Annotated in this window: 55 protein-coding genes and 5 pseudogenes (2 of these 60 only partly in view); 24 read left to right on the top strand and 36 right to left on the bottom strand. The window is 30.6% G+C overall.

Annotation, left to right across the window (positions count from 1 at the left end):
- Together RRF68_RS12755 and RRF68_RS12750 are read left to right on the top strand one after the other, a co-directional pair.
- Positions 1-158 carry the final stretch of an ABC transporter ATP-binding protein gene (locus RRF68_RS12755; protein WP_315944564.1) on the top strand. 505 nt of this gene lie to the left of the window's left edge, so only the last 158 of its 663 coding nucleotides appear in the window; the start codon falls outside the window, past its left edge; its stop codon occupies positions 156-158.
- A 48-nt stretch (positions 159-206) separates the two neighbouring features.
- Entirely contained in the window at positions 207-758 is a 552-nt protein-coding gene (locus RRF68_RS12750; RefSeq protein WP_218773059.1) for a CPBP family intramembrane glutamic endopeptidase, read from the top strand.
- A gap of 176 nt (positions 759-934) precedes the next feature.
- Here the strand turns inward: RRF68_RS12750 and RRF68_RS12745 are convergent, their stop codons facing one another.
- From RRF68_RS12745 to RRF68_RS12725, 5 genes are all read right to left on the bottom strand, one after another.
- On the bottom strand, positions 935-1,411 hold the full coding sequence (locus RRF68_RS12745) for a lipoprotein (protein WP_218773060.1): 477 nt from the start codon (positions 1,409-1,411) through the stop codon (positions 935-937).
- Positions 1,412-1,564: 153 nt separating this feature from the next.
- Entirely contained in the window at positions 1,565-1,735 is a 171-nt protein-coding gene (locus RRF68_RS12740; protein WP_275314816.1) for a hypothetical protein, read from the bottom strand.
- Positions 1,736-1,904: 169 nt separating this feature from the next.
- A complete protein-coding gene (locus tag RRF68_RS12735) occupies positions 1,905-4,919 on the bottom strand; it encodes a histidine kinase (protein ID WP_315944563.1) in 3,015 nt (1,004 codons plus the stop codon).
- Entirely contained in the window at positions 4,897-5,652 is a 756-nt protein-coding gene (locus RRF68_RS12730) for a LytTR family DNA-binding domain-containing protein (protein WP_315944562.1), read from the bottom strand. Before RRF68_RS12730 ends, RRF68_RS12735 begins: the two co-directional genes overlap by 23 nt.
- Positions 5,653-5,739: 87 nt before the next feature.
- Positions 5,740-6,510: a TIGR02757 family protein gene (locus RRF68_RS12725; protein ID WP_315944561.1), complete on the bottom strand. Its 771-nt coding sequence runs from the start codon at positions 6,508-6,510 to the stop codon at positions 5,740-5,742.
- 136 nt (positions 6,511-6,646) lie between these two features.
- Between RRF68_RS12725 and RRF68_RS12720 the strand changes: the two genes are divergently transcribed.
- Positions 6,647-7,201 carry a PAS domain-containing protein gene (locus tag RRF68_RS12720; RefSeq protein ID WP_275314821.1) on the top strand — a complete coding sequence of 185 codons (555 nt, stop codon included), beginning with the start codon at positions 6,647-6,649 and terminating at the stop codon, positions 7,199-7,201.
- A 10-nt stretch (positions 7,202-7,211) separates the two neighbouring features.
- Positions 7,212-7,592 carry a DUF6122 family protein gene (locus RRF68_RS12715; RefSeq protein ID WP_218773065.1) on the top strand — a complete coding sequence of 127 codons (381 nt, stop codon included), beginning with the start codon at positions 7,212-7,214 and terminating at the stop codon, positions 7,590-7,592.
- Positions 7,593-7,903: 311 nt separating this feature from the next.
- Here RRF68_RS12715 and RRF68_RS12710 read toward each other — a convergent pair whose 3' ends face one another.
- Both RRF68_RS12710 and rimO read right to left on the bottom strand, forming a co-directional pair.
- On the bottom strand, positions 7,904-8,641 hold the full coding sequence (locus tag RRF68_RS12710; RefSeq protein WP_218773066.1) for a diphthine--ammonia ligase: 738 nt from the start codon (positions 8,639-8,641) through the stop codon (positions 7,904-7,906).
- A gap of 64 nt (positions 8,642-8,705) precedes the next feature.
- Positions 8,706-10,058: a 30S ribosomal protein S12 methylthiotransferase RimO gene (gene rimO, locus RRF68_RS12705; RefSeq protein WP_315944560.1), complete on the bottom strand. Its 1,353-nt coding sequence runs from the start codon at positions 10,056-10,058 to the stop codon at positions 8,706-8,708.
- A gap of 206 nt (positions 10,059-10,264) precedes the next feature.
- Here rimO and RRF68_RS12700 point away from each other — a divergent pair, with 206 nt between their 5' ends.
- Positions 10,265-11,125 carry a YihY/virulence factor BrkB family protein gene (locus tag RRF68_RS12700; RefSeq protein WP_315944559.1) on the top strand — a complete coding sequence of 287 codons (861 nt, stop codon included), beginning with the start codon at positions 10,265-10,267 and terminating at the stop codon, positions 11,123-11,125.
- 134 nt (positions 11,126-11,259) lie between these two features.
- On the opposite strand, the pseudogene RRF68_RS12695 reads toward RRF68_RS12700, so the two are convergent.
- Positions 11,260-11,417: pseudogene (locus RRF68_RS12695) on the bottom strand (signal recognition particle-docking protein FtsY); the annotation flags it as partial.
- A 63-nt stretch (positions 11,418-11,480) separates the two neighbouring features.
- On the opposite strand from RRF68_RS12695, the gene RRF68_RS12690 reads away from it, so the two are divergent.
- Both RRF68_RS12690 and RRF68_RS12685 read left to right on the top strand, forming a co-directional pair.
- Positions 11,481-12,299 carry a hypothetical protein gene (locus RRF68_RS12690; RefSeq protein WP_315944558.1) on the top strand — a complete coding sequence of 273 codons (819 nt, stop codon included), beginning with the start codon at positions 11,481-11,483 and terminating at the stop codon, positions 12,297-12,299.
- 179 nt (positions 12,300-12,478) lie between these two features.
- Positions 12,479-13,768, top strand: a pseudogene (locus RRF68_RS12685) (AAA family ATPase); the annotation flags it as partial.
- 300 nt (positions 13,769-14,068) lie between these two features.
- On the opposite strand, the gene ftsY reads toward RRF68_RS12685, so the two are convergent.
- From ftsY to RRF68_RS12650, 7 genes are all read right to left on the bottom strand, one after another.
- On the bottom strand, positions 14,069-15,022 hold the full coding sequence (gene ftsY, locus RRF68_RS12680) for a signal recognition particle-docking protein FtsY (RefSeq protein WP_315944557.1): 954 nt from the start codon (positions 15,020-15,022) through the stop codon (positions 14,069-14,071).
- 237 nt (positions 15,023-15,259) lie between these two features.
- Positions 15,260-15,412: a DUF4295 domain-containing protein gene (locus RRF68_RS12675; protein ID WP_218773070.1), complete on the bottom strand. Its 153-nt coding sequence runs from the start codon at positions 15,410-15,412 to the stop codon at positions 15,260-15,262.
- A gap of 37 nt (positions 15,413-15,449) precedes the next feature.
- A complete protein-coding gene (gene rpmG / locus RRF68_RS12670; RefSeq protein ID WP_028887391.1) occupies positions 15,450-15,632 on the bottom strand; it encodes a 50S ribosomal protein L33 in 183 nt (60 codons plus the stop codon).
- Between the two features lie 27 nt (positions 15,633-15,659).
- Entirely contained in the window at positions 15,660-15,899 is a 240-nt protein-coding gene (gene rpmB / locus RRF68_RS12665; RefSeq protein WP_218773071.1) for a 50S ribosomal protein L28, read from the bottom strand.
- Positions 15,900-16,155: 256 nt separating this feature from the next.
- A complete protein-coding gene (locus RRF68_RS12660; protein ID WP_315944556.1) occupies positions 16,156-17,406 on the bottom strand; it encodes a competence/damage-inducible protein A in 1,251 nt (416 codons plus the stop codon).
- 39 nt (positions 17,407-17,445) lie between these two features.
- Positions 17,446-18,054 carry a fumarylacetoacetate hydrolase family protein gene (locus RRF68_RS12655; protein WP_315944555.1) on the bottom strand — a complete coding sequence of 203 codons (609 nt, stop codon included), beginning with the start codon at positions 18,052-18,054 and terminating at the stop codon, positions 17,446-17,448.
- Positions 18,055-18,239: 185 nt separating this feature from the next.
- Positions 18,240-19,079, bottom strand: coding sequence for a 1,4-dihydroxy-2-naphthoyl-CoA synthase (locus tag RRF68_RS12650; protein ID WP_028887396.1), 840 nt, complete (start codon positions 19,077-19,079; stop codon positions 18,240-18,242).
- Positions 19,080-19,171: 92 nt separating this feature from the next.
- Between RRF68_RS12650 and RRF68_RS12645 the strand changes: the two genes are divergently transcribed.
- On the top strand, positions 19,172-20,413 hold the full coding sequence (locus RRF68_RS12645) for an alpha/beta hydrolase-fold protein (protein ID WP_315944554.1): 1,242 nt from the start codon (positions 19,172-19,174) through the stop codon (positions 20,411-20,413).
- Positions 20,414-20,482: 69 nt separating this feature from the next.
- Here RRF68_RS12645 and RRF68_RS12640 read toward each other — a convergent pair whose 3' ends face one another.
- The 4 genes and pseudogenes from RRF68_RS12640 to RRF68_RS12620 all read right to left on the bottom strand — a co-directional run bounded on the left by RRF68_RS12640 (position 20,483) and on the right by RRF68_RS12620 (position 24,380).
- Positions 20,483-20,932 (bottom strand): DNA-binding protein, encoded by a 450-nt coding sequence (locus RRF68_RS12640; protein WP_218773076.1) that lies wholly within the window; start codon positions 20,930-20,932, stop codon positions 20,483-20,485.
- A gap of 1 nt (position 20,933) precedes the next feature.
- Positions 20,934-22,585 (bottom strand): annotated as a pseudogene (gene menD, locus RRF68_RS12635) (2-succinyl-5-enolpyruvyl-6-hydroxy-3-cyclohexene-1-carboxylic-acid synthase).
- 276 nt (positions 22,586-22,861) lie between these two features.
- Positions 22,862-23,515, bottom strand: coding sequence for a fructose-6-phosphate aldolase (gene fsa, locus RRF68_RS12625; protein ID WP_218773078.1), 654 nt, complete (start codon positions 23,513-23,515; stop codon positions 22,862-22,864).
- Between the two features lie 65 nt (positions 23,516-23,580).
- Positions 23,581-24,380: pseudogene (locus RRF68_RS12620) on the bottom strand (SDR family oxidoreductase).
- Between the two features lie 96 nt (positions 24,381-24,476).
- Between RRF68_RS12620 and RRF68_RS12615 the strand changes: the two are divergent.
- The 7 genes and pseudogenes from RRF68_RS12615 to RRF68_RS12585 all read left to right on the top strand — a co-directional run bounded on the left by RRF68_RS12615 (position 24,477) and on the right by RRF68_RS12585 (position 32,788).
- The gene (locus RRF68_RS12615; RefSeq protein WP_315944551.1) at positions 24,477-26,123 is read left to right on the top strand and encodes a M1 family metallopeptidase; all 1,647 of its coding nucleotides are present in this window, start codon (positions 24,477-24,479) and stop codon (positions 26,121-26,123) included.
- A gap of 621 nt (positions 26,124-26,744) precedes the next feature.
- Positions 26,745-28,172: a VOC family protein gene (locus RRF68_RS12610; RefSeq protein WP_315944550.1), complete on the top strand. Its 1,428-nt coding sequence runs from the start codon at positions 26,745-26,747 to the stop codon at positions 28,170-28,172.
- Between the two features lie 66 nt (positions 28,173-28,238).
- Positions 28,239-28,565, top strand: a complete 327-nt coding sequence (locus tag RRF68_RS12605) for a winged helix-turn-helix transcriptional regulator (protein ID WP_315944549.1) — start codon at positions 28,239-28,241, stop codon at positions 28,563-28,565.
- Complete coding sequence (locus tag RRF68_RS12600) at positions 28,499-28,696, top strand: Lrp/AsnC ligand binding domain-containing protein (protein ID WP_315945380.1); 198 nt, start codon at positions 28,499-28,501, stop codon at positions 28,694-28,696. Before RRF68_RS12605 ends, RRF68_RS12600 begins: the two co-directional genes overlap by 67 nt.
- Positions 28,696-29,346 (top strand): diphthine--ammonia ligase, encoded by a 651-nt coding sequence (locus RRF68_RS12595; protein WP_315944548.1) that lies wholly within the window; start codon positions 28,696-28,698, stop codon positions 29,344-29,346. Before RRF68_RS12600 ends, RRF68_RS12595 begins: the two co-directional genes overlap by 1 nt.
- Before the next feature lie 20 nt (positions 29,347-29,366).
- Positions 29,367-32,281 (top strand): annotated as a pseudogene (locus RRF68_RS12590) (FAD-binding and (Fe-S)-binding domain-containing protein).
- A 63-nt stretch (positions 32,282-32,344) separates the two neighbouring features.
- Positions 32,345-32,788 (top strand): hypothetical protein, encoded by a 444-nt coding sequence (locus RRF68_RS12585; RefSeq protein ID WP_275314848.1) that lies wholly within the window; start codon positions 32,345-32,347, stop codon positions 32,786-32,788.
- A 63-nt stretch (positions 32,789-32,851) separates the two neighbouring features.
- Here the strand turns inward: RRF68_RS12585 and RRF68_RS12580 are convergent, their stop codons facing one another.
- The 7 genes from RRF68_RS12580 to RRF68_RS12550 form a co-directional block, all read right to left on the bottom strand.
- Positions 32,852-33,463, bottom strand: a complete 612-nt coding sequence (locus RRF68_RS12580; RefSeq protein WP_315944547.1) for a flagellar motor protein MotB — start codon at positions 33,461-33,463, stop codon at positions 32,852-32,854.
- 321 nt (positions 33,464-33,784) lie between these two features.
- Entirely contained in the window at positions 33,785-34,714 is a 930-nt protein-coding gene (gene ctlX / locus RRF68_RS12575; RefSeq protein WP_315944546.1) for a citrulline utilization hydrolase CtlX, read from the bottom strand.
- 12 nt (positions 34,715-34,726) lie between these two features.
- The gene (locus tag RRF68_RS12570) at positions 34,727-35,776 is read right to left on the bottom strand and encodes an NAD(P)/FAD-dependent oxidoreductase (RefSeq protein ID WP_315944545.1); all 1,050 of its coding nucleotides are present in this window, start codon (positions 35,774-35,776) and stop codon (positions 34,727-34,729) included.
- A 122-nt stretch (positions 35,777-35,898) separates the two neighbouring features.
- Positions 35,899-36,330 carry a redoxin domain-containing protein gene (locus tag RRF68_RS12565; protein WP_315944544.1) on the bottom strand — a complete coding sequence of 144 codons (432 nt, stop codon included), beginning with the start codon at positions 36,328-36,330 and terminating at the stop codon, positions 35,899-35,901.
- Positions 36,312-36,509 carry a hypothetical protein gene (locus RRF68_RS12560; RefSeq protein ID WP_315944543.1) on the bottom strand — a complete coding sequence of 66 codons (198 nt, stop codon included), beginning with the start codon at positions 36,507-36,509 and terminating at the stop codon, positions 36,312-36,314. The genes RRF68_RS12565 and RRF68_RS12560 overlap by 19 nt, the downstream gene beginning before the upstream one ends.
- A 2-nt stretch (positions 36,510-36,511) precedes the next feature.
- A complete protein-coding gene (locus RRF68_RS12555) occupies positions 36,512-37,024 on the bottom strand; it encodes a TlpA disulfide reductase family protein (protein WP_315944542.1) in 513 nt (170 codons plus the stop codon).
- Between the two features lie 128 nt (positions 37,025-37,152).
- Positions 37,153-37,941: a S1/P1 nuclease gene (locus RRF68_RS12550; protein ID WP_275314856.1), complete on the bottom strand. Its 789-nt coding sequence runs from the start codon at positions 37,939-37,941 to the stop codon at positions 37,153-37,155.
- 122 nt (positions 37,942-38,063) lie between these two features.
- On the opposite strand from RRF68_RS12550, the gene RRF68_RS12545 reads away from it, so the two are divergent.
- The 9 genes from RRF68_RS12545 (at position 38,064) to RRF68_RS12505 (ending at position 46,861) form a co-directional block, all read left to right on the top strand.
- A complete protein-coding gene (locus tag RRF68_RS12545) occupies positions 38,064-38,924 on the top strand; it encodes an SPFH domain-containing protein (RefSeq protein ID WP_218773091.1) in 861 nt (286 codons plus the stop codon).
- Positions 38,925-38,955: 31 nt separating this feature from the next.
- Entirely contained in the window at positions 38,956-39,114 is a 159-nt protein-coding gene (locus RRF68_RS12540; RefSeq protein WP_218773092.1) for a DUF4177 domain-containing protein, read from the top strand.
- A 52-nt stretch (positions 39,115-39,166) separates the two neighbouring features.
- Positions 39,167-39,601, top strand: a complete 435-nt coding sequence (locus RRF68_RS12535) for a DUF6141 family protein (RefSeq protein WP_315944541.1) — start codon at positions 39,167-39,169, stop codon at positions 39,599-39,601.
- Complete coding sequence (locus RRF68_RS12530) at positions 39,598-40,521, top strand: alpha/beta hydrolase (RefSeq protein ID WP_315944540.1); 924 nt, start codon at positions 39,598-39,600, stop codon at positions 40,519-40,521. Before RRF68_RS12535 ends, RRF68_RS12530 begins: the two co-directional genes overlap by 4 nt.
- A gap of 2 nt (positions 40,522-40,523) precedes the next feature.
- On the top strand, positions 40,524-40,688 hold the full coding sequence (locus RRF68_RS12525) for an Arc family DNA binding domain-containing protein (RefSeq protein ID WP_218773095.1): 165 nt from the start codon (positions 40,524-40,526) through the stop codon (positions 40,686-40,688).
- Between the two features lie 120 nt (positions 40,689-40,808).
- Entirely contained in the window at positions 40,809-44,042 is a 3,234-nt protein-coding gene (locus tag RRF68_RS12520; RefSeq protein WP_315944539.1) for a VPS10 domain-containing protein, read from the top strand.
- Between the two features lie 73 nt (positions 44,043-44,115).
- A complete protein-coding gene (locus RRF68_RS12515; RefSeq protein WP_218773097.1) occupies positions 44,116-44,775 on the top strand; it encodes a DUF2490 domain-containing protein in 660 nt (219 codons plus the stop codon).
- Between the two features lie 31 nt (positions 44,776-44,806).
- Positions 44,807-46,114: a DUF819 domain-containing protein gene (locus RRF68_RS12510; protein WP_218773098.1), complete on the top strand. Its 1,308-nt coding sequence runs from the start codon at positions 44,807-44,809 to the stop codon at positions 46,112-46,114.
- A gap of 39 nt (positions 46,115-46,153) precedes the next feature.
- Positions 46,154-46,861: a DUF4369 domain-containing protein gene (locus tag RRF68_RS12505; protein ID WP_218773099.1), complete on the top strand. Its 708-nt coding sequence runs from the start codon at positions 46,154-46,156 to the stop codon at positions 46,859-46,861.
- A gap of 81 nt (positions 46,862-46,942) precedes the next feature.
- Here the strand turns inward: RRF68_RS12505 and RRF68_RS12500 are convergent, their stop codons facing one another.
- From RRF68_RS12500 to hemN, 10 genes are all read right to left on the bottom strand, one after another.
- Positions 46,943-48,775, bottom strand: a complete 1,833-nt coding sequence (locus tag RRF68_RS12500) for a DUF885 domain-containing protein (protein WP_315944538.1) — start codon at positions 48,773-48,775, stop codon at positions 46,943-46,945.
- A gap of 46 nt (positions 48,776-48,821) precedes the next feature.
- Positions 48,822-49,655, bottom strand: coding sequence for a universal stress protein (locus RRF68_RS12495; RefSeq protein WP_218773101.1), 834 nt, complete (start codon positions 49,653-49,655; stop codon positions 48,822-48,824).
- An 82-nt stretch (positions 49,656-49,737) separates the two neighbouring features.
- Complete coding sequence (locus tag RRF68_RS12490) at positions 49,738-50,436, bottom strand: sulfite exporter TauE/SafE family protein (protein WP_315944537.1); 699 nt, start codon at positions 50,434-50,436, stop codon at positions 49,738-49,740.
- Positions 50,436-50,882, bottom strand: coding sequence for a FixH family protein (locus tag RRF68_RS12485; protein ID WP_315944536.1), 447 nt, complete (start codon positions 50,880-50,882; stop codon positions 50,436-50,438). Before RRF68_RS12485 ends, RRF68_RS12490 begins: the two co-directional genes overlap by 1 nt.
- A gap of 85 nt (positions 50,883-50,967) precedes the next feature.
- Positions 50,968-52,389 (bottom strand): cytochrome c oxidase accessory protein CcoG, encoded by a 1,422-nt coding sequence (gene ccoG / locus RRF68_RS12480; RefSeq protein WP_315944535.1) that lies wholly within the window; start codon positions 52,387-52,389, stop codon positions 50,968-50,970.
- 25 nt (positions 52,390-52,414) lie between these two features.
- Positions 52,415-53,545, bottom strand: a complete 1,131-nt coding sequence (locus tag RRF68_RS12475; RefSeq protein ID WP_315944534.1) for a cbb3-type cytochrome c oxidase N-terminal domain-containing protein — start codon at positions 53,543-53,545, stop codon at positions 52,415-52,417.
- A gap of 11 nt (positions 53,546-53,556) precedes the next feature.
- On the bottom strand, positions 53,557-53,724 hold the full coding sequence (locus tag RRF68_RS12470; protein ID WP_081411167.1) for a cytochrome C oxidase subunit IV: 168 nt from the start codon (positions 53,722-53,724) through the stop codon (positions 53,557-53,559).
- Positions 53,725-53,802: 78 nt separating this feature from the next.
- Complete coding sequence (ccoN, locus tag RRF68_RS12465) at positions 53,803-56,001, bottom strand: cytochrome-c oxidase, cbb3-type subunit I (protein ID WP_315944533.1); 2,199 nt, start codon at positions 55,999-56,001, stop codon at positions 53,803-53,805.
- A 59-nt stretch (positions 56,002-56,060) separates the two neighbouring features.
- On the bottom strand, positions 56,061-56,228 hold the full coding sequence (gene ccoS, locus RRF68_RS12460; protein ID WP_218773106.1) for a cbb3-type cytochrome oxidase assembly protein CcoS: 168 nt from the start codon (positions 56,226-56,228) through the stop codon (positions 56,061-56,063).
- A 120-nt stretch (positions 56,229-56,348) separates the two neighbouring features.
- Positions 56,349-57,671, bottom strand: the 3' portion of a protein-coding gene (hemN, locus tag RRF68_RS12455; protein ID WP_315944532.1) for an oxygen-independent coproporphyrinogen III oxidase. It continues 39 nt past the right edge of the window; only the last 1,323 of its 1,362 coding nucleotides appear in the window; its start codon lies off the right edge, out of view; it ends in the stop codon at positions 56,349-56,351.

Below are 57,671 nucleotides of genomic sequence, written 5' to 3'. Positions count from 1 at the left end.
GTAATTTAGATTCTACTTCTGCAGAAAACTTACACAACTTATTTTTTGAGTTAAGAGATAAATTCGGACAAACTTTTGTACTGGTTACCCACAACAAAGAATTGGCTAAAATGGCCGATCGTACTTTAACTATGAAAGATGGAGTCATTGTAGGTTAATGTAACAAACTAATCTTTTTTACTACTAACAAGTAAATAAAGTTTATTATGAAAGATACATTTAAAGAATTAGTTGGGTACTTAAAAAACCCGGTATTAGAAAAAGATACAAATCAAGAGAATTCTTATCGATTCAAAAAATTCTTGCATTTACTTATTATTAGCATACTTACAGGTGCAGCTTTAACACCTTTATTTGCTTTAATAGAGTATTTGGGTTTAGTTGACATGAATACGCATGCCATGGAAGATTTAATGAAAAGAATGTCTAAAATAAAAGTCTTTTTATATGCAGGAATAGCGGCCCCTTTATTAGAAGAATTATTATTTAGAGCTCCTATTACATTATTTAAAAGTAAGAAATATTTTAAAGTAGTTTTTTATGCCTTCGCTTTAATTTTTGGATTTATCCATTTATCTAATTTCGGAATAACAACAAATGTACTTTTACTTGCGCCTATTTTAGTAGCACCGCAGATTATACTAGGCGGTTATTTAGGTTTTATTAGAGTTCGCTTCGGTTTAACCTGGAGTATGCTTTTACACGCTAGTTATAATGTGTTTTTTGTTTTAATTACTTTTACTACTGATTTAATGTAAAAAATAGCACATATAAATGTGCTATTTTAAGAACAACCTACTGAGAATTTTTTACTAAAACCTTTTAATTTTCATAACATTTAAAAGTTAAGATAAATCCCCTTTTTTTATCTTTTACACTTCATTGATGATATTCTTAAAAGTATCTTTTTTATTAACAGTAGGTTGTTGTTTTATTACTTTCTTACTGTTTCCTCATCATTATCAGAATACTCTTTTTGATAAAATTTCTTAAAGTAACCTGCATACCCTGAAACAGTTACATTAATTTGCTTAAACAAAATATAATTCTTTATCTCTACAACATAATTAGGATGAACAATAATGTCTGCTCCTGAATTATGTAAAGCATTATAAGCTGCTGAAGATTTTGTTTTATTTTCTCTGGCATTTAAAATTCCTGATAATTTAGACTCTGATGAATATGACATTCCATCTGCAAACTTATTATCTCCATTTACTCTAAATAATAAAAAGTAAGAAGATGTTGATTTTCCTACTAGTTTTTTATCCATGTCAATATCAACATTTGCTCTGATAGGGTTTATCTCTGCTTTAGGAGCATACATTGGTATAGATGACACCCCTGTTCTTAAAGAAGAACAACTAGCCAATGTTAATAATAGTAATGTAAAAAGTAATGTTTTTTTCATTTTATTTATTTTAAAGTTTCCTCAAAGAAAAAGAAATAAAACACATATTTTTTCGCTACTTATTTAACGCATAGGTTTTTAAAGTAATCGTTCTATTTTTCTTATAAAGTAGTTTTAGCGATTTAGTTTATCATAACTATAACTAGCAAAAACCTACACTGATTGTACATTGGTTATCTGATAAGAAAACCCATTAAAATGTTTTACTACTTTAACTTTTTTAAGCCAGTAGATAACACCTCCATGTATTACAGGTATAATTAAAAACTTAACCGTTACTAAACTATTAGATGTTCTTTTTCTTCTGTGTAATGATATTTCCATAAGCTCTTTTTATTTTTAGAATTAAAATTCTACTGATAGCATATAAAGCAAAAAACTATTCCCCCTAGCACAGTTTTAGTTCACTTTTTATATTAAATAAGAAATTTTTATTGAATCAACAGTAGATGTTATACTTCAAAGAAAAAGAAATAAAACACTTATTTTATTACTAATTATTTAACGTACGCATTTTTAAAGTTACCGTTACTACCGTACCTTTTAAAGCTATTGATGTTATTGCTAGCGAGTCCTCTGGTAGGTTTAATAAATGTAAACGCTCTTTTACCAACTTAATTCCTTTTGATTTACTTTTTGTACTATTAGCATCAAAGCCGCTACCATTATCCGTAATTTCACAAATTAGTGAATCATTATTTTGGGTAAACTCTATTGTTAATAATGGTTTTTCAACTTTAATATTAAAGGCATGTTTAAATACGTTCTCTATTATTGGCTGCAATAACATTGGTGGAACTGCAATTTCTTCTGTATCTAAATTATTAGATATTATTGAAGTATAAATTTTAGTTTGAAAACGTAAATTTTCTAACTCAATGTACGTTTGCAAATAACTAATTTCATCTGCTAAACTAATATATTGAAGTGATGAATTATAAAGTGTTTTTCGTATTAATTTAGAGAACTCTCCCATGTATTTTAATGAATTATCGATATCGTTATCAATAATAAAATTCTGAATAGAGTTCATTGCATTGAAAATAAAATGAGGATTCATTTGACTTTGTAAAGCTTCTATTTTAGTTTCTGATACTCTTTTATAAATAGCTTCTTTTAAAACTTCTTCTTTTTTAATTCTTCTAACTCTAATTTTATAAATACTATAAAGAACAAATAGTACAACAATTATACAAATACACATAAACCACCATGTTTTCCAAAAAGGAGGAAGTATCGTTATTTCTAATATATTTTCAGCATAGGTTTGACCAGTACTGTAATCTTTAACTTCTACTATTACATTATAATTACCATTTTTTAAATAGTTTAAATGTATTGTATTATCAACAGTCCAATTACTCCATTTACTATTTTCAATAGACGTTATTTTATACCTATATTTTAATTTATTAGGATACGGATGGTTTTTAACCACATATGTAAAAGATATTGTATTTCTATTATATGGTAGTTCTATCGTTTTTTTAAAGTATTGAAACCAATGATAATTATACGAAGCTATTTTCTCATAATTTACCTGTATATCTGTAATACTAAAATTATATGTTTTTGCTTTATGATTCGCTATAACTTTATCTAAATCTATATCGTAATATCCAATTTCGCTTCCAACCAATAATTTATTTTTAGCTATAACTGCCGATGTAAATAATGTATTATTTAAACCCTGCTCTTTATCTAAAAAAGTGATATTATCATCCTTATAAAGATTAATTCCTCTTTCGGTTCCTATAATTAAATAATTATTATATATATTTAAAAATAAGATACTATTACCTATAATATTTTTATTTTTAATAGTTTTTACTACTTTAAAATCATCTAAGGTTTCAGTTATAAAAACATCACCTCTAGAGGTACCTATTACTAATTGATCTTGATTATTAACAACAGCTTGAGTGAGTTCTTTTTCATCCCAAATATCATTTTTTAGAAATGAAATAAATTTTTCGTTTTGATATTTATAAAGACCTGAAGATTTTGATAAGAAATATAACTGATTGTTTACTTTCTCAATCGAAACAACATCTCTAGGATTCTCTTTATTTTTAAGATCAAAAATGATTGTTTCTACCTTTTTATGAAGATTTTCTAATGCATAAACATGTGAGTAACGTCTTTGAAAAAAAGCAGCATTTTTTGATGTAAAGTAAAACGAATCTGTGTAAATAGGTAAATATTTTTCTATTGAGTTCTGTTCAGACAGTTTAAATAATCCAATTGTAGTATTAACCCATATATCATCATTAATTTTTTTAATACTTCTGAATTCTATATTTTTAAGACTATTGTTTTGAAATCGACCCCTCGCATCTTCTTCAGATATTAGTGTTTTATTATGATTAAAAAAATAGTTTTTTTTTGAATAAAAATCTTTAGGTAAAATATAACTAGTACTATTTTTTGATTTTATGTATAATCCTTTTTCTGATAAAACATAAGTTATAGTATCTTTAACTTCTATGTCTATAACATTTTTAACCTCATTAAAAGAGGCTATTTCTTTATTCAAATTAACTTTAAACACTCCTTTATCTAAAGTACCAACATATAAATTATTATTGCTTTTATCATAATCAATACACCATTGTTTGGTGCTCTTAATATTTAACAAAGTGTTTTGCTTTGATACCGATTTATTAGATACTTCATAAAGTCCGCCAGTAGGATAATTGATCCCATCTGCAACTCCGTAGATATTTTGCTTATTATCAGCTATATAACTCCAAAAAACACTATTTCCAAACTCACTAGTTGGTTTAATTCCGCTTATATAATCTTGAATATTAAATTTCTTAATAGATTTGTTTTTGTAAGCAAACCCATCAAAACTAACGAACAACGCGTTATCCAACTTAAATATCGAAAAAACACTATTATATTTATGGTGTAAAAAGATTAGTTTCTTATTATTTTTATCGTATTTCCATAAACCACTTCGGTAAGTTTGAATATAAACTTCGTTTTCATATACAAAGAAGCCCATTACTTGAAACCTATCATCTTTTTCATACACTAAATTTGTAATACTCTTAGAATTAATATCTATAACAGATACACCGTTTTTTGTACCTACAAAAACATCTTCTTTATAAGAAAACAACTTACGAATATGGTTATTAATTAATCCGCTTGATGTGTTTAAGACTGAAAAATTTTTACCATCAAAAAAAGTTAAACCTCCTCCATAACTTCCAAACCACATGTTTTTATTACTATCTTCTTCAATAGCCCAACAATTATTATATGCTAAACCATCTTCCTCATAAAAATTTGTGATTACATCATTGTTAATTTTAGAAATGCCAGCACCAGTACCCACCCACAAAAAACCTCTACTATCTTTTTTTATAGCATAAATACTTTTATTAGGTAAACCATCTAAAGTAGTATAGTTTTTAGAAGTATATGTTTGTGTAAATGCTAACTGATAGCATAACAAACAAACAAAAATTAGTAGTTTATTTTTTATGAAGTATCGCATTTAAAAAGCTTTCTTTTTTTCTTGATGCTATTGGTAGCTGTTCTCCGTTATTTAATTCTAAATATAAATCTACCGTTTTATTAAAACGAACAACGTGGTTTAAGTTTACTAAGTACGATTTATGAATTCGATGAAAATTAGTCTTCGGCAATAATTCATCAATATATTTTAATGTTTTAGACAACGTTATTTTTTTACCGTTTACAAGCGTTACAGAACTGTAATTACTATCTGCTTGGCAGTATAATATTTTATTAGGATTTACAATTTCATAACCCGAATCTGTTGGTAAGGCTATTTTATTAAAATTAGTGTCACCTATATCTATTTGATTTAGTATCTCTTTTAAATTATTATCCTGAACGTTATTTTTTAATGTTAGCTTATAACGTTTAACCGTTTCTAACAAATCTATATAGTTTATAGGCTTTAATAAATAATCTAAAGCGTTTTCTTTAATTGCTTTAATCGCATATTCAGAATAAGCTGTGGTAAAAATAATATCAAACCTTCTTTTTTCAATTTCTTTTAATAATTGAAATCCGTTTTTATTAGGCATTTCTATATCTAAAAAAACTAATTCAGGTTCGTGCTTCTCAATAGCTACAATAGCTGTATCAACGCTTTCGCATTTATCAAGTATTAAAAACTGATTTGGTAAATATCTATTTAATAACTTTTCTAAAAACTCTCTAGCATTGTATTCATCATCAACAATAATTGTTTTTATCATAGCTGTAAATTTAGTTTATTAGAGATCTTATACATTTCTGAATTAGTTTACGCTGCAAATAGCCGTTTTAAAGTTATTCTAATTATTTTAAAATTTCTCAAAAACACCTAATCCGAATAAAGCAAAATCGTACTTCACCGGATCATCTTTATCTAATTTTCGTAAAGAGGTATCTAATTCTAATAGTGCCTTTGCATCATTTTGTTTGCGAGTTAACATTCCTAACTTTCGTGCTACATTGCCAGAATGAACATCTAAAGGACATGATAAAACTGAAGGAGAAACACCTTTCCAAAGTCCAAAATCTACCCCTGTTTCATCATTTCTAATCATCCATCTTAGCCACATGTTAATTTTTTTAGCAGCAGAACCTTTATAAGGATCCGAAACATGTTTTGTTGTTCTTGCCGGATGCGCTATTTCAAAGAATATTTTTTTAAACTCATGAATTGCTGGTTGCAAAGAATTTTCTGAAGCATGATTTGTAAAAATAGCTTCTAAACCGTTACGGTTCTCATAAATATTTTTTAAAGCCTTTATAAAAAATCTTAAATCGATAGGATTAAAAGTTCTATGAACAAACCCCTCTAACCTATCTAAATCAGAATCTTGGTGATTCATTATAAAATCGTAGGGCGAATTATCTAGTAAATCAATTATACGGTTCCCGTTTTTAACAATCATCTTTCTATTACCCCAGGCAATTGTTGCTGCTAAAAAACCAGCTATTTCAATATCTTCTTTTAATGAAAATTTATGCGGAATAGAAATAGGGTCTTCAGCTATAAAATTAGGAGTATTAAACTCAATAACTTTGGCGTCTAAAAACTCTTTTAATTCTTTAAAATCTAAATTCATATTCAAATATAATCATATTGTATGTCTTTATACAAGTAGCTATAATCCAAGACAAAATATGTTGTACATTATTCAGTTTAAAGATTTTTAAAAACATTAATTCCTTACTTTTACAATATTAATTAACTTAACTTCTATGAAAAATAATTTGTTAGACATGATGTGCTTAGATGTGTACCTATCTTCTTTAAGCAAAGAAAAGTATGCAGAAACTAAGGCGCTAATACAACCATCTCCAAAACAAAATATTAATTTATTAAGTTGGGGAATACACGATTTATTTTTCGATAACAAAACCAAAGAAGATATAAACAGCCTTCAAGCACTTGCAAATAATTTTAACTGGAAAAATGAAATTGCTGAAATTTTAAATGACAATGTTTACGAATCTCTTGTAATAACAAACACCAGCAAGAAAATAATTTGGGTTAGCGATGGCTTTAAAAAAATGACAGGCTACAACAAAGAATATGCTTTGCAAAAAACAGCTAACTTTTTACAAGGCAAAGAAACATCTGAAGCTACAAAAAGTAGCATTCGTAAAAAAATATTAGCCAATAAACCATTTAAAGAAGTTATTGTTAATTACAGAAAAGACAAATCTACTTACAAATGTGAGTTGAATGTTTTTCCGTTGTTTTCTAGATCAGGAACCACTCATTTTTTAGCCTTAGAAAGAGAAGTTGCTTAACTTTATTAAGATGCAAACATTTATTCACTACTTCTTACACTTCGGGTTTCCGCTTATAATTGCCTATTTATTTTTTAAAAGTGATTGGAAAAAAGTCTACTTAATTTTAATAGCAACCATGCTGGTAGATTTAGATCATTTATTATCTACGCCAATATTTCAGCCGAACAGATGCAGCTTCGGCTTTCATCTTTTTCACTCTTATTTCGCCATGATTGGCTACGTAATTTTATTGTTCTTTAAAAAACCATATCGCATAATTGGTATCGGTCTTTTACTACACATGCTTACCGATTTAATAGATTGCCTGTTTATGTACAACAACTGCAAAACGTGTTACGAAAACACTCCAGCAACATCAGTTTTAAAGTTTATAACAGCACTCTTTTAAAACAAAATAAGCACTAGCTATAAATTTATTTGAAGCTATTTCCCGCTTTACGCACTCGCTTTTTTTTGAAAAAAAACCAAAAAAAGAGCTCAAACAAATGCTTCAATCGGGGCTAAAAACCTATGATACAACTTTAAAAAATTAAAACTTGTTAAAAAATATTTCACCCTAAAAACCGAATCCGTCAAACCGAATTTATTTCAGTTTCACATCCTATTTTGCCATCCTTCTTAATTTTATGCGATGCTGAAATAAATTCAGCATGACGTTTATATCTAAAAAAACACTTTATTAAAAGTTTAAACAGGCTCTTATTCTTTTAGTTTTAAATCGCAATACCAAAAACTAGTGTCGTAATTTTTAACTTTTTCTGACGTGCCTTTATGACAGTTCTGAGAATCATCTTTATTTAACGTATATGATTTTAGCAATTTCTCACCTATTTCAAATTCAATTGGTTTACTAAAAATTGGTCCGTCAAAACAAAAAGTATGAAACTCACCATTTTCACCACAAACATCAACATCATCTGGTAATTCATTTATAAAATCTTCATCAATGATTCTACCAACAAATTCTTCTCCTAGTTTTTTAGCATTTACACAAACCGTAATCGTTTTAAAACCGAGTGCTAAAAATTCTCTCAATAATTCTTTCGTGTCTTGTTTCCATAACGGATACACGCCTGTAATACCAACTTCTTGTAATTTTGTATCTCTGTATTTTCTTAAATCTTCTAAGAATATATCTCCAAAAACAGCATGATTTAATCCTATTAATTTTAACTCTGCAGTTTTTTCAAGCATTTTCTCATTATACAAATCCATCGTTACATCCGCAGGGAAATATATTTTCTCTAAAGGAATACCAATGCTTTCTGCTTGTGCTTCTAATAAGTTTTCATGAAGTCCGTGCATAGAAACACGTTGATAATCTTCGTTTACATTCGTTATCAACTTTTCGATATGATATTCTTTTTGCTGCAATACTTTATACAATGCAAATGCCGAATCTTTTCCTGAACTCCAATTAAAATATGCTTTTTTCATAAGGCTAAATTATAGAATTTAAAGCATAAAAAATCCCGCTAAAAGCAGGATTTTGAATTCTTAATTATTTTCTCTTTTGATTTAAGCTCGTTGGCTTTTCTTGCTTCACTAACGGAGTTCCGTACAAATCAAAATCACCAGCTTCATCAATTTTAATATCTATAAATTCACCTAGTTTTATATAATGTTTCGTAGCATCTACAATTACATCGTTATCTACATCTGGCGAATCAAATTCTGTACGACCGTAAAAATATTCTCCGTCCTTTCTATCAAATAAACAACGGAAAGTTTTTCCGATTTTTGCTTGATTTAATTCCCAAGAAATTTGAGATTGTACTTCCATAATTTCGTTTACACGACGGAACTTTACATCCGCAGGTACATCATCTTCTAAAACAAAAGCACCAGTATTTTCTTCATGAGAATACTCAAAAGCTCCCATTCTTTCAAAACGCATTTCTTCTACCCAGTCTTTTAATTCCTGAAACTGCTCTTCAGTTTCTCCCGGATATCCAACAATTAAAGTAGTACGGATTGCCATATTTGGCACCGCTTCTCTAAACTTATGAATCAACGATGTTGTTTTTTCGTGGGTTGTACCACGCTTCATCGATTTTAAAATCTCGGTGTTTATATGCTGTAACGGAATATCTAAATAATTACAAACCTTCGGTTCGTTTTTCATTACGTCTAATACATCCATCGGAAAACCTGTAGGAAATGCATAATGCAAACGAATCCATTCTATTCCGTCAACCTTTACCAATTCTTTTAATAAATCAGCTAAAGCACGTTTTTTATAAATATCTAATCCGTAATAGGTTAAATCTTGTGCTATTAACATCAATTCTTTAATTCCTTTCTTTGCTAACTTTGTAGCTTCAATAACAATTTCTTCAATTGGTGTCGATTTATGTTTTCCTCTCATTAAAGGAATTGCACAGAAAGAACATGGGCGATCACAACCTTCAGCAATTTTTAAATACGCATAATGTTTTGGTGTTGTTGTTAAACGCTCACCAATTAATTCGTGTTTATAATCTGCTTCTAATACCTTTAATAATTCGGGTAACTCATGTGTACCAAAATACTGATCTACATTTTTAATTTCAGCTTCTAAATCTGGCTTATAACGCTCACTTAAACAACCAGAAACAAATACTTTGTCGATTTCTCCTGCTTCTTTACGCTGTGCATAATGCAAAATAGTATCAATACTTTCTTCTTTGGCTTTACCTATAAAACCACAAGTATTAATTACAACAATATTACCATCATCTTCTGGGTCTTCATGAACTACGTTTTTACCGTTGGCTTTTAATTGTCCCATTAAAACTTCACTATCATAAATATTTTTAGAACAGCCTAAGGTAACTACGTTTATTTTATTTTGCTTTGGTGATTTTGTGCGCATTATACTATAAAAATTTAGAGTGCAAAGATACATCTTAAATATTTTACACACTTACTACTTTTGTTTGATTATTATTCCTTTTTTTGATAGCTTCGCTAACCTTTAATATTAATCATTAAAATGATTTTGTATTCTTAAAAAAGTGACCAGACGTTTAAGGGAAATGTTCCTAATCTGTATAATTACAAAAATTAAATATTTTACCATTGACATTTAAAATCAAGGATTTACCCAACATATTTTTAGAAACTTTTAATCTTTGGATAGCTAAAGATCCTTTTAATTTGAGTGCAATTTTAGCTTACTATTCTATCCTTTCATTACCTGCATTACTTATTTTAATAATAGATTTAGTTGGAGGCATTTGGGGTAGAGAAATAGTTCAAGGTAGGCTTACCGATGAAATGTCTATTGCTTTCGGTGTAGATACTGCAAAATTCATACAAGAAATGATGACAGATAAAGGAGATAAATCAACATCTTTAATAGCTAACACATTAGGAATTGGTACTTTACTATACGGAGCTACCGGCGTTTTTTACCAATTACAAAATGCGCTAGATAAAATATGGAATTTTAAACCTTCATATACTAACGGTGTATTGGCTACATTAATTGGAAGATTAAAAAGTTTTGGTTTTATTTTAATTTTTGGTTTTTTATTATTAATAAGTCTTGTTTTAACCTCCGGACTTTCTGCATTTTCGGAACGTATAAATAGATTGCTGCCAGATGGCTTTTTAGAACTCGCTTATATGTTTGATGTGCTCATTTCATTAAGTTTTATTTATTTTCTTTTTGCTGCTATGTTTAAATTTTTACCATCGTCTAGAGTAAGATGGAAAGCTGTAAAATCTGGCGCTGCATTAACAGCTATATTGTTCGTGTTAGGAAAATATGCATTGTCTTTTTATTTTGCAAAAGCCGAACCAGGATCGACTTATGGTGCAGCAGGCTCAGTAATATTAGTAATGTTATGGGTTTCTTACACAAGTCTTATTTTATTATTCGGAGCTCAATTCACAAAAGTATATTCTGATAAATACGGAATTTCTGAAACTAGTTAACATATAAAAATTTGACTCATGAGCTTAAAAAAATCTAATAATAACTTACAAAAGCGCTTGTAAATCCCCCTCCGTTTATAGCAGTTTATTATACAACAAACCGCTAGCAAAGCTTTACTTCTAAAGCATAAATAATCTACAAATTCGTATTTATTAAAAACTTGTAAATCGTCCCTTTTCCTACTCCGATATATATTACGAGTATTTCAAATTGATCTGAAACACCAATCACAACGCCTTATTTTCCTGTTCCGTCTAATTTACTGGTAGCCATAGAAGTTACTTCTGTTACTTTTTTTTGCATTTTATTCTGAAATTTAGGATAATCTTAAATATTTCATACTTACACTTTAGTTTGATTCTTATTCCTTTTTTTGATAGCTTCGCTAGCGTTGAACATAAATTATTAAAAAAGATTTATACTCTTGAAAGAGTTAGGCAACATACCGAAAAACCATGGTATATATTTGGGCTATTAATAGAAAAGAATACATTAAAAAAAATGATAACCAAACTAAACAGTTTCACTCATAAATCTTTTGTTGATTACACTAATCCGAATAGCTTACTTTTTTGTGTCAAAAACATTCTTTTTGGATACAATGGAAAAGGAAAAAGTTCAATCGCTATTGGTATTAAAAATGAATTTCTAAAAAACCCAATCAAGAATCAAGAGAATTTTAGAATGTTTGATAGAGATTATATTTCAACCTCATTATTACTCGAAAACACTGACGGAAAAATTAAAGGGATTGAAGCAAGTTTTGGTAAAGGAGTTGTTGATATAGAAAATAAGGTTAAAGAATTAGAAAAACTTATAATAAGCAAAACAGAAATTGACAAACTTGATTTAAATATTGTCAGATTAAAAAAGGAAATCAGAACAGATATTGACACAATTCACAATAGAAGGAAAGGTAAATCTAATATTCAAAAGAAATCTAAAGATGAAACTGTTGAGCGTGTAATTGAACTTTACAAAAAAGATTTTAAAGATGCCAAAAAAATTGAAACAGACGATAATAAATTACTAGAAGTTAACGTTGACAATTCAATCGAAAAGCAAATCTCACAAAATGAAAATTTACGTCCGTTATTATTTTCAAACATTTCAACAACTCTAAAGGAAGAAGTTAATATAATCTTTAAAGAAAATTTTGGAGAAGATATTTAAATCCCAGAATATGAAATAGTTCAATGGATTGAATCGGGAATAAAAATTCACAAAGATGGTGATAATTGCAAATTTTGTAATAACAAATTAGATTATTCAAATATCAAATCTAAAATAACTCACTACAAGGAAAATAAAAGACATAAAGCAACCAAAAAGTTAAAACAGTTAGAGAACAGCTTCAATTTTTTTTGGAAAGCATATATATTATTGAAAAAGAAGCCAAAACTTATTCTACTAATATTGGCAATGAAGTTGAGCAATATTTTACCGTAATAACCAAAAAGGAAAGTGATATTCAATCTCTAATAAATTCGTGTCAATCAAAGATTGATAAAATTGAGATTCAAGAAAATTTTGACTTTGAACTTCTAACAGGAATATTGCAAGAAATTGAAGATTCAATAATAAATATCAATAAAATTAAAAACAAGCAATTATCGGAACTAAGGAAGAAATTAAATAATCTAACGACATTAGTAAAGGGTGCTATTGGTTTGGAAATATTTAAATCAGTCAGTATTAAGGACAAATTAAAGAATGTTGAAATCAAAGTAAGAGAGATAAAATACAAACGTGAGAACAATTTAAAAATTCAAAAAGGAATTCAAGACTTAAAACAACAAAAAAGTCTTACTAAGGATTTTGCTGATTTTGTTTCACAAATTCTTAGTGATATAAACATATCATTAAAAGTCACTCTTGATTCTGATAACCGCAATTATATTATAAAAAGCACTAATGAAAATACTACATTAATAATAAAAGATATTAGCGAAGGAGAAAAGAATCTTTTAGCCTTACTGTTTTTCTATTTTGAACTTTTTGCTGATAACAAACAAAAGCAGATAAAATCTGAAATAGAACTTATCATTGTAGATGACCCTATTTCAAGTATGGATGACTCGAATAAGTTTTACATATTGGAACTTATGAAAAGCCTTGTAGAACTTCCAAATCAACAGATTTTTATTCTGACTCATTCTTGGGAAGACTATTGCAATTTATCCTATGGACAAGTTAATAATCAATCATTTGCAACTTTTGAATTGAGAAAAAATAATGGATTAAGTGAATTGGTAAAATTATCGAGTAAAGAAAAACCGTATAATTATTTATTTAAAGAAATTTATGAATTTTCGAGAAAAAGTGATGAAGATTTAAAATCAGAATGTCAGATTTATCACTACCCAAATGTAATGCGAAGAATTTTTGAAGAATGGTATGGATTCAAACTCGGTAAAAATTTACTTTTCACAAGTAATCTTCAAAAACGAATTGAAAGTCATTTCAAAATTACGAGTAATAATGAGAAAACGAAACTTGGTTTATTAATTAAAGTTTGTAACATTCTTTCTCATTCAATAAATGGCTCAATGAATCCGCAAGAAATACATCAATCTTCAAAATATTTAATGAACTTAATAAGTAAGAATGACAAATTACATTTTGACCATATGAAGCAATAAAATTAGTGCAAGTCGAAAAACTTTTCGAAGAATAAAAAGTACGATTGCCTAAAATGGCTATAGTTAATACGGATCTAAGTATTTAATCTTAAGTTTAAAGTTTTTAACCGAGTCCGCAAAACCTTTTAATTTGGCTTTAGAACAAAAAAGATAAAATAAAAAGTTTTAGCTTAATCGGGAATTCATTCTTTTTAACTCCTTACTAACCTTGCACAAAAACATTAGCCAGGCTTTATAAATATATTCCACAAAAAAACGCCACTATATAGTGGCGTTTTTAAATTTTCTTAATGCTGTTTTCTATTTAAAAAAAGAATCTACAAACTCGTATTTATTAAACACTTGTAAATCGTCTATTCCTTCTCCTACTCCGATATATTTTACGGGTATTTTAAATTGATCTGAAATACCAATTACAACACCTCCTTTTGCTGTTCCATCTAATTTGGTAACTGCCAAAGAAGTAACTTCTGTTGCTTTGGTAAACTGTTTTGCTTGTTCAAAAGCATTTTGACCTGTAGAACCGTCTAAAACCAATAAAACATCATGTGGTGCATCTGGAATCACCTTTTGCATTACACGTTTAATCTTCGTTAACTCGTTCATTAAATTAACTTTATTGTGTAATCGACCTGCAGTATCTATAATAATTACATCGGCATTTTGATTTACACCCGACTTAACCGTATCAAACGCTACAGAAGCAGGATCAGAACCCATTTCTTGACGAATTATAGGAACATCTGTTCTATCTGCCCAAACCTGTAATTGATCTATTGCAGCCGCTCTAAACGTATCTGCTGCTCCAAGAACAACTTTTAATCCTTGCTTTTTAAACTGAGATGCTAATTTACCAATCGTAGTTGTTTTACCTGCTCCGTTTACTCCCACCACCATTATTACATATGGCTTTGTGTTTGCTGGAACGGTAAATTCGGTATCGTCTTTTGTGTTTGTCTCAGAAAGTAAACCTGCAATTTCTTCTCTTAAAATCTGATTTAACTCTTCTGTTCCTACGTATTTATCTTTAGCAACCCTAGTTTCAATTCTTTCGATAATTTTTAACGTAGTATCTACACCAACATCAGAAGAGACTAATACTTCTTCTAAATTATCTAAAACATCATCGTCTACTGTTGTTTTTCCGGCAACAGCTTTAGATAGTTTAGAGAAAAAACTAGATTTTGTTTTCTCTAATCCTTTGTCTAATGTTTCTTTTTTCTCTTTTGAGAAGATTTTCTTAAAAAAACTCATAGTTAAATTTTATAATCGTTTATATAGGTTAAAAACTATACCAAACTTATTATATAGTCAAATTGTCATTACACGATTACTTTCGCGTTAAGGATTGCGGCATTGCTGAAGCTCCTCGCAGAGAGCGACTGCCAAAAGCCTGACCCGAAGGGTAACGTCCAAAAATACAGTTTTTTAGCACAAAAAAAAAGCTACTCTCTAATGAAAGTAGCTTTTGTTTATTTTGTAGTAAAAGTATTAATTTTTCGCGATAAAATCATTTACTTTTGCAGGATCCATAATAGCTTCAACAAATGTGTAAGCTCCTGTTTTTGGAGATTTTACCATTTTAATCGCTTTAGTTAACCTTTTTGCGCCTGTTTGTAACGATGCTACTGATTTCTTTGCCATGTTATATGGGTTATTTAAAGTTTAAAAAAACTTATAATTATTTAATTTCTTTATGAACTGTCATCTTCTTTAAGATAGAATTAAATTTCTTTAATTCCATTCTATCTGGAGTGTTCTTTTTGTTCTTTGTAGTAATATAACGTGAAGTTCCTGGTTTACCAGTTGCTTTGTGTTCAGTACATTCTAAAATAACCTGAACTCTGTTTCCTTTTTTTGCCATCTCTGTAAAATTTTATCTAGTAAGGAATTACTTAGTTAAGAAACCGTTTACTCTAGCATCTTTAATTACTGCAGAGATTCCTTTTTTATTAATATTTTTTAATGCAGAAGCAGATACTTTTAAAGTAATCCATTTATCTTCTTCTGGTATATAAAAACGCTTAGTCATTAAATTAGCGTTAAATTTTCTTTTAGTTCTATTTAATGCGTGAGAAACATTGTTCCCAACCATAGCTTTTTTTCCTGTAAGTTCACAAACTCTAGACATCTTCTTGACAGTTTTTAGTATTATTTCTAAACGAGGTGCAAATTTACGCATTTATATTGATTGCGCAAAAAAAACTCATTTAAATTCTTATTATTTTTGATATATTCTAACTGAAGCTAAGCATCTAGCCCATCGGAATCGTAACAGTCGGCAAATTTACAAATTATTTTAATAAATATAACTTATATTATCAAATATTTGAAGACTATTATAGAAAGACCTTTGTATTAATAGCAAGACACTTAAAAACAACGCTTTAATTATTTTTTAAAACATTTTCTCGCAACAACTCTAGTGCTTTTGTAACTGTTCTATTTAATACTTTCTCTCGCGGTTGCCCAAAATCAAACTCATATACTTCTACATTATTTTTTTCGGCAATAGCAATATAAACCAACCCTACATTCTTATTGTTATTATCTGTAGTAGGCCCAGCGTTTCCTGTTACCGCAATGGCATAATCCGTTTTTAACCGCTCTAAGCAACCAATTGCCATTTCTTTAGCAACCTCTTTACTTACAACTGTAAATTCTTTAATTAATTGCATTGGCACTCCTAGTAATTGCTCTTTTAATTCTGCCGTATAGGTAATAAAACCTCCTTTAAAATAAGCAGAAGATCCTGCTACAGAAACTAAATCAGCTCCTATTCTACCACCTGTTAAACTCTCAGCAACACTTACCGTTTTATTGAATTTCTTTAACAAACCACCTACACTACTTTCTATAGATGCTTCTTCATCATAACCAACAATAACGTCAGAAATTAAGGCACTTAGCTCAAAAACACTTTTTGCGACTTCTTTTTCTATAAATTCTTTATCAGCTCCTTTTGCTGAAATTCGCAATCTTACTTTACCAAACGATGGCAAATACGCTAATTTAATGTGTGCAGGTAAGTTATTTTCCCACGCTTCAATTCTTTCGGCAATAACACTTTCACCAACACCAACCGTCATTATTGTTGTGTGCGATATAAATGGTAATTTAAATTTTTCTTGAATTTTAGGCAATACCGCATTCGTAATTAATCCTTTCATCTCATAAGGCACGCCTGGCAATGAAACAAAAACAGTATTATTTTCATAAAACCACATACCTGGCGCGGTACCGAAATAGTTCATTAATAAAGTTGCCTTAGATGGCAACTGTGCCTGGTATCTTTGCACTTCGTTAAAAGGGTGCTTTATTTTTTTGAATAAACTTTTTATATGTTCAATTACCTCCTGATACTCAACAACCTCATCGTCTTTAAAATATTCGGCAATTGTTTTTTTAGTGATATCATCTTTTGTCGGGCCAAGGCCTCCTGTTATAATTACGATATCTGCTCTACTTTCTGCTTCTTTTAAAGCATTTAAAATATGTTGCTTTTCATCTTGAATAGAGGTTATTTGGTATACTGAAACGCCTATTTTATTTAATTCCTGCCCAATCCATTGTGAATTTGTATCCACAATTTGACCTATAAGAATCTCATCTCCAATCGTTATTATTTCTGCGTTCATATGCTTATTAAAAAAATCCCGCAAAAGCGGGATTTATAATTATTTTATTTTAATTTCAAAAGCTTGTTTACCTTCAATAACACCAGTTAAAATGTCATTTTCTTTTACAGCTCCAACTCCTGCTGGTGTTCCCGTAAAAATAACATCTCCTTTTTTTAAGGTAAAATATTGCGACACATAACTAATCAATTCATCTATTTTCCATAACATCGATGCTGAATTTCCATCCTGAACTACCTCCTCGTTTTTATGTAACTGAAAAGAAAAATTATCTAAGTTAAAATCTTCTTTCGGATAAAATGCTCCAATAACGGCACTACCATCAAAAGCTTTTGCTTTTTCCCAAGGCAATCCTTTTTCTTTACATTTTGCTTGCACGTCTCGTGCCGTAAAATCGATTCCCAATCCTATTTCGTCATAATATTTATGAGCGAATTTAGGAGAAATATGTTTTCCTACTTTATTTATTTTCACCAAAATCTCCACTTCATAATGAATATCATTAGAAAAAGGCGGAATAAAAAAAGGCATTTTCTTCGGAAGGATTGCTGAATCTGGCTTCAGAAAAACAACAGGATTTTCTGGTTTTTCATTTGCTAATTCTTCGATATGCTTGGCGTAATTACGCCCAATACAAATTATTTTCATATTTAAAATAAAGGTGTCTATTCGAATAAAACGAAGCAATCTAACCATAAGATTACTTCGTCATACTTCCTTGTAATGACATGATTAATTTTTAAGCTAGAACGTCATTGCGAATAAAATGAAGCAATCTTTTACATAGATTATTTCATTCCACTTCGTTGCGATAGCAAATTAAATACTCCGCTCTATGGAATCCAAGTTTTTGGAAAGTTTGGTTTTCTTTTTTCAAGAAAAGCATCCCTACCTTCTTTAGCCTCTTCTGTCATATATGCTAAACGTGTAACTTCTCCAGCAAATACTTGCTGACCTACCATTCCGTCATCTGTTAAGTTCATTGCAAACTTCAACATTTTTATAGATGTTGGCGATTTTTCTAAAATCTCTTGTGCCCAATCAAAAGCAGTCTGCTCTAATTCGTCATGAGGTACAACTGCATTTACCATTCCCATATCATACGCTTCTTGCGCTGAATAATTTCTTCCTAAAAAGAAAATTTCACGAGCTCTTTTCTGCCCTACCATTTTTGCTAAATATGCCGATCCGTATCCTGCATCAAAAGAAGTTACATCAGCATCGGTTTGCTTAAAGATAGCGTGTTCTTTACTTGCCAAAGTTAAATCACAAGTAACATGTAAACTATGTCCGCCACCAACTGCCCAACCCGGAACTACACAAATTACAGCTTTTGGCATAAAGCGAATTAATCGCTGTACTTCTAATATATTTAAACGATGATAACCGTCTTTACCTACATATCCTTTTTCACCACGTGCATTTTGATCTCCACCAGAGCAGAAACTCCAAATCCCGTCTTTAGTTGAAGGCCCTTCCGCAGATAACAATACCACTCCTATATTCGTATCTTCATGCGCATCCTGAAAAGCATCTAACAATTCTGATGTTGTATGCGGACGAAATGCATTACGCACATTTGGACGGTTAAATGCTATTCTCGCTACATTGTGCGACTTTTTATAAGTAATATCTTCATACTCTTTGGCAACTTTCCATTGAGGTTGTATCATAATTTTAAAATATTATCGTTAGTAAGTAGAGCAAAAATAACATAATAACTTTGTTTTTCTTTTCTATATTTGAACGATATAATACGAATCTTATGAAACAACTATATTTTTTAGTTACTTTATTACTAAGTACCAGCCTTTTTTCGCAAAAAATAATTACCGAAAAAATTAATTCTATCGAATTTACGAAAGGTAGATCTGTAAAAATTTACATTCCTGAAAACTACGATAATGATGAAACTGTTAGTTATCCTTTAGCTATTGTTTTAGGTGATCAATATCTTTTTGACATGTATGTGGGTAATGCTAAATTATATGCTAATACAGATAAAGCTCCACGACAAATAGTTGTTGGAATAAATATGAGCAATACCTACAATGAAGATATCTCTATTATTCCTTCAAACAATGCTTTAACGACAACTGCCGAAAAATTTCAAAAATTTATAAAGAACGAATTGATTCCGCATATGGAATTAAACTACAGAACTTCTCCTTTCATGACCGTTGCAGGTCAAGGAAAAGCAGCCGATTTTGTTACTTATTTCTTAAAAGATGCGCAGCCAATTTTTAACTCATATCTTTGTATTACGCCCGAACTTACACAGTTTAGCGCTAGCAGAATTCAATCATATTCTTTAGATAGACTAGGAACTATCGACAACTCTTATTTTATCTATGCTAGTAACAATAAAGAGTATATAAATCCGAAACAAAACGATCGATTTAGCGAAATAGGAACTTACTTATCTTCTTTTAATGCTAAAAACATGCATATTACATTCGATAAATTCACGAATGCACCTAACTATTTATCTGTTATTGGTGAAACAATACCAAGAGCTTTCGAGAAAATGTTTTACTTATATGCTAAGATTACTAAAAATGAATTTGAGACAAATATTAAGGAATTAGGTCCTTTAGAGGCTATAAAATATGTAGAACAAAAATATTTAGACATTCAATATTTATACGGCTCTAATTTAAACGTTCGTTTAGATGATATTTTTGCTATTGAAGGAATCGTTATTGATAAATTAGACGGTGATTATTTGCGTGTTTTAGGTGATTTTGTAATGATTAAATATCCTGATTCTCATATTGGTGATTTTTATGTAGGAAAGTATTACGAAAAAGGAAAAGATTACGAAAAAGCCGAGTTTTACTACAAAGCTGCTTATGGTAAAATGGAACCTTCGGACCCAAATGCGAATGCTTTTTATGAAAATATTAAACGTGTAACAGATCTTAAAGAAAGTCAACCTAAAGAAGAAATTATTGAAGATTTTCCTGAAGAGGATGATAATGAAGAGGAAAAAGAAGACGATAAATAAAGTAGTATATCTAAAATAAAAACGGCGACTTAATAATTAAATCGCCGTTTTTATTTTGTCTTTGTTTGCTTATTTTAACAACTCAATTCTATCTTCTTTTAAAACAATTTTCTTATCCTTATACAAACCACCAATAGCTCTTTTAAAAGCTTTTTTACTCATTTGCAATCTAAACTTAATTGATTCAGGAGAGCTTTTATCAGTAAGCATTAAAAAACCTTTTTCATCTAACTTTCTAAGAATTACATCTGCATCTGTATCAATTACATTTCTAAAACCCTGAGGTCGTAAAGAAATATCAATCTTCCCGTCTTCTCTGATGTTTTTAACATAACCGTAAGTTTCCATACCTTCTTCGATATCTTGATACACTTCGTTATTAAATAACAAACCTTCAAATTCATCATCAATTAAAACAGTATATCCTAATGGAGTTTGCTCAATAATTTTTAAATTTACCTGATCTCCTTCTTGTAATCTATTTTGTGAATCCTCTTGTAATCCGTCTTCTAATTCCATTTTATAAGTTTTTAAAATAGTTCTTTAAAACTACGTCATTTATTTCTTTCGGAGTAAAAATCTCCATTATTTTTGGATGATTTGATGTTTTATAAAAATCCTTCAACCCAATATTTAATTCTTCTAAATTAGAAACAGCCGTATAATTAAAACTATACATTTTTGCCAAATACTCAGCAGTTAAGCTATGCGGGGTTTCGAAATACATTGCCGCATTGGTTGACAAAGGACCGGGAATTACTCTAAAAATTCCACCTCCATCATTGTTTAATATAATGATCCTAAAGTTTTTCGGAATATTAGTATTCCACAACCCATTACTATCGTAAAAAAAACTTAAATCTCCGGTTATAAAAACTGCAGGTTCTTTATCTGCGAATGCTGCTCCTACTGCTGTACTGGTGCTGCCATCAATACCACTTGTACCTCTATTACAAAACACGCGCAAGGTAGCGTTTAAATTAAACAGTTGAGAATATCTAATTATCGAACTATTGCCAATTTGCACCTGATAATTATCAGGAATAAATTTTAAAATAGCTTCAAAAGATTTTAAATCAGAATATTCGCAATCAGCTAAATAATGATCGTGTTTATAATTTCTATCTTCATTTACAACTAACCAATCTTTTTGATAGTTACTTTTTATAATGTTTGTTTGACTTTCTATTTTTTGTAAAAAATCGACAGGATTTTCTTGTATAAAATCAGACAAACAATGATAGGTATCCATTGCCGTTAACTCATCAATATGCCAATGTTGTTTTGGTTGGTATTTTCTTAAAAACTGTTTTATTTTTTTAGAAATCACCATTCCTCCTAGAGTTACTAGAAGATCGGGTTGTAATTCTAAAAAGTCAGTTTCAGTTAGCGGAAAAATAAGTTTATCAATCGAATTGATAAATTTTGGATGGTATAAGTTTGAAGTTGTTTCTGTTAAAACTAATACCGATTCATCTTCAACAAACCTATTAAGTATATTTTGTAATTCAGCATCCGGAAAATTACTTCCCACCAAAATCATTTTTTTAGTGGATGCATTCCAAATTTCAGATAGTTTTTGATAGTTAACAGATTGCTTTACTTCGTTCGCAATGAGGTTCGAAAAATTAAATTCTTTTAAATCAGCAACCGTTTCATACAACGGCTCATTAAAAGGAACATTAATATGCACTGGCCCTTTTTTAGTGATTACCGTTTGCAATGCCTCTGCTAATAAATTGCTATTATTTTCTAATTGATTTTTTTCTCTACTAAATTCGCAGAAAACAAAATATGGTTTTCAAATACATTTTCTTGACGAATGGTTTGTCCGTCGCCAATATCAATTAAATGTTTTGGTCTATCAGCAGAAATTACTATTAACGGAATATTACTATAAAAAGCTTCCGCTATTGCGGGATAATAATTTAACAACGCCGAACCTGATGAGCAAATAATTGCCACCGGTTTGCGTTTTTGCTGTGCAATTCCCATAGCAAAAAAAGCAGCACAACGCTCATCAACAACACTTAACGTTTCTATATTTGGGTGATTTGAAAACCCAATAGTTAACGGAGCGTTTCTTGATCCTGGTGATATTACAACTGTATCAATATTAAATTGATCACAAGCTGAAATAACTAATTGTGCGAGTTCTTTTTTAGGGTACATTCTTTAAATCTTTTTAAGATTTAAAAGTTATTAGTGTTTAGTAGTTAGTTATTAGTGAGCGCCAAAAACTAAAATAAACTAAATACTAAAAACCATTCTTAATTTTGCTATTTGTTACTAAACAAGGTTAGCCCTGATTGAAACGGCATCCTTTTTTATTTTTCATAAAAAAGATATAGTGAAAAGCAGGAAATAGCTTCTAATTATTTTTAACCTTTAAATTATTAGTGTTTAGCAATGAGTTCGTCCTAACAACTAAACACTAATAACTATTTTCTAGTTTCCTTTTTTATAATCTTCCAAAAACTTTGCTAAACCAATATCTGTTAATGGGTGCTTTAACAAACCTTCAATAGCACTTAAAGGACCTGTCATTACATCAGAACCTAATTTAGCGCAATCAATAATATGCATTGTATGACGCACAGATGCAGCTAAAATTTGTGTTTCGAACATATAGTTATCATAAATTTGACGAATTTCTGAGATTAAATTTAATCCGTCTGTAGAAATATCATCTAAACGCCCAATAAACGGAGAAACATACGTTGCACCGGCTTTTGCTGCCAATAAAGCTTGCCCTGCAGAAAACACTAACGTTACGTTTGTTTTAATTCCTTTTGATGAAAAATATTTACACGCTTTTATTCCGTCTTTTATCATTGGTAATTTTACCACGATTTGAGGATTTAAAGCAGCTAACGCTTCTCCTTCTTTTACCATTCCGTCAAAATCTGTTGAAATTACCTCAGCAGAAACATCACCTTCTACTAATTCGCAAATTGCTTTGTAGTGGTTTATAATGTTTACTTCTCCTGTAATTCCTTCTTTTGCCATTAAAGACGGATTCGTGGTTACACCATCTAAAATACCTAAAGCTTGTGCTTCTTTAATCTGATCTAAGTTAGCTGTATCTATAAAAAATTTCATGTTATATATATTATATGATTGTGTTCTAATTTATTTAAAATCCTGCTTTCTAAAGCCTTGCAAATTTACAATTTATAATGGTTCATTAACAGCTTTTCATAAACTTTATCTGGTAAAACTCGTTTTAAAAGAACTGAGAATTTCTCCATAAATCCGCCTATTTTATAATGAATATTAGGATTTTTTTCTCTATAATTTGATGAATTGCTTTTGCCATAACTTTCGGATCCATTCCTGAATTTACATGACCATCCATTAAAGCTAAATTCTCTGTATACGCCTCTTTATATGCTGAGTTTTCATACACGGGTGTATGAAATCTTCCTGATGCAATATTGGTTGCAAAATCTCCTGGAGCTACATTTATTACTTTAATTCCAAAACTTTTAACTTCCATACTTAAAGCCTCGGTTACCAATTCTAAAGCACCTTTACTTGCTGAATAAATACCTCTAAAAGGTAATCCCATATAACCTGCTATCGAAGTAACGTTTATTATTGTTCCCGATTTTTGCTTTCGCATTTGGGGTAATACAGCTTTAGCCACATCTATAACGCCGAAAAAATTAGTATTAAAATTAGCACGCATTTCATCAGTAGGAGTATCTTCTATCGATCCTGTTATTCCCTTACCTGCATTATTAATTAGCACATCTATTTTGCCTTCTTTTTCAATTACTGTACTTACTGCAGAATCAATTGTTTTAGCATCCGTAACATCTAAAGCAACCATATTAAAAGGTACTTTTACTTTAGCAGGATTCCTACTTGTACCGTAAACTGTATAATTTTTAGCGTGTAAATAAGTAGCAATTGCTTTTCCTATTCCAGAAGAAGCTCCTGTTATTAATATTACTTTCGACATTAATTTTTAATTTTATACAAATATCTTAAAGTTCGCTATAATAAAAAAAGACTTTAAACACTTATATTAGCAACTCGTTTTAAGAACACAATCGTTATGAGTAAAAAATCAATTTTTAGTATTTTATTTTTTCTAATTAGTTTTAGTTTATTAGCACAAACATCGTTATTCGAACACACTAAAACATTTACAAAACAAGATTCACTTCGTGGATCAATCACCCCTGAAAGAATTTGGTGGAATTTAACCTACTATCATTTAGACATTACCGTAAATCCTGATAAAAAATTTATCCACGGAAAAAATACCGTGCAGTACAAAGTTTTAAAATCTCACAGTGTTTTACAAATTGATTTACAAAGTCCCTTAAAAATTACGAAAGTAATTCAGAACGGGAAAAAATTAAAAGTAGTTACCGACGGAAATGCGCATTTTATTCATTTAAAAGACATTCAACAAATCGGAAATATAAATTCGTTAGATGTGTATTACGAGGGACATCCGAAAGTTGCAAAAAATGCTCCTTGGGATGGCGGATTTTCATGGAAAAAAGATAAAAACGGAAATCATTTTGCTGCTACCTCTTGCCAAGGTTTAGGCGCTAGTGTTTGGTGGCCAAATAAAGACCACATGTATGACGAAGTAGATAGCATGGCAATTAGCGTGCGTGTTCCCAAAAACTTAATGAATGTTTCTAACGGAAAATTACGTAAAATAGAACAACATAAAGACAATACATCTACTTATCATTGGTTTGTAAATAATCCGATTAATAATTACGGGGTAAATGTAAATATTGGTGACTATGTACATTTTTCTGAAAAATATAATGGTGAGGACGGAATGCTTGATATGGATTATTACGTATTGCGTGATAATTTAGAAAAAGCAAAAAAACAATTTAAAGATGCTCCAAAAATGATGAAAGCTTTTGAGCATTGGTTTGGAAAATATCCTTTTTATGAAGATGGTTTTAAACTGGTAGAAGCTCCGTATTTAGGAATGGAACACCAAAGTTCAGTTACCTACGGAAATAAATATATGAACGGATATTTAGGTAGAGATTTATCAGGAACAGGCTGGGGTTTAAAATTCGATTTTATTATTATTCACGAATCTGGACACGAGTGGTTTGCTAACAACATTACCAACATTGATATTGCTGACATGTGGATTCATGAAAGCTTTACTGCCTATTCTGAAAACTTATTTTTAGATTATTACTACGGTAAAAAAGCATCAAAAGAATATGTAATCGGAACTCGTAGAAGTGTTCAGAACGATATTCCTATTATTGGTCAATACAATGTAAATAGTGAAGGTTCTGGAGACATGTATTATAAAGGAGCCAACATGCTACACAACATTAGAACCTTAATTAATGATGATGAAAAATGGCGACAAATTTTACGCGGATTAAACACTGTTTTTTATCATAAAACCGTAAATACTAAACAAGTTGAAAACTATATTTCGCAACAATCCGGAATTGATTTAAGTACCATTTTTGATCAATATTTACGTACTGTTAAAATTCCTGTTTTTGAATATAAAATAGAGAACAATAAGCTTTCTTATCGCTGGAATAGTGTTGTTGCTGATTTTAATATGCCTTTAAACATTTTTGTTAATGATAAAAAACAACAGTTAAATCCGACTGAAAAATGGCTAACTATTAGCATTAATTCTAACGAAATTATAGTTGATGACAATTTTTATGTTAAAAGCAAAAAAGTGAAGTAAGTTTTACAAAACAACTGCAGAAACACCAACTATACATTATTTAATACCAACTACACAAAACGACTTATAACACTGCAAAACAGCCAATTAAAACATGTAAATTTGTGTAAGGGAAATTTTAACACAAACTATTACATTATGGCTAAACAATTACACAAGTGGGGACTAGGTGTTTTTAAAACAACAATGAGTCAATTATCAGAATTAGGGAAAGCAGCAAGTTATGCTATCAATAATTAATTAAAAGTAAACTATAAAAAAACATCCATTTTGTATAAAATGGATGTTTTTGTTTTTACAAGGAACTCCAAACCTCCTTCATATTTTACCTCCTAAAATTCTATCTACAAAATTAATTAGAGATAAAGTTTTTTTCTCGTCGCAAAAATCATAATTTATCGTGAAACATTTATTCATCTCATCGTCTAAAGAGTACTTGTTTTATAAAAAGTCAAATTGATTTTTTAAAATCTCTTTTTTAATTAAAATTATTTTTCTTTTAAAATAAACACATTTTTAAAACCAAAACAACACATAAACAACCACTATTAAGTGAAATCAATTTTTAAAACATAAAATAAAGATTAAATTTATTTATTTTGCGTTAAAATTAAACAAATTATGTCATCAATAAATACTGTACAAAGTTTAAACACTGAAAAGACATTTGTCTCACCAGAATACATTCGTAATCGCTTCTCTAAAACGATGTCTGATATGTATAAAAATGAAGTACCTCTTTACGGTGAACTACTTGATTTAGTTCAGGAAATTAACAACAATGTTATTTCAGAATCTAAAGAAATAAAAGAACAATTAGAACGTACTGGAGAAATTACTCGTTTAAATATGGAGCGCCACGGAGCAATTCGCTTAGGTAAACCATATGAGTTATTTACAATGAGACGCCTATTTAAAGTTATGGGAATGTTTCCTCTTGGCTATTATGATTTAGCTTCCGCTGGTGTTCCTGTTCATTCAACAGCGTTTAGAGCTATAGAGAACACAGCACTTAACCAAGCTCCTTTTAGAATTTTCACTTCTTTATTACGTTTAGACCTAATTGATGATGATAAGCTGCGTACTAATATTGAAACTATTTTAGAAAACCGTCAAATTTTCACTATAAAAGCGCTGGAATTAATTGACAAATCTGAAAAAGAAAATGGTTTAAATAAAGAAGATGCCGATACTTTTGTTAAAGAAGCGCTAGAAACTTTTCGTTGGCATGAAACTGCTACAGTAGATCACGAAATGTACGAAGCATTAGTAGGTCAGCACAGATTAATTGCTGATGTGGTTGCTTTTAAAGGCCCTCACATCAATCACCTAACACCAAGAACTTTAGATATTGATAAGGTGCAAAGTTCTATGGAAGCTCGCAATATTACTCCAAAAGATATTATAGAAGGACCACCAACAAGAAAGTGCCCAATTTTATTACGTCAAACAAGTTTTAAAGCTTTAACTGAAAAAGTAACTTTTAAAGGTAAAACAGGAACTGAAAAAACAGGAGAACATAAAGCTCGTTTTGGAGAAATTGAACAGCGCGGTGTGGCATTAACCAAAAAAGGACAAGACTTATATAATGAGTTATTAGATAAAACACGTAAAACAATTGGTGGATCTCCAAATGCTGAAAATGCTTTAAAGTACAACCAATTATTAAAAGAAAATTTTAAAAAATTCCCTGACACCTATCAAGAACTACAATCAGAAGAATTAGCGTATTTCCATTACTTTACTACTGATAAAATAAAAAATTTATCAAAAGATAAAACGCATACAAAATCAGACGTAAACCAATTATTAAAAGATGGTTATTTAACTACTGAACCAATGGTTTATGAAGATTTCTTACCCGTAAGTGCAGCAGGAATTTTCGCTTCAAACTTAGGTACAGATGATGCCGAACGAGAATATGAAGAAACTTCTAATCAATTATTATTTGAAAAACATTTAGGAGAATCTGTGTTTAAATTAACAACTTGGTATGAAAATACACAAAACAAAACGATTGAAAAGTGTTTAGCTCAAATAAATGCTTAACTTTAAAAAAGTTGGTGTTTTTTACAATTTGAACTCACACTAATAGAATATAATAAAATCATTCTTTTGAAAAATCAATTTGATTATATAGACAAACAAATATTATTAAAGTTACGGTTAGACGCTCGTAAAGCATACTCTCAAATAGCTAAAGAATTAAAAGTTTCAAATTCTTTAGTACACCAACGTATAAAAAAACTTACCGCTGAAGGCGTTATAAAAAATGCCGAATTTGTTTTAGAGGAAAACAAATTAGGTTACAAAACAAAATCTTATACTGGCATTCGTTTACGAGAAGCTCGTTTTGCAAAAGACGTAATGTATGAATTAAAAAAATCCCAGAAATTACCGAATGTAATTTTGTATCGGGTATTTATGCTATTTTTATATTAGTGTACGCTACTGACAATGAACATTTACAAAAAATATTGTACGATAATGTTCATTTAATAAATGGTGTTGCAGGTACCGATACTTTTATTTGTTTTGATACTTGCTTTAAGAGAAATATACCCATAGAATAATGACAAATAATAGAGCAGCAGTTTTATGGACAGGAGGAAAAGATTGTGCTTTGGCCTTTTTTAAAGCGCAACAAGCAGGTTACACAATTACACATTTAATAACCTTTGCTCCTAAAAATCCTAACTTTAAAGCACATCCAATTCACTTGATAAAAAAACAAGTAAAAGCTATTGGCATTCCTCACTTATTACTAACAGTAACAGCTCCGATAAAAGAAAGTTACGAAAATACTATCCAACAATTAAAAAAACTTTATAAGATTGATACTTTAGTTACTGGTGATATTGATGAAGTCGATGGACATACTAATTGGATTGAAGAGTGCTCGCTAAAATCTGGCATGAAAGTATATAATCCTTTATGGAAAAAAGAAAGAATCTATATACTAAACGAATTAATTACAAATGATTTTACAGTAATATTTTCATTAGTAAAAAAAGAAGATTTAACTAGCGATTGGATTGGTAGAACTCTTGATAAAACCGCTATTAATGATTTAAAAAAGAAATTAAATATTGATATTTGTGGAGAAAATGGAGAATATCACACTATGGTTTTAAATGCTCCTTTTTTTAAACATAAAATAGTAGTAAACAAAGTTGATTTTATTGAGAACGATAAATACTACTATTTAAAAACAATATTGTAAACCTTTTAGGTGCTTAGATAATGGCAAAAACAACACAATTACTAGATTTAGAAAAGAGTTTAAAAGGTGAATTATTTTTTGATGATTTACACAAAACTCTATATGCCACAGATGCTTCAGTTTATCGTAAAATTCCGCTAGCTGTAGCTTATCCGAAGGATAGTGAAGATCTTAAACTTTTAATTGATTTTGCTACAAAAAACAACATCACTTTAATTCCGAGGGCTGCAGGAACTTCACTTGCAGGTCAATGCGTTGGTGATGGAATTGTTGTTGACGTTTCTAAACATTTTACCAATATTTTAGCTTTTGATGAGCAGCAAAAAACCATCACTGTTCAACCAGGAATTATACGAGATGATTTAAACAGGTTCTTAAAACCTTTCGGATTATTTTTTGGTCCAAACACCTCAACTTCTAACCGCTGCATGATTGGCGGTATGGTGGGGAATAATTCATCAGGAAGCACTTCTATTCGTTACGGAGTTACACGCGATAAAGTGTTAGCTATCGAAGGATTATTATCTGACGGAAGTAATGTTCTTTTTACCGAAATTACTTCGCAAGAATTCAACCAAAAAAAATAGAGAACTCTTTAGAAGGTACTATTTACAGAACCATTTATACAGAACTTTCTCAAGAAGCAATTCAACAAGAAATAATAAATGAATTTCCTAAGCCAGAAATTCATCGTAGAAATACAGGTTATGCAGTAGATGAGTTTTTAACCTCTGATTTATTCGGTGGAAATGAACCTACTATTAATACCGCTAAATTTTTATCTGGTAGTGAAGGAACGTTAGTTTTTTCAACCGAAATCACCATTCATTTAAACGACTTACCACCTACTTATAGCATTATGGTTTGTCCGCATTTTACGAGTGTAAATGAAAGCTTAAAAGCTACCGTAACCGCTATGAAGCACAAATTATATGCGTGTGAATTAATGGATAAAGTAATTTTAGATTGCACCAAAAACAATAGAGAACAAGCTAAAAATCGCTTCTTTTTACAAGACGATCCTGAAGCTGTTTTAATGCTAGAAGTTTCTGCAAACACTATTGAAGAAGCAGAAATACAAGCAGACGAATTAATAAAAGATTTAAAAGCAAATAACTTCGGGTATCATTATCCGAAAGTATATGGAAATGACATTGCCAAAGTGCATCATTTAAGAAAAGCCGGATTAGGTTTACTTGGTAATATTGTGGGAGATATGAAAGCCGTTGCTTGTATTGAAGACACTGCAGTTGCTTTAAATGACTTACCAGAATATATTGAAGAGTTTACCCAAATAATGGATAAATACCAGCAAGATGCCGTGTATTATGCACATGCTGGAGCTGGGGAATTACACTTACGCCCGATATTGAATTTAAAAAAGCAAGAAGATGTTGTTTTATTTAGAAAGATAACAACTGAAACGGCCCAACTTGTAAAAAAATATAAAGGTTCGTTTAGTGGTGAACATGGTGACGGAATTGTACGTGCTGAATTTATTCCGTTAATGATTGGCGATAAAAACTACGAATTATTAAGACGAATAAAAAAAGCTTTCGATCCGAATAACGTATTTAACAAAGGAAAAATTACAGATGCTTTTCCGATGGATAAAAACTTGCGTTATGAAATCGACAGAAAAGAACCTGTTATAAAAACATTACAAGATTTTTCTGAAAGTGAAGGTATTTTAAAATTGGCTGAAAAATGTAACGGTTCTGGTGATTGCCGTAAATCTCCTGAAGCTGGCGGAACATTATGTCCGAGTTACAGAGCTACCAAAAATGAAAAAGAAACTACACGAGCAAGAGCCAATATGTTACGTGAAGTTTTAACAAATAATACTGCCGAAAACAAATTCGATTCTAAAGAATTAAAACAAGTCTTAGACTTATGCTTAAGTTGTAAAGCTTGTGCTACAGAATGCCCAAGTAATGTTGATATAGCTTCTATGAAAGCCGAATTTCTATATCAATATCAAGAAACCAACGGTTATTCTTTTCGTAGTAGTTTATTTGCAAATAATGCAAAATATAATAAATTAGGAAGTAAAGTTCCTACAATAACAAACTTTTTAACCAATACATTATTGGCTAAAAAAATAATGGGAGTTGCCATACAACGCTCGGTTCCTAAATTAGGAAAGCAGCCTTTAGATAGTTGGTTAAAAAAACAAATTGCCACTTCGAGCGCAGACGAGAAGGCCTCTAAAAAAACTGTTTATTTATTTAACGATGAGTTTACTAATTTTTACGATGCCGAAGTTGGTAAAGACGCTGTAACAGTTCTAAAAAAATTAGGATACGAAGTAAAATATAATAAACACGAAGAAAGCGGTCGTAGCCATATTTCTAAAGGATTTTTAAAAGAAGCCAAAGAATTGGCGAATAAAAATGTTGCTATTTTTAAAGATTTAATTTCTGATGAAGCTCCACTAATAGGAATAGAACCTTCTGCTATTTTAACTTTTAGAGATGAATATATTCGTTTAGCTGAAGATAAATCATCCGCAGAAAAAATAGCTAAAAATGTTTTTACTATTGAAGAGTTTCTAGCTTCTGAAATTAAAAAAGGCAATATTAACACCTCTTTATTTACTTTAAAAAGCAAGGAACTTAAAATTCATGGGCATTGTCATCAAAAGGCATTATCATCAACACACGCTAGTTTTACGATGTTAAATATCCCGAAGAACTACAAAGTTACTATTATGAACACTGGTTGTTGTGGTATGGCGGGTAGTTTTGGGTACGAAAAAGAACACTATAAAGTAAGTATGCAAGTTGGTGAAGACACCTTATTTCCAAAAATTAGAAACTGCACTATAGAAACAGAAATTGCTGCAGCAGGAACGAGTTGTCGCCATCAAATTTATGACGGAACCAAGCGCATTGCTAAACACCCAATTACGATCCTAAAAGAAGCCTTTATTTAATTAGTTGATTTTCATGTATTTATTTTGTATTTTTAAGCATATGTTAATTTAAAACACCATGTTATGAGTAGTACTAAAATAATAATTAACAATGCTTTATTAATTTTTGCAGGGATCGTCGGCTTTTTTCTATTGATGAAAGTTTTAGGTTTAGATCATGTTTCAGAATTACGTTTCTTAAACTTTGCCTTTGTTCTTTGGGGAATAAACAATGCCATAAAAACGAATATCAATGCAAATAAAGAATCTTTATATTTTAATAATTTTTCTGTTGGTATAGGAACCTCTATTGTTGCCGTTGGATTTACGATTATAGGCCTAATATTTTATGTAGATTTCATAAACCCTTCTCTTATAAATATTTTAGAAGATTCTGCTTTCTGGGGACAAAATTTAAGTCTTGGTTTAGTTGTATTCGCTTTAGCTATTGAGGGAATTGCTTCTTCAGTTATTTGTTCTTTTATTTTAATGCAATATTATAAAAACTATAAGCCAGTAATTATTTAATCAATTTAAAGCACAAAAAAACCTCCGATTAAGATCGGAGGTTTTTTTTAAAAGTCTTTTATACTATGGCTGAATCACCTCTTCTTCTGCTAATAAACCAAAAAACTTATCTAAATTAGGTAAAATAACAATTTTAGTCCTTCTGTTTCTAGCTCTATTTGCGCTTGTTTTATTATCTACTAAAGGTAAAGATGAACCTCTACCCGAAGCAATTAATCTATTAGGATTTACGCCATATTTTTTTTCTAAAATACGAACTATTGATGTAGCTCTTTTTACACTTAAATCCCAATTATCTTGTATTACATCATTATGAATTTTTCTTGAATCGGTGTGCCCTTCAATCATTACATCCATGCTTGGTTCTGACTTGATAATCTCTGCTAACTTCTTTAACGTTTTGTATGCTCTACTATTCACCTTATAACTAGCCGTTCTAAATAGCATTTTATCTGAAATAGATATCATTACTACCGTTTTATCGATATTTACATTAATATCGTCAGAGTTTTGTAATTCAGGAACATTGATTGATTTTTTAAGTTTATAAGAAACTGCTAAATCCATAGAATCCTTTAATGTTTTAGCTTCTGCTAATTCAGCAGCATCAACATTTGCTAAAGTTTTACGCATTTTAACTTTCATCGAATTAGATATTACAGCTCCTTCAACCATATCTAATTTTACATCATTTTCTTCTTTAAGGTTTGAATTGATTCCTTTTAAAGAGTTTATTTTGGTATTGTAGTTGTCTACTCTTTTTTCAATTTTAGCAAACTTAGCTTCTAGTTCTTCTTTTTCTAATGCTGTTTTCTGAAGAGTACCTTTAGTATTGGTATATCGTTGTTCTAACTCAACGTATTTTTTTTAGAAACACAAGATGTTGCAATAATTGCGACAATTAATAGAAGGGATACTTTTTTCATTATTGATTGTTTTTAATAGTTTAAGTAATGTTAAACGTATTATTATCTCTTATAGTATAAACAACCCTTGTTATTTTAAAAATATCTCTGCCATCATACAACGTGCACTTCCGCCTCCACAAAATTCTATTGTATCTAATGGTGAATGAATAATTGCATTGTGCTTTTCTATTTTTTGTAACTGTTCTTTTGTCAAGGACTTATATGCTGATGAGCTCATTATTAAAAAGCGTTCGTCATTAGCCCCTTTTACTTGTAACATATTACCAGCAAACTGATTTACTTGCTTTTCGGTAATAGTTATAATTTCTTTTTTATCAGATTTTAAATGTTTTAACACATTTTTCTTTTCTTTTTTATCATCAATAGCTTCTAAACAGATGATAGCAAAACTTTCTGCCACACACATCATTACATTCGTATGGTAAATAGCTTCTCGTTTTTCGTTTATAGTTTGGTTTGCTGTAAATACTACAGGAGTGTATTCAAAATCTTCACAAAACTCAATGAACAATTCTTCATCCGCCCTTGGCGATAAAGCACAGTATGCTTTGTTATATGTACGATCTAAAATCATACTTCCGGTTCCTTCTAAAAAAAGACCTTCTTCTTCGGCTGCAGAATAATCAATTACATTTTTAATTTCAAAACCTTTTTCTTCTAATATTTCTAATATATCTTCTCGTTTTTCTAAACGCCTATTTTCAGCAAACATCGGATAAATAGCAACATCTCCGTTTTCGTGAAAAGAAATCCAGTTATTAGGAAACAAAGCATCTGGTGTATCTGGTTCTTTAGTACCTTCAACAACGATAACGTTAACACCTACTGCTTTTAACTTAATTACAAAAGCATCGAATTCTTGCTGTGCTTTTGCATTAATTGTAGCCGGTAACATACCTGCTAATTCTTGTTGGTAATAATTATTTATAGCTGTTTGCTCGTTCATTCTAAAACTAGCCGGACGAACCATTAAAATAGTATTGGTAGTTTGTTGCATACTCTTAAAGTATTATTGTTTATTTTTCTTGCTAATAATATCTGCTAAATATTTGGCATCTTTTGAAACGCCACCTAAAGTTGCAGAGCCACGAGTAAACATCCAAGGTAAACCAATAAAAAACAAGCCGTTTATATTGCTTACGCCTCTATAGTTTTTAGGATAACCATCTTCGTCTAACTCCAAACCTTCTATCCATTTAAAATTTGGGCGATATCCAGTTGCCCAAACAATGTTTTTAATCGTTGATATTTTATCTTTTTCGAACTCTATTTCACTATTTAAAGCATCTTTTGTTCTTCCAACAGCGATTACATTTTCTCTAGACAAAATTTCTTTAACATCTGTACCAATCACTGGCTGTACAGATGAGTTAATTCGTTTACCAATCCAACTATATTTACTATAACTTAAAAAACCAATTAAAGTAAACCACCACCAAAGTGTTTTACCTAAAAACTGTTGTGGTAATGATTTTACGTTTGTGTTTCCAGAAAAATAAACGGTTCTGTTTTTATCTTTAGATATTTCATCTAAAATTTGATACCCAGAATCTCCTGCTCCAACAACCAAAGCGTCTCCTTTTTGCAGCTGATCTACTCTTTTATAGTAGTTGCTATGCATCTGAGAAACAGTTTCTGATATTTTCGTATGACACGGCGGTGTGTACGGAATATGAAACGGTCCTGTGGCAACAATTACATTTTTGGTTTGAATTTCACCATCTTTATAAGAAACATAAAACCCTTTTTCATTTTTTCTTACAGAGGTAATTAGCGTATCTAATTGTAAAGGAATTTGAAATTTTTCTACATATAATTTAAAGTAATTACTAACTTCAAATTTAGTAGGATAATGCCCTTTTGAAGCGTTAAATTTCATACCAGGCAAGTGATTGTACTCCGTAGGTGTAAATAATTTTAAAGAATCCCATCTATTTAACCAAGAAGCGCCAATCTCTTTTTCACCATCAATAACTACAAACTTTTTTTCCATTTTTTTTAAATGGTAAGCCATCGATAATCCTGCTTGTGCTCCTCCAATTATTACATAATCTAACATTTGTTCTTCTTTATCGTTTTACACACCAAAGGTAAAAACAAAATACTACCTAGAAACTATAATTTTAATATAGTCTTTAGGTAGTATTTTATTCTTTTAAAGATTTTATAAATTTGCTTCTCTTACTTTAAAGATCTTTTATCTTTAACTGAACAACCTATTGCTCTGGTATATTTTTTAGCAGGTTTATCACCTTTTAACAATGCATCTACAGCATCTTCTACAAAACGTTCAGATACATTGCTTTCGTCTCTAGAACTATCATCAATAGCGCCTATATATTCAACAATTAATTTACCTGCTGTTTTACTTAAAATATACACATGTGGCGTTTTTGTTGTGCCGTACATTGGGTATACTTTTTGACCTTCGTCAAATAAATAAGGAAAAGTAAATCCTTTTTCCTTTGCACGAATTTTCATGTCGTTAAAACTATCTCCTTTTGATACTTCAGGATCATTTGGATTGATAGCAATTACTGGATATCCTTTTTTACTATATTTTTTATCTAAAGCATTTAAACGATCTTCGTTTGCTACAGAATACGGACACATACAACAATAAAACCTTTAGCTTCTTTAAAATTAGCCAAAGAAACCATCTTACCATCTACATTTTTAAGATTAAAGTCTGACGCTACATCTCCTACTTTATATCCTTTCGTTTCATTTATTGTAAATGCTGAAATTGTTGCAATTACAACAAACATTAATACTATTTTAAAAATTTTCATATTTATTGATTTAAAAAGGTTTGTAATTCATTCTTTAAGGTTTCGTAATGAAACGATTGCTCATAAAACTTTCTCTTATTTTTAGTATAAATAAGTGTTGCAGGTATTGATCCCGACCAACTATCTGCTATATCCTGAATCCAGAATTGCTCATTTTTATCTTCGAAGTGCAATACTTTCGATTTTATTTCTTTCTTTTTTATAAACGGAATTAAGTTACTTTCTATTTGTTTTGAAAAATCTAAACTTACTAAAATAACCTCAACATTTTTATCTTTAAATTCTTTGTTTAGTTTTTCGAAAGCTGGCAATTCTTTTACACAAGGCAAACACCATGTAGCCCAAAAATTAATCACATACGTTTTATCATCGTTTTTATGCAAAAACGGCTTTAACTCGTTATAATTTAATGTGGTTATTTCATTTTGAATTGTTGACTCTTCTTTTGTTTCCTTATTCTTTTTACAAGAAGAAATTATCAAAGCAAAAAGTATTAAAAATCGAAATCTATACATACTTCATTTTTATTTACCTCTAAATTAATTGATTATATTTTTAAAAAAAACTTAATTAACGAAACATTAACAACTAAAAAAGCTCGAAAGGTAACCTTTCGAGCTTTTCTATTTATTTAATTTTTTTTTTAGCAAAAGATGTCGTTCAATAATTTCGCCAAACGTAAACCTCCTTTTTGTAATTGTTCTCTAACAACAGGAAAATAATCATACGAATAACGATAACGTAATTTATCTCCAGATTTAACTGATCCATATACTTTTTTAGTTAATTCGTGTGTATCATGTACCCAATCAACTACACTTCCTTTTTGAAGCTGTTTTATTTGTTCTTTTGATAAATCTTTAGCGTTATGAGCCAGCTCAACATAACTCATTTTCCAACCTTCTATCATATCGGTATCCCAAACCCTATGTAAGTTTGATCCTTTTCCATGCCATTGAACTTGAAGGGTATTTCCTCCTTTGTCTTCCCTTCTACCAATATGCATTGGCTGATGAAGATCTCCTACTAAATGTACTAGCATTTTTAAATGAAAACGCTTGTCTTCAACCGAACTTTTTTCATCTTTTAAAACTCTTACACATTCTTCTATTCCGGTAACTAAATCACCTTTTGGATTTTTCTCAGATGCTTCGTACCTAACATCAAAAGGCATGTTTACATAATGCCAAGTAGAATATTTACCAAATGTTTTTCTATCTGATTTTATTTCATCTGCATACGTAGATACAAAAGCTAAACTCTCACCCTGTAATAACGCAGCTATTTTTCTTTTTGCCTTTTTTGTCAGGTTGTTTTCGGCAATTTTACCTGTTGTTCTATGACCTGTTTGCCCCCAAACATCATCATTATTGGCAATAGATGAAGCACTTATAAAAAAAGCACATAACACTAATAATATTTTCGTTTTCATAAATAAAACTATCTTAATTTTTTGCTAAAATATAAAAATATTCATTTGGAAATTTGGATTTAACAAAAAATTAAGCATATCTTTACAATATCAAAATGATATCACAATAAATCAAACGAAACATGAAAGCAGAAAAAATAATAAAACCAGCAAACGGTTATTTAATGTTACTAATAGTTTTAACATTATTCTTTGGCGGAATTACAACATCTATAATAAATGAAACTCCAATTTTTATTCCTATTGCTATAATTGGACTTATAGGAATGTTTGGCTTTATTTTAGTTAACCCCAATAATTCTAGAGTTATTTTACTTTTTGGTAAATATGTTGGTACTATAAAAGACAATGGCTTGTACTGGGCGAATCCTTTATATAAAAAAAGAACAATTTCGTTAAGAGCGAGTAATTTTGATAGCGAGCGTTTAAAAGTAAATGATAAATTAGGAAATCCTGTAATGATTTCTACCATTTTAGTTTGGCGTGTTACGGAAACTTATAAAGCTGCTTTTGATGTTGATAATTATGAAAACTTTGTTCGTGTACAAACAGATGCAGCAGTACGTAAACTAGCAAGCATGTACCCTTATGATAATTTTGCTGATGAAGGGCACGATGAAGATATTACACTTCGCTCTAGTGTAAATGAAGTAAGTGAAGCTTTAGAAAAAGAAATAGATGAGCGCTTATCTATCGCCGGAATCGAAGTTTTAGAAGCTCGTATAGGTTATTTAGCTTATGCACAAGAAATTGCAAGCGCTATGTTAAAACGCCAACAAGCAACAGCAATTGTTGCTGCTCGTCATAAAATTGTGCAAGGTGCTGTAGAAATGGTTGAAATGGCTTTAGAAGAATTAAATAAAAAACAAATTGTTGAATTAGATGAAGAACGTAAAGCTGCTATGGTTAGTAATTTATTAGTTATTTTATGTGGTGATAAAGAAGCTTCTCCAGTAGTTAACGCAGGAACTTTAAGTCATTAAAAAAAAATAATTCATCAAGAAATAACATATTATGAAAGAATATAAAGTAGTACAACCAAAATTAGGAATAAGGAATAGAACTCAGAAGTATGAAGATCTTTTAAATCAATATGCAAGAGAAGGTTGGGTTGTAAATAACATATTTCAAAGTACTGGGGGCATTATATTTGAACGTAACAAGAATAGGTAATAATGAAAATATTTAAAGAAGAACAACGTTTACACAATGGTGGATTTGGCTTGTGTTTTTAGGCCTAAACTTATTTTTCTTCTTTGGTATTTATCAACAGTTGATATTAAAAACTCCTTTCGGAAGCAAGCCTACATCAAATAATTTTTTAATAATTACCTGTAGTGTTTTTTTATTAGTTACAGTGTTTTTCTTCTATTTAAAATTAAAAACAAGAATAGATAAAACCGGAATTTATTATCGCTTTTCTCCTATTCAATCTAAATTTAAGATAATTAAATGGGAAACCATTAAAAATGTTCAAGTTATAAAATACAAACCAATTACCGATTACGGCGGATGGGGAATTAAGCTAAACTCATATACTGTAAAAGGTAATATTGGCATCTTATTCGAGTTTAAAAATGGTAAAAAATTCTTAATTGGTTCTCAGAAAAAAAATGAAGCTACTCGTGTTTTAGAAACCTATAAAAACAAATTATCATGATTAGAATAATCGCGCTTATTATTTTTTATACTTTTAGTATTGTAGTTGCTTTTGCACAAGTAAAATCTGAAGAAATATTAATAAAAAATAACGGAATTGAATTACCAGGAACCTTAACGTATTCTGAGGATAAAACTCCGTTATTAATTTGGATTCACGGTTCTGGAAATGTTGACCGAAACGGAAACCAACTTCCTTACGTTAAAGCCAACTATATAAAACAATTCCGCGACAGCGTTAACCAACATAACATTGCTTTTTTTAGCTACGATAAGAGAACTGCTAATAAAAAAAACATGGCAGTATTAAAAAAAGGAATCTTGTTTGACTCTTTTATTTCTGATGCAAAAAAAGTAATCTCTCATTTTAAAAATGATACCAGGTTTTCAGAAATTGTTTTAATCGGTCACAGTCAAGGTTCATTAATAGCAATGTTAGCTAGTAAAAACAGTGATAAATACATTTCATTAGCAGGGCCGTCTGGTTTTATCGATCAGAAAATAGTTGATCAAATGAAAACCAAAAACCCGCTTATTGTTAATACGCTACAAGAACATTTTAAAGAATTAAAAGAAACTGGTACTATAAAAAAAGTAAATCCTTCTTTAGTAACAATGTTTAATCCACAGAATACACCTTTTTTTAAAAGCTGGATGCAATACAATCCATCCGAAGAGATTAAAAAAATAAATATTCCTGTATTAATCATTAACGGAACGAAAGATTTACAAGTGTCAATAGAAGATGCAAAAACATTACATATATCTAATTCGAAGTCTGAATTAGTAGTTATAGAAAATATGAATCATGTGTTAAAACATATTGATAAAGATGAAAACAACATGAACTCTTATTTTTCTGCTGATTATCCTTTATCCGATAAATTGATTAAAACCGTTGTTTCTTTTGTAAAAAAATAACTATGGCAAAAAAGAAAGCATTTGCGCTTCGCGTAAACGAAGATATGATTAAAGCTATTGAAAAATGGGCTGCTGACGAATTTCGCTCTACAAACGGCCAAATAGAATGGATGCTAATGCAAGCATTGAAGGAAGCCAAACGCGAACCTAAAAAGAAAGACGAATAAATTTAATTTTTGAAGCAATTTTATTCACTTCCAAAATCTTAATAAAATGTTAAAAACCACTCAGTAAATATTGAGTGGTTTTCTATTTTGTAACTTGTTCTGCAAATCAAACTAACTATAATGAAAAGAATATTTTCTGTCTTATTTTTACTTATTACATCGCTTGTATTTTCTCAAGAATTTTCGATGGATTTAGTTAAAAACATGAAACCTAGAAACATTGGTCCTGGAGGAATGTCGGGACGTGTAACAACCATTGATGTTGTAGAATCGAATCCCGAAATTATGTACGTTGGTACTGCATCAGGAGGAATTTGGAAATCTACTTCGGGCGGAATTAAATGGCAACCTATTTTCGAAAAAGAACTAACTGCTTCTATTGGCGCTATAGCAATTCAGCAATCAAATCCGAGTATTATTTGGGCAGGAACTGGTGAAGGAAATCCTAGAAATAGTTTAAATGGTGGTTTCGGAATTTACAAATCGTTAGATGCTGGTAAAACATGGAAAGCTATGGGGTTAGAAAAAACACGTCATATTCATCGTGTAATTATTCATCCTACAAATCCTGATATTGTGTATGTTGGTGCCATTGGTTCGCCTTGGGGTGAGCATAAAGAGCGTGGTGTTTATAAAACTACTAATGGTGGTAAAACTTGGAAACAAATTTTATTCAACAATATAAAAACAGGTGCAGCCGATTTAATTATGGATCCGTCAAACCCTAATAAATTAATAGCTGCCATGTGGGAACACAAACGCGATCCTTGGTTTTTTAAGTCTGGTGGAAAAGGTAGTGGAATGTACATTACACACGATGGTGGAGAAAATTGGAAGCAAATTACCGAAAAAGAAGGTTTTCCGAAAGGAGAATTAGGCAGAATTGGTGTTGCCATTGCTCCTAACAATCCAGATGTGATTTATGCTTTAGTGGAAGCAAAAAAGAATGCGCTCTACAAAAGTGAAGATGGTGGGTTTAAATGGAAAAAAATAAATGATAAACCTGGTATTGGAAATCGTCCTTTTTATTATTCTGAAATTTATGTAGATCCGCAAAATGAAAACAGATTATACACTGTTTTTACCTACATCAATGTTTCGCAAGATGGCGGAAAATCATTCAAACAATTAATGCCTGCTTATGGTGTTGATAACGGAGTCCATCCAGATCATCACGCATGGTGGATTCATCCGAAGAATGGAAAATTTATGATTGATGGTAATGATGGCGGATTAAACATCACCAAAGATGGCGGAAAGTCTTGGCGTTTTATAGGAAATCTTCCTGTGGCTCAATTTTATCATATTAATGTTGATAATGAATATCCGTATAATGTTTACGGAGGAATGCAAGACAACGGTTCTTGGCGCGGCCCTGCTTATGTCTGGAAATCTCAAGGAATTAGAAATAGTTACTGGCAAGAAATTAGTTTTGGTGATGGTTTTGATGTAGTTCCTGATAAAGATGATTCGCGTTATGGATGGACGATGAGTCAGCAAGGTTCTGTTTCTAGATACGATTATAAAACAGGTAATAATTACAACGTAAAACCAACACATAAGGATGCGAGTGTAAAATTACGTTTCAACTGGAACTCTGCTATTAATATTGATCCTTTTGATAATTCAACAATTTACTTCGGAAGTCAGTTTGTGCATAAATCAACCGATAAAGGATTAACTTGGGAGGTGATTTCGCCTGATTTATCAACCAATAATCCAGAAAAATTAAAACAAGCAGAAAGTGGTGGTTTAACGATGGATGCTACTGGTGCTGAAAATCACTGTACCGTTTTAGTGATTGAGCCTTCTCTTTTACAAAAAGATGTTTTATGGGCTGCTACTGATGACGGACAAGTTCACATCACAAAAAACGGTGGTGAAATTTGGACAAACGTTGCTAACAACATTAAAGACTTACCTAAAAACTCTTGGATAACACAAATAAAAGCGTCTAACAAAAATAAAGGTGAAGCACTTTTAGTTGCCAACGATTACAGACGTTTTAACTACGAGCCGTATGCATACAGAACTAAAGATTACGGAAAAACTTGGCAACGTATTGTTGATAAGGATGATGTAGAAAGCTATGCGCTTTGTATTATTGAAGATCCTGAAAATGAAAATTTATTGTTTTTAGGAACCGATGACGGATTATACATTTCTTTAAATGCTGGTGAAAAATGGACTAAATGGACAAATGGTTTCCCAACTGTTCCTGTAAAAGATTTAGTAATTCATCCTCGTGAAAACGACTTGGTAATTGGTACTTTTGGTAGAGCTGCTTGGGTTTTAGATGATATTCGCCCACTACGTGCTATGGCAAAAAGTAATGTTACCAATCAAAAATTAACCTTGTTTGCTCCACCAACTGCTTATCAGGCAGCTAGCCAACAGCCAACAGGAAGTAGGTTTGGTGCCGATGCTATGTATCAAGGTGAAAACAGAAAACGTGGTGCACAAATTTCTTATTACATCAACAATACGAAAGTTGAGAAAAAAGAAGATAAAAGCAAGAAACAAGACAAAACGAAAAACAAAAAAGAGGCCAATTCGAGCGTAGCCGATAACTCTAAAAAAGATGAAAACAAGATTAAACATGATTCTATTAAACTTGAAATTTTTGATGGCTCTCGAAAAATAAGAACCCTGAAATTTAAAACTCCTAAAGAAAACGGATTACACAAAACTACGTGGTATCTAAGAGAAAAAGGTGTTGCTAGAGCTTCAAGGCGCATCAGAAAGCAAACTAGAGAACCTGGAGGTGTTACTGTAAAACCAGGAATTTATAAGTTAAAAATGACTTTTGGAGATGCCGTTTCTGAACAAATTATTAAAGTTGAATTTGATCCTAGATTACAAATATCAGAAGAAGCTATCAATCAAAAATACGCTGCTAGCAAAGAGTTGGAAACCTATCAAGAAAAAATGGCAAGTGTTGTAAAACAATTGGTAGAAAGTAAAAACACAGCAACTTCTTTAAAATCTAAATTTACCAAAGAAGATAAAAAGAAATACAAGGTAGAAATAAAAGCATCAAAAGAAATCATCAAAAAAATTGATACTTTAATCGCAATGTATTTAGGTACAATTGATAAAAGACAAGGAATTACTCGCAATCCTGAAGTTACAATAAACAATCGTTTTAGTACAGCTCGTTGGTATGTTGGTAGTAGATTTGGCAAACAAACAGCAACTGAAAAACAATTAATAAATCAGTTTAAAAAATCTTATACTAAAGGAATAGAAAAAACAAATATTTTCTTTTCTGAAGATTGGAAAAAGTATAAATCGACTGTTGAAAAAATTGAAATTTCTCCTTTCAAAAAAACGAGTACTTTTTCTATAAATTAATTATTTTTGAAACTTAATTAAATTTAAAAATCTCCTACCCTTTAGCGTAGGAGATTTTAATATTACATACATTATGAAAAAAGCAATTTTTATCTTTATTATTTTATTCTCATTAAAAAACACCGCTCAGAACACTCCTCAAAACGAATTAGGAGCTTGGTATATGTACAACGGTTCTCATCAAATTTCTGATAAGTTGAGTTTAAAAACGATGGCTCATTTTCGTTTTTTTGAAATTGGTGATGATTTACAGCAATTTATTGGTCGATTAGGTGGAAATTACAAAATCAATAAAAACATGAGCGCTACTTTAGGCTATTCGTATTTAAACACCGATGGTTCTTTTGACGTTGACGGAGGTGAAGTTAATGAACACCGTATTTATGAAGACTTTAATATCAAACATAAAATAAACAAACTTGGTTTTGCTCATAGATTTAGAGCTGAACAACGTTTTTTTAATTCAACAACTTCTCATTTTTTACGCTATCAAATCGGGTTAAGCCATCCTTTAAACGAAAAGTGGAGTACTTATTTATACAATGAAGTATTTTTTGATTTTGATGATGAAGCTTACAATCAAAATTGGTTGGGCGCAGGTTTTAAATATCACTCATCTAAAAAAACAACATTTAAAGTTGGCTACCAAAGAATAAATGTAAATGGTGACGGTAATTTTAATAGAATTCTCTTAGGTGTTGCTATTAGCACAGATCATCGTAAGAAGAAATAAAAACCTACTTTAGCAAAAAACTAATTAAAACATGAGCGCACCAACTTTTACAAACGATGCAATTGTATTCGGAATTTTAATGATTTCCTTAGGATTTGTATTTTATACAGAATCTAAAACCGACGGATTTTGGCCTAAATTTTATAAAATAGTACCAGGTCTTTTTATGGCTTATTTTATACCTGCTATTTTCACTACTTTTGGCGTGATTTCTCCCGAATGGGAAACTGCAACCGTAACTGGTGAAGTTGTAAAAGGAAAATCTCAATTGTATTATGTTGCTAGTCGTTTTTTACTACCTGCAGCATTAGTTTTAATGACATTAAGTATCGATTTAAAAGCAATTTTCAACTTAGGTTCTAAGGCATTAATTATGTTTTTTACAGGAACAGTCGGAATTATTATTGGTGGACCAATTGCTATTTTATTAATATCTTTATTTTCTCCAGAAACAGTTGGTGGTGCAGATTTTGATGCAGTTTGGCGTGGACTTTCAACACTGGCAGGAAGTTGGATTGGTGGTGGAGCAAATCAAACTGCAATGCTAGAAATTTACCAATATAATCCTGCCAAATATGGCGGAATGGTATTTGTTGATATCGTAATTGCAAATGTTTGGATGGCTATTTTATTAATAGGAATTGGTAGAAAAGAAAAAATTGACAAATGGTTAGGTGCAGACACCTCAGCTATTGAAGATTTAAAAGAACGTGTGTCTAAATTTACACAAGGCGTTAAAAGAAACCCTACGTTAACTGATTTTATGATTATGCTAGCTATTGCATTTGGAACTGTTGGTTTTGGGCATTTTGCAGCTTCTTTTTTAAGTTCGTTTTTTAGCGATTTAGTTGCTGAAATTCAGTCAGAAACTTGGCGAAATATTTTTACCTTTTTAGGCTCGGGCTTCTTTTGGCTAATTAGTATTTCAACCATTATTGCTATTGTTTTATCATACACCAAAGCAAAAAATTATGAAGGAGCAGGAGCTAGTAAAATAGGAAGTATTTTTATTTACATTTTAGTAGCAACTATTGGTATGAAAATGGATTTAACAATGATTTTTGATAATGTTGGTTTAATAGCTATCGGTTTTGTTTGGATGGCAATTCATGCTGGTTTGTTAATTTTAGTTGCTAAATTAATTAAAGCCCCTTATTTCTTCTTAGCTGTAGGTAGCCAAGCAAATGTTGGTGGTGCTGCCTCTGCCCCTATCGTGGCACAAGCATTTCATCCTTCATTAGCAACTGTTGGTGTTTTATTAGCGGTATTCGGATATGCAATTGGAACTGTTGGTGCAATTTTATGTACAATTTTAATGGAAATATCTGCTACTTTATAAGAGAATTCTGCATATTTGCAACTCTAAATTTAAAATAACATGAAAAAACTTATCGCCATTTGTGCGTTTTCAATATTAGCTTTTGCTTGTTCTTCTAAGAAAGAAGGAAACATGATTGTTAAAGGTCAAATTAAAGGATTAAAAAAAGGTACATTGTACCTTCAGAAAATGAACGATACGTTAATAGTATCTGTAGATTCTGTAGCGTTATTAGGCGATGATAAATTTATTTTAACCGATAATGTTGAGTCTCCTGAAATGTATTATTTAACTTTTGATGGAAATACCGATGAAAAGAGATTGATGTTTTTTGGTGAAAAAGGAGAAATCACCATCAACGATAAATTAGAAGAGTTTGGTTTTAGTCCAGAAATAAAAGGATCTAAAAATCAAGAAGTAATGGATAAATACCGTGATTTTGACCAAAGATTTAAAGATAGGCGATTAGATTTTGTTAAGAAAAATTTAGAAGCTCGTCAAGCTAATGATGAAGAATTGATTGCAAAATTAGATTCAGATTACAAAAAAATGATACGTAAACGTTTTTTATTTACGACTCAGTTTGCTAAAAACAATGCAGATAGTGAAGCTGCACCTTATATTGCTTTAACTGAATTATTTGATGCTAATATTATTTTATTAGATACTATTAATAATAATTTAACCGATAAAGTAAAGAACTCTAATTATGGTAAACGCTTAAATAAGTTTATCAACCGAATAAAAGCTGAAGAAGGCGCTAAATAATGGCTTTTTTTCATAAATTTAAAAAAACTCGATACTAATTGTATCGAGTTTTTTGTTTCACAGTTATGTTACAACCGTTGTTTACTTACTTTTTTTATTATTTATATACACATCAACTAAGTTCTCTAAAACATTTAAAGGTAACGGACCATTGGTTAAAACTACATCGTGAAATTCGCGAATATTAAACAAATCACCCAAAGCTTCTTTTGCCTTTTCACGAAGCTCTAATATTTTTAACATTCCTATTTTATAGGCCGTTGCCTGGCTTGGCATTACAATATGACGTTCCACCATTTTTACGGCATCTAATTCAGCATTTGGAGTATTATCAGTGTAATACTTAATTCCATCTTCACGTGTCCATTTTTTAGTATGAATACCAGTATCAACAACCAAACGACAAGCTCTCCAAAGCTCCATTGCTAAACGACCAAAATCGGAATATGGATCTGCATAAAAACCCATTTCTTTAGGAATATATTCAGAATATAATCCCCACCCTTCAATATAAGCAGTGTAACTACTAAACTTTCTAAACATAGGTACATTTTGTAGTTCTTGTGCAATTGCTATTTGCATGTGATGACCAGGAATTCCTTCATGATAAGCTAAAGCTTCCATTTGATAAGACGGCATACTTGCCATATCATACATGTTAGCGTAATAAGTACCAGGTCTTGATCCATCTATTGCTGGCTGTTGATAAAATGCTTTTCCTGCTGATTTTTCTCTGAAGGGTTCTACTGCTTTTACAATTAACTTTGCTTTTGGTTTTGTTATAAACAACTCGTCTAATCGAGTTTTCATACTATCAATCATATGCGTTGCTTCTTTCATATAAACCTGTCTTCCTTCTTTAGAATCGGCATAATAAAATTGCTTATCCTTCTTCATAAATTCGAAAAACTCTTTTAAAGATCCCTCAAAACCTGTGCCCTTCATTATAACACGCATTTCATCATGAATACGAGTTACTTCTTTTAAACCTATTTCATGAATTTCTTCTGATGTTAAGTTCGTTGTTGTAGTTCTTTTTAAAGCATTGTTAAAAAAAGCTTCTCCCTCAGGAAACTTCCATGAGCCAGCATCTGTAGTTGCTATTTTCTCTTGAGCTTCTAAAGTTGAAATTAAGTTTTTATATGCTGGTAAAACTCCTTCTTTTAAAGCCACAATTCCTTTCTCGATCAATGCTTCTTTTTCTTCGGCATTAATAGTTAGTTTATTCACTTTGTTCGTGAAATCGTTTAATAATGTGCTTGTTTTACTTGAATTATCAAAAGGTTTTCCTTTTATCAAGTTCTTAGAGTCTTCTAATACTTTTGCAAAAACAAATTTAGGAGGCATAATGCCTTTACTTTCTCGTTCTTTTAAGTTCTTAACTAATTGACTAAATAAAGGTTTTAAATTGTGCAATCTGGCGATGTAATTTTCAGCGTCTTTGGTTGACGTTACCTGATGCATATTTATTAAAAATGCCGGAATTTCAGACTGCATTCCGTGCATTTGATTTACAGGATATGTATGAAAACGATATTTAAAATCTGCTATTTCATTCTTTAGCTGCTGCTTAAATAAATCATAACTTAACTTAGTACTTGCATTTAACTTAGTTACGTTTAAAGAATCCTTTAACCATGTTAATGCATTTTTGGTATGTACTAATTCTTCTTTAGCAAATGCATCAGAAATATCATTCCATTTATCTGCATCTTTTTTAATACCTAAGTAGGTTTGATCCATTGGGTGACGATTTAAATGTCCTTTAAATTGTTCGTCGAAAAAGGTATTTGCTTTTTTGGAATGTTCTGAAATTTCTTCTTTAGTAATAACTTTAGTTTTTACATCTTCTTTACACGATTGTAAAAAACAAGTAAAAACTAAAGCTGAAATTGTAATTAATCTTAGTTTCATCTTTGTAGTTATTTTATATCGGAAAAGATACAAAATTAGATGAACACTATATTTTAAATGAAACTATTGGTAATTTACTATGATTAGCAATATCTTCTGAAATACTACCTTCAAAGAAATGAGAAATTCCTTTTCTACCATGAGTGGCTACAGCAACAATATCTGCATTGCTTGCATTAGCAAAATATAAAATTCCTTTTTCCACCGAGTAATCAGAAATTATTTTAACCTCATTAATACTGCTCGCACTTTCATTGGCTTTATTAAAAAACACTTTCATTTCTTCTTCTAATTCTTTCGTGTTTTTGAATTTTGTGGTAGGTGTGTTTATGTATACTAGTTGTAATTTAGCTCCTAATTTATTAAAAAAAGCTTTAGCTTCTATATAAGGAGATACATCGTCATTGGTAAAATCACATGCAAAAACTACTTTTTCTATTTTTTTAGTAATTGGTTGTTCTTTAATAACCATTACAGGCACGTGCGCATGGCGAATTACTTTTTCGGTGTTAGAACCAATAAACATCTCTTTTAATCCGTCAGCTCCTTTCGAACCCATTACAATTAAATCTACATTTTCTTCTTTAGCTAATTCATCTAATTCACTAAAAATTTTAAAATGCTTAATTATCGGCGTTACTTTAATATCCGATAAATAATCTTTATCTAGGAATTCTTTAAATCTTTTTTCTGCTAATTTTAAATAAAAAAAAGTTTCTTGATTAGCTGATTCATCTGATTGATTAATTAATGAATTTGATAATTCTAACATATGAACTACTACAATTTCTGCATTATTCTCTTTTGCTAAAAAAGCAGCTGTTTGTAATGCATTTTCTGAATGAATCGAAAAATCGACAGGGATTATTATTTTTTTCATAATGTATTTTTTAAGTTTAACTACTCCTATAAAGTTACTAAATTTATATCAGAAAAAAGAAGATTTTTGATACGTAATTAACTCAATGGCAACCTTGTACTGTGTTTACTAAATTGGTTATAGGTAAAGGTGAAACATAAGGAATTCCTAAACCCAAACCTCGTAATACAAATAAAACACCTATAAAAACAACTACAAACGGAATTGCTTGTTGAATTCTTTTTCGCACTAATCCGTTCGCAAAATTACCTACATAAACAACGATGGTCATTAACGGAATTGTTCCCAATCCGAAAATAAACATATATAAACTTCCAGACAAAGCATTCGTTGTTGCTAGTGCGCCGAAAACAGCCATATACACCAATCCGCAAGGAAGAAATCCGTTTAGAAAACCGATGGTAAAAAAAGTATCATTTCCTTTCTTCTTTAATTCTTTTCCAAGAGCTGATTTAACTTTCATGATAAACCTATTCAGCTGTTTTGAAAAATTATATTTCTGAAAAGCCTTTGGTAAAACAATAGCCAAAACCATTAAAACACCTACTATAATTGAAAGTTGCTGTTGAAATCCGAAGAAATAAAATCCTTTCCCTAAAAAACCAAACAACAAACCAATTAAACTATAGGTGAATAAACGCCCTAAGTGATAACTAAGTATTTGAAAAAACTGTTTTATCTTATTTGTCCTATCAACGGGCAACATAAAAGCAATTGGCCCGCACATACCAATACAATGAAAACTACCTACCAAACCAAATATGATCGCAGATATAAACATTAATAAATTAATTCTTTTTGATACAAATATGTCTTATTTTTATAGTTCCAAGAAACAGTAATGTTCCAACGACCACCTAACAAACGTTTCTCAGGCACGAGCAAATATGTATTAGAAATTGAAATAGGTATTTCAAAATCTAATTGCTTATTAGATGGTCTATATAGGAACACTTTTCCTTTAATATCAGTAGGATTAAATTCTGTTGGAAAATAGATCCTTAAACCTTCCGGTACTCTTTTTACTATAATATTTTCTTTTAAATCTTTTGCATTTTTTGTTGCGTCAATATTTTCTTGAAATTCTAATTCTTTTTGATAATACTTTTCAGTTACCAAATCGTGATTGTAATTTTCACCTGTACTCATTGATATAACGAAATACATTATAAAACTCATAAATGCAATAATTGCAATTACGATACCCGTGCCCCAGTTTAGTTTCATTTTTCTTGTTTTTAACGTCATTGCGAATAAAATGAAGCAATCTGCTAATTTATTAAGAGATTACTTCCTCGTAATGACAAAATTATTATCGATAACTTCTTGGTCCTAAAAAATTAGTTTTAGTGGTTTCTATTAACTTATTACCACTATACACACCTATTTTAAGATTTATCTTTTCTTTTTTCATTTCTGATTGATGTAATTCTATAAACAAAGTTCCTTCTGCTAATCCTTGTTTCGGAACTTCAAAACTTTGATGTGTTACCGTTTCTATTTTTCCCTTATGAGAAAGTAACTTATAACTTACATCATCAATCTGTTTTGTTGTTTTGTTAATTACTTTATAGGTATAAATATTACTGATAATTCCGTTTTCTTTGTGTTGATACAATTGCCCTGGTAATCGTAAAATAGTTGCTTCTACATCATTTCTTAAAAACAACATCCCAATTAAAACGGCTATTAAAATTCCTAAAACGGCAGTATATCCTTTCATTCTAGCGGTAAATTGAAAAGGTGTTTTCTTTTCAATATTTTCTTCGCTTGCAAAACGAATTAACCCTTTTGGTAAACCTACGTTTTCCATCATATGATCACATTCATCTATACAAGCGGTACAGTTTACACATTCTAATTGCGTACCGTTACGAATATCAATTCCTGTAGGGCATACATTTACACATTGAAAGCAATCAATACAATCTCCTTTACCACTTGTTGCTCTGTCTTCTTTTTTATTAAATTTTGCTCTTCCTGTTTCTCCCTCTCCACGCACATGATCATAAGCAACATTAATTGTTTTATTATCTAATAAAACACCTTGCAACCTACCATACGGACAAGCTATAATACATACTTGCTCTCTAAACCACGCAAAAATAAAGTAGAAAACTGCCGTGAATATTAATAAAGAAATTAAAGTGTTTGTATTATCTAACGGATTGCCTGTTACATAATCAATAACCGTATCACCACCTATTAAATAGGCTAAAAACACATTAGCTATTAAAAATGAAATGATAAAAAACAGGAACCATTTTAATAGTCGTTTCTTAATTTTTTCGGCATTCCAAGGTTGTTTTTCCAAACGGATTTGTTTTCCTCTATCTCCATCAATCCAATATTCTATTTTTCTAAAAACCATCTCTAAAAATATGGTTTGCGGACAAATCCATCCACAGAAAATACGTCCGAAAACAACGGTAAATAGAATTACGAAAACAACACCCACAATCATTGAAACCACTAATAAGTGAAAATCTTGTGGCCAAAAAGGAAATCCGAAAATATTAAATTTTCTGTCTATTACATTAAATAATAAAAACTGGTTTCCATTAATTTTAATAAATGGTGCAGCTAATAAAATCAGTAATAAAAAATAACTAACGTACGATCTGTACTTATAAAAACGTCCGCTTGGTTTTTTAGGATATACCCAAGCACGCTTACCTTCATTATTGATGGTACCAATACTATCTCTAAATTGTTCGTTCTTGGGTGTCTCCATTGTTAACTATTAAAACCAAATACTATTATTGTAAACTATCTTTTGCTATTGCTTTAACCTCTTCTGTTACTTGTTGCGACTCGTCTTTATACAAATCACCTTGTGCTGCCTTAGGATTTGCAGGTTTGGTACCTTGCATAGACATTATATAACTTGCTACTTTTTGAATATCTACAGGCTTTAATGTTTTGCCCCAGGCAACCATTCCTTTTCCGTCTCTACCACCATTAGTTATCGTTGCAAAAACGTTTTTAATTCCGCCGCCTAACAACCAATATTCATCGGTTAAATTAGGTCCAATTCCTCCTCCACCATCGCCAATATGACAAGCAGCACAGTTTAAGTTATATACAGCTTTACCTCTTTTTAAATCACTTTCTGATGTTAAAACTGTTACTGTTTCAGCATCGATAACTGCATCTTTTGATGTTGACTTATAAGCTGCTAATTCTCTTTTAGCAACTGCAACAGACTCTGCATATTCCATCTCTTGTGTATAACCATCTAAGACTTCAAACCTTACTAAATATACTACAGCAAAAATTATGGTTCCATAGAACATGTATACCCACCATGGCGGTAAGTTATTATCTAACTCTTTAATTCCGTCATAATTATGATCTAAGATAATTTCTTCTTCTTGCTCTACTGCTTTAGCTTCTGTCCATTTAGTAATTAACTTTCTAGCCCAAGCCCAATGATCTACTTCATCAGGATTTACTCCTGCTTTAATCATAGCAACCTCCTCTATTTTCTTAACACCAGTAATTGTAAGTATTTCTTTAGCGATACAAACAAAACCAAAGGCAATAAGACCTAACCAAACTAAAGGGTTTTCTAAGAAATTATATGGGTTTTCATAAGAGCTTATAGCCTTTGCTAGCACAAAAGGTGTTAAAAATGTAAACAAAAATGAGATTACAGATTGCACTCTTGTGTAATTCTTTGGCATTAACTCATTTGCTTTATTTACAACGGTGTTCGATAAAACCTCTTTTAAAAGCACCACCAAACCAAAACCAATTGCTATAAACCAGACTAACGAATTTTCTAAAAAATTAAAAGGTTCTTCATATGCCTTAAATGCCGCTGCTAAAATAAATGGCATTGAAAAAACAAAAAGAAAAGATACTATTGATTGAATATATTTTTTCATAATATTTTTTTTTAGTCATTTAAAGGCAAATCACTTACCTTACTTATATATTCTTTTTTGGCAGTAAACACCCACCAAAATAACACCATAAAAAAGGTAAAGAATATTGTTAATGAGATCATCGGGTATATTTCTATACCTGTAATGCTCTCCATATGGTTTTTTACGAATTTTAACATAATTTCTAATTTTTACTCGCTTAGTGAATTTTTAATATTTTAACACTTGTTCTTAAATGTTATTTATAATTTATTAGACTATTGTCTACTTAATTGTTTTTGAACATCTTTTACTTTTATATCAGTACCTAATCTTTGTAGGTAAGAAATTAAAGCGACAATTTCACGATCTTTCATTTCTATGAAAACTTGCCCATTTTCGGCTGCATACTTTTTATCTGAAGCATAGTTTTTAGCAAAATCAGGATCTTGATGTAAGTTTTCTTGAATTTTAGCTCCTTGTGCATCCATATTGGTTTGCGCATTTGCTATTTCTTCATCCGAATAAGGAACACCAAGAGAAACCATTGCTTTCATCTTCCCTTCCGTATTACTTTTATCTAATTTATTTCTGACCAACCATTGATATGCTGGCATAATAGAACCCGGTGAGGTGCTTTGTGGATCATACATGTGATTTAAATGCCAACTATCAGAATATTTGCTTCCAATTCTATGTAAATCTGGCCCTGTACGTTTAGACCCCCACAAGAACGGGTGATCGTATACAAATTCCCCTGCTTTAGAATACTCTCCATATCGCTCTACTTCACTTCTAAATGGTCGCACCATTTGAGAGTGACACCCAACACATCCTTCACGAATATAAATATCACGTCCTTCTAATTCTAAAGGTGAATATGGTTTTACACTTGATATGGTTGGTATGTTCGATTTTACTAACAACGTTGGTACAATTTGTACAACACCACCTATTAAAATTGCTATAGTTGCGTAAATGGTTAATTTGATTGGTTTTCTTTCTAACCAAGTATGCCATCCTTCTCCTTTAGTTCTGTTTTTAGACACTTTTGTTAACGGAGCTGCTTCTGCTAAATCATCAGTAACATCGCTACCAGATCTTACAGTTCTTATCATATTGTATAGCATTACAAATGCCCCAACAATAAACATACTACCTCCAATAGCACGCATCCAATACATTGGGATGATTTCAGCCACTGTTTCTAAAAAGTTACCATACGCTAATGTACCGTCTGGATTGAATTGTTTCCACATAGATGCTTGTACAAAACCTGCCACATACATTGGTAATGTATACATGATGATTCCTAAAGTACCAATCCAAAAATGGAAGTTTGCTAAGGCTGTAGAATATAATTTTGTTTTAAATAATCTTGGTACCATCCAGTAAATCATCCCGAAGGTAAAGAAACCGTTCCATGCTAATGCACCTACATGCACGTGTGCAATAATCCAATCACTAAAGTGTGCAATGGCATTTACATTTTTTAAAGATAACATTGGTCCTTCAAAAGTTGCCATACCATAACCGGTAATTGCCACTACAAAGAATTTTAAAACAGGATCTGTACGTACTTTATCCCAAGCTCCACGAAGTGTTAATAATCCATTTATCATTCCACCCCAAGAAGGTGCTAGTAGCATAATTGAAAATGCAACCCCTAAATTTTGTGCCCAAGTTGGTAAAGCGGTATATAATAAATGGTGAGGCCCTGCCCAGATATAAATAAATATTAACGACCAAAAGTGAACGATTGATAATCGATATGAATATACGGGTCTGTTTGCTGCTTTTGGAACAAAGTAATACATCAACCCTAAAAACGGGGTTGTTAAGAAAAATGCTACGGCGTTATGCCCGTACCACCATTGCACCAAGGCATCTTGAACACCTGCGTACACTGAATAACTTTTTAAGAAACTAACAGGTAACGCTAAACTATTAAAGATATGTAATACTGCAACGGTTACAAAGGTTCCTAAGTAAAACCAAATGGCTACATATAAATGGCGTTGTCTTCTTTGTAAGATTGTCCAAATCATGTTTACACCAAAAGCTACCCAAACTAATGCGATTGCAATATCTATAGGCCATTCTAACTCTGCATATTCTTTAGAACTTGTATATCCTAAAGGAAGTGTTATGGCAGCTGCAACAATAATTAATTGCCATCCCCAGAAATTAAAGTTACTTAAAAAATCACTCGCCATACGTGCTTTAAGCAATCGCTGTAACGAATAATAAACTCCTGCGTAAATTGCATTTCCTACAAATGCAAAAATTACCGCATTGGTATGTAGCGGACGTAAACGACCAAAACTTAACCACGAAATTCCGTCTGTAATATTTGGGAATAAAAACATTAATGCCAGTAATAAACCTACTGAGAAACCTACAATTCCCCATAATAGTGTGGCGTAAATGAATTTTTTTACGATCTTATTATCGTAATAAAATTGTTGCATTTCCATAATTTAATTGAATTTAATATCTATTGTTAGTTTTTTTTATTCATTTTCATAAAAACAGTCTAAGACTTTTTTGTTTCATCTTTGACCAATTCGTCATCAAAAAGCATACGAACAGATGGCGTGTACGAATCATCGTACTGCCCATTTTTTACTGAAACAATAAATGCAATAAAAAAAATTAATGCCACTAAAATACTTAGTGTAAGTAGTAAGTAAATAACGCTCATATCTTGCCTGATAATTATACATCAAAGATACTTGTGAAGCTTTTCTTAAAATATGACATTTGTCATGTTTCGTTATTTTTAAAATAAAAAAAACTCGAAGAATTTCTTCGAGTTATATAATTAAATAGTCATTGAAAACAACTTCGTTTCTGGCTTATTTTTATGTAATCTTTTATCGAACGCCATACAAATATTACGCACATATGGTCTTGCTTTTTCAGGAACCTTTAAAATATTTCCTGCTATAGAAACCAAACCGTCTGATTGCATTTCTTGTAATTTTTCTAAAAGGATTTCAATATTCTTCACCTGTAAATGCTCAACATCCCACGAAGTGGAAAAATGACACATAATATTTAAAATATGCTTTCGGATAATTAAATCTTCTTCGGATAAAATATGTCCTCTAAAAACAGGAATTTCTCCTTCGTTTACTATTTTTTGATATTCTTTTACCGTTTTTACATTCTGTGCGAATCCGTACCAAGAATCTGATATTGCCGACATTCCTAAACCAATCATTAATTGTGTTTTATTGGCAGTATACCCCATAAAATTACGGTGCAATGTTTTTTCTTGAGTAGCTCTATATAAACTGTCTGATTTTAGTGCAAAATGATCCATCCCTATTTCTACATAACCCATTTCGGCGAACAGCTCCTTACCTATTTCGTACAGTTTACGCTTCTCTTCATTTTTTGGTAAATCTTGTTCGTTAAACCCTCGTTGACCAACACCTTTTACCCAAGGTACATGTGCATAACTATAAAAAGAAATTCTATCGGGCTGTAATTCTTTCGTTTTATTAATCGTGTGAATTACATTTTCTTTAGTTTGAAATGGTAATCCGAAAATTAAGTCGTGACTAACAGATGCGTAACCTATCTCTCTTGCCCAACGCGTTACTTTCTCCACATTTTCAAAAGGCTGCACTCTATGAATGGCTTTTTGTACTTTCTCATTATAATCTTGTACACCATAACTTACACGTGTAAAGCCAACATCAAACAAGGTTTGTAGTTGTTCTTTTGTCGTATTATTAGGGTGACCTTCAAAACTAAATTCGTAATTCTCATGTCTTTTTGCGTTAACAAATAATCCATCAATAAGTTTTTTTAACTGTTCTTTTGAAAAAAAAGTTGGTGTTCCTCCACCTAAATGAATCTCTTTTATAATAGGTGTTTCATCTACTAAATCAGTATATAAATTCCATTCTTTTAAAACAGTGTCTATATAATCTTCTTCCACTTCATGACGTTTTGTAATGTGTTTATGACAGGCACAAAATGTGCATAAACTTTCGCAAAAAGGTAAATGGATATAAATACTAATTCCTTCTGTAGCGTTACTTTGTACAAATGATTTTTTAAATGTTTCAATCCAGTTTTCTTTCGAAAACGTTTCGTTATCCCAATACGGAACCGTCGGATAACTCGTATATCT

Source organism: Tenacibaculum sp. HL-MS23 (genome assembly GCF_032463465.1).
GTDB classification, from domain to species: Bacteria; Bacteroidota; Bacteroidia; order Flavobacteriales; family Flavobacteriaceae; genus Polaribacter; species Polaribacter bernardetii.
The sequence above is the reverse complement of the archived record's forward strand: the minus strand, read 5'-3'. Positions and strand labels throughout refer to the sequence as shown.

Excerpts from the sequence above, each read along its gene's own strand:
- RRF68_RS12750 (WP_218773059.1), top strand. The coding sequence starts at position 207 with ATGAAAGATACATTTAAAGAATTAGTTGGGTACTTAAAAAACCCGGTA.
- RRF68_RS12745 (WP_218773060.1), bottom strand. The coding sequence starts at position 1,411 with ATGAAAAAAACATTACTTTTTACATTACTATTATTAACATTGGCTAGT.
- RRF68_RS12740 (WP_275314816.1), bottom strand. The coding sequence starts at position 1,735 with ATGGAAATATCATTACACAGAAGAAAAAGAACATCTAATAGTTTAGTA.
- RRF68_RS12735 (WP_315944563.1), bottom strand. The coding sequence starts at position 4,919 with ATGCGATACTTCATAAAAAATAAACTACTAATTTTTGTTTGTTTGTTA.
- RRF68_RS12730 (WP_315944562.1), bottom strand. The coding sequence starts at position 5,652 with ATGATAAAAACAATTATTGTTGATGATGAATACAATGCTAGAGAGTTT.
- RRF68_RS12725 (WP_315944561.1), bottom strand. The coding sequence starts at position 6,510 with ATGAATTTAGATTTTAAAGAATTAAAAGAGTTTTTAGACGCCAAAGTT.
- RRF68_RS12720 (WP_275314821.1), top strand. The coding sequence starts at position 6,647 with ATGAAAAATAATTTGTTAGACATGATGTGCTTAGATGTGTACCTATCT.
- RRF68_RS12715 (WP_218773065.1), top strand. The coding sequence starts at position 7,212 with ATGCAAACATTTATTCACTACTTCTTACACTTCGGGTTTCCGCTTATA.
- RRF68_RS12710 (WP_218773066.1), bottom strand. The coding sequence starts at position 8,641 with ATGAAAAAAGCATATTTTAATTGGAGTTCAGGAAAAGATTCGGCATTT.
- rimO (WP_315944560.1), bottom strand. The coding sequence starts at position 10,058 with ATGCGCACAAAATCACCAAAGCAAAATAAAATAAACGTAGTTACCTTA.
- ftsY (WP_315944557.1), bottom strand. The coding sequence starts at position 15,022 with ATGAGTTTTTTTAAGAAAATCTTCTCAAAAGAGAAAAAAGAAACATTA.
- RRF68_RS12675 (WP_218773070.1), bottom strand. The coding sequence starts at position 15,412 with ATGGCAAAGAAATCAGTAGCATCGTTACAAACAGGCGCAAAAAGGTTA.
- rpmG (WP_028887391.1), bottom strand. The coding sequence starts at position 15,632 with ATGGCAAAAAAAGGAAACAGAGTTCAGGTTATTTTAGAATGTACTGAA.
- rpmB (WP_218773071.1), bottom strand. The coding sequence starts at position 15,899 with ATGTCTAGAGTTTGTGAACTTACAGGAAAAAAAGCTATGGTTGGGAAC.
- RRF68_RS12660 (WP_315944556.1), bottom strand. The coding sequence starts at position 17,406 with ATGAACGCAGAAATAATAACGATTGGAGATGAGATTCTTATAGGTCAA.
- RRF68_RS12655 (WP_315944555.1), bottom strand. The coding sequence starts at position 18,054 with ATGAAAATAATTTGTATTGGGCGTAATTACGCCAAGCATATCGAAGAA.
- RRF68_RS12650 (WP_028887396.1), bottom strand. The coding sequence starts at position 19,079 with ATGATACAACCTCAATGGAAAGTTGCCAAAGAGTATGAAGATATTACT.
- RRF68_RS12645 (WP_315944554.1), top strand. The coding sequence starts at position 19,172 with ATGAAACAACTATATTTTTTAGTTACTTTATTACTAAGTACCAGCCTT.
- RRF68_RS12640 (WP_218773076.1), bottom strand. The coding sequence starts at position 20,932 with ATGGAATTAGAAGACGGATTACAAGAGGATTCACAAAATAGATTACAA.
- fsa (WP_218773078.1), bottom strand. The coding sequence starts at position 23,515 with ATGAAATTTTTTATAGATACAGCTAACTTAGATCAGATTAAAGAAGCA.
- RRF68_RS12615 (WP_315944551.1), top strand. The coding sequence starts at position 24,477 with ATGAGTAAAAAATCAATTTTTAGTATTTTATTTTTTCTAATTAGTTTT.
- RRF68_RS12610 (WP_315944550.1), top strand. The coding sequence starts at position 26,745 with ATGTCATCAATAAATACTGTACAAAGTTTAAACACTGAAAAGACATTT.
- RRF68_RS12595 (WP_315944548.1), top strand. The coding sequence starts at position 28,696 with ATGACAAATAATAGAGCAGCAGTTTTATGGACAGGAGGAAAAGATTGT.
- RRF68_RS12585 (WP_275314848.1), top strand. The coding sequence starts at position 32,345 with ATGAGTAGTACTAAAATAATAATTAACAATGCTTTATTAATTTTTGCA.
- RRF68_RS12580 (WP_315944547.1), bottom strand. The coding sequence starts at position 33,463 with ATGGTTGAAGGAGCTGTAATATCTAATTCGATGAAAGTTAAAATGCGT.
- ctlX (WP_315944546.1), bottom strand. The coding sequence starts at position 34,714 with ATGCAACAAACTACCAATACTATTTTAATGGTTCGTCCGGCTAGTTTT.
- RRF68_RS12570 (WP_315944545.1), bottom strand. The coding sequence starts at position 35,776 with ATGTTAGATTATGTAATAATTGGAGGAGCACAAGCAGGATTATCGATG.
- RRF68_RS12565 (WP_315944544.1), bottom strand. The coding sequence starts at position 36,330 with ATGTGTCCGTATTCTGTAGCAAACGAAGATCGTTTAAATGCTTTAGAT.
- RRF68_RS12560 (WP_315944543.1), bottom strand. The coding sequence starts at position 36,509 with ATGAAAATTTTTAAAATAGTATTAATGTTTGTTGTAATTGCAACAATT.
- RRF68_RS12555 (WP_315944542.1), bottom strand. The coding sequence starts at position 37,024 with ATGTATAGATTTCGATTTTTAATACTTTTTGCTTTGATAATTTCTTCT.
- RRF68_RS12550 (WP_275314856.1), bottom strand. The coding sequence starts at position 37,941 with ATGAAAACGAAAATATTATTAGTGTTATGTGCTTTTTTTATAAGTGCT.
- RRF68_RS12545 (WP_218773091.1), top strand. The coding sequence starts at position 38,064 with ATGAAAGCAGAAAAAATAATAAAACCAGCAAACGGTTATTTAATGTTA.
- RRF68_RS12540 (WP_218773092.1), top strand. The coding sequence starts at position 38,956 with ATGAAAGAATATAAAGTAGTACAACCAAAATTAGGAATAAGGAATAGA.
- RRF68_RS12530 (WP_315944540.1), top strand. The coding sequence starts at position 39,598 with ATGATTAGAATAATCGCGCTTATTATTTTTTATACTTTTAGTATTGTA.
- RRF68_RS12525 (WP_218773095.1), top strand. The coding sequence starts at position 40,524 with ATGGCAAAAAAGAAAGCATTTGCGCTTCGCGTAAACGAAGATATGATT.
- RRF68_RS12520 (WP_315944539.1), top strand. The coding sequence starts at position 40,809 with ATGAAAAGAATATTTTCTGTCTTATTTTTACTTATTACATCGCTTGTA.
- RRF68_RS12515 (WP_218773097.1), top strand. The coding sequence starts at position 44,116 with ATGAAAAAAGCAATTTTTATCTTTATTATTTTATTCTCATTAAAAAAC.
- RRF68_RS12510 (WP_218773098.1), top strand. The coding sequence starts at position 44,807 with ATGAGCGCACCAACTTTTACAAACGATGCAATTGTATTCGGAATTTTA.
- RRF68_RS12505 (WP_218773099.1), top strand. The coding sequence starts at position 46,154 with ATGAAAAAACTTATCGCCATTTGTGCGTTTTCAATATTAGCTTTTGCT.
- RRF68_RS12500 (WP_315944538.1), bottom strand. The coding sequence starts at position 48,775 with ATGAAACTAAGATTAATTACAATTTCAGCTTTAGTTTTTACTTGTTTT.
- RRF68_RS12495 (WP_218773101.1), bottom strand. The coding sequence starts at position 49,655 with ATGAAAAAAATAATAATCCCTGTCGATTTTTCGATTCATTCAGAAAAT.
- RRF68_RS12490 (WP_315944537.1), bottom strand. The coding sequence starts at position 50,436 with ATGTTTATATCTGCGATCATATTTGGTTTGGTAGGTAGTTTTCATTGT.
- RRF68_RS12485 (WP_315944536.1), bottom strand. The coding sequence starts at position 50,882 with ATGAAACTAAACTGGGGCACGGGTATCGTAATTGCAATTATTGCATTT.
- ccoG (WP_315944535.1), bottom strand. The coding sequence starts at position 52,389 with ATGGAGACACCCAAGAACGAACAATTTAGAGATAGTATTGGTACCATC.
- RRF68_RS12475 (WP_315944534.1), bottom strand. The coding sequence starts at position 53,545 with ATGAAAAAATATATTCAATCAATAGTATCTTTTCTTTTTGTTTTTTCA.
- RRF68_RS12470 (WP_081411167.1), bottom strand. The coding sequence starts at position 53,724 with ATGTTAAAATTCGTAAAAAACCATATGGAGAGCATTACAGGTATAGAA.
- ccoN (WP_315944533.1), bottom strand. The coding sequence starts at position 56,001 with ATGGAAATGCAACAATTTTATTACGATAATAAGATCGTAAAAAAATTC.
- ccoS (WP_218773106.1), bottom strand. The coding sequence starts at position 56,228 with ATGAGCGTTATTTACTTACTACTTACACTAAGTATTTTAGTGGCATTA.